The sequence below is a fragment of the Massilia sp. Root335 genome, assembly GCF_001425685.1.
Classification (GTDB): Bacteria; Pseudomonadota; Gammaproteobacteria; order Burkholderiales; family Burkholderiaceae_D; genus Telluria; species Telluria luteola.
The window spans coordinates 15243-72913 of sequence record NZ_LMCY01000043.1 but is presented as its reverse complement, the minus strand read 5'-3'; the positions used below and the strand labels follow the sequence as shown (position 1 = coordinate 72913).

The window sequence follows — 57671 nt, the reverse complement described above, 5'->3', positions numbered from 1 at the left end:
TGCATATAGCCGTCGCCGCTCGCGGCGGCCGTGTCGAGGGCCACGTGGTAGACCGGGCTGGCGGTGGCGGCACCGGCCAGCAGGGACAGCGCCAGCAGCGCGCGGGACAACAGGTTTTTCAGGTTCATCATGGTGGTCTCGCTATCGATCAAAAGGTGCCGGAATACAGTGTCGACGTGAACGTCACGTTCGTTTTCGACGGGTTGGTGAAGGTCAGCGACACCTTCACGGTCGCGCCCGGTGCCAGCGCCGTGCCCGGCAATGTCACATACGGTGCGCCGTTGAAGTCGCCGGTCTTGTTGTCGAGCGTGACGCCGGCCGGCAAGCCCTGCAGCACGTATTGCAGCGGTCCGGCGAGCGCGGCGGCGCTCGTGTTCGTGAAGGCCACGCTGCCGCTGAACTTGCCGGTGACGCGGTTGTAGCCCAGCGCACCCGGCACGATCTTGACGCTGCCCGTCACGTCGGCGAAGGCCGGCGCCAGGTTCAGGCTCACGACGACCGGATCGTGGTCCGAGGCGCGGAACGGATTGTTCACGTACGGGTCGTCGGCTGTGTCGCCCAGGTTGTAGTCGATCGCGTCGGGCTCGTCCGCATTGTTGTGCCACTCGGTCACGCCGGCCACCTGCGGGTCGAGGGCGCCGCTGGCCAGCGCGTGGTCGAGGTAGCCGCTCTGGCCGTCGAACACGTAGGAATATGGGATGCCGTTCGGACGCACGAAGCGCTCCAGTTCGTTGACCATGCCGTTATCGGTGAGGAATGCGATCGGGTCTTCATGGCCGTACGAGTTGAAGTCGCCCACGGCCAGCACGTCCGGATCGCCCGCGGCGGCCACGACGGTCGGGATGAAATAGTTGAACAAGCGCCTGGCCTGCTGGATGCGGGTGGCGTTCCAGCAGCCCTGGCCATCGCCGATGTCCGTGTCGCCGGCACCGGCGCCGCCGCAGCCGCCTTTCGATTTCAGGTGGTTCACGACCAGCGAGAACTTCGCGCCGTTCGCCTTGACCTTGAACGTCTGGGCCATCGGTGCGCGGTTGTTGATGTCGTCGCCGTCCGACAGTGCGCCGCCGACCGGCTCGAGCACGGCCGGCTTGTAGATCATCGCCACGCGGATCGCGTCGGTGCCGGTCGCGGCGGGCCTCGCCACGTACGCATAGGTCGGCGTCGGCGCGCCGATCGCCTGGTTCAGCGCGTCGACGAGATAGCCCACCGTGATGTCGCCGTTGTTCTGGATTTCCATCAGGCCGACTGCGTCGGCGTTCATCGCCTTCAGCTCATCGACGATCTTGTCGCGCTGGCGCACGAACTCGGTCATGTTGTCGGCGCCGCGGCAATTGCTCTTGGACGGCGCGGACGAACCGATGGTGCAGCCCTGCCCCGTATGGCCCCAGGCGTCGGTGCCGTCGGTGAACGTGGTGAAGAAGTTCAGGACGTTGGCGCTGGCCACGCGCACGTTGCCTGCCACGACCGCCGGCGCGTCCTCGCGCGCATTCGTGCGGCTGAACACGGGCGTGTCCGTCGGCTGCAGCTTGTACCAGCCGCCCCCGCCGCCGATGGCGCCGAAATCGAGCACGCCGACGAGGTCCGTCACCGTGTCGCCCGCGCGCACGGTCTTGTCGGCCGCGAGGTAAGGGATGTGCGCCGGCACCGTGAAGATGCCGTCGTCCAGGATCACCATGTTTTGCGCGTTGGCGGCGATCAGCGCGGCCGCGTCAAGCGTGCCGGCACGGTAGCGGTTGGTCGGCGTCTCGCGGCGGCCGTTGGCCAGCACCAGTTCGCCGCGGTCGCCCAGATAGCTGTTGCCGTTCACGGTCAGCGGGTTCACGAAGCGCACGAGCATGCCTTCGTAGTGGCTCAGTTCGGTAGGCAGGTCAATGTTGACGGGGGCGATCGTATTGCCGGTGCCGAGGACGCTCACGGCGCTCACGTCCTTCAGTTCCGTGTACGAACGCGTGGAACCGCTCGGCGCGTATTCCGTCACGGTGCCCGTCACGCGCACGAGGTCGCCCTCGTTCGCGGCCGCGGCGGCGCCGTAGACGAAGATCGCGTCGGACGTATTCGGGTCGCCGTCGCCCTGCGGGTCCTGGATGTAGAAGCCGCTGCCCAGCTTCTTCGTGATGACGCCGGTCGTCGACTGCACGGTGTTGGCGTACGGGCTCGTCAGGCCGCTGCCCTGGATCTGCGGGATCGTGACGACGCCGCTGACGGCCACGTTGACGGTGCAGCTGGCGGTCTGGCTGGCGTCGTTGGCGAACGTGATCTCGACCGGATACGTGCCGGCCGGCAGGCTCGCGTCGACGACGAGGTTGGCGCTGGCCGTGCGGTTATCAAAGGTGGCCGGCACGAAGCCCGTCAGGCTGATGCCGGCGATGGCACCCTTGCTGATGACGGCGCTGTTGACGATGCTGTCGGCATCGGTCGCCTGCAGCGCGGCCGTCGTGCCGGCGCCGACGTCGACGCCCACGCTGCCCGGGCACGCCAGCACGATCGGCTGCGGCAGCGGCGCGCCGCTGCACGACACGCGGTCGCTGCCCGTGGTGCGCGGGCTTGCCGCGCCGGTGACGAAATCGCTGCTGTTGTCGTTGCTGTCCAGGCAGCCGCTGTTCTTGCGCAGCACGGCCAGCGTGTTCGACGGCGCCGCCGTCGGGCCGGAGCCTTCGTAATAACTGGCGGTGCTGCCGAAGCCGACGAAGTCGACGACGTTGTCGACCGGCCTGGCGCCCGCCAGCGCCGCCGTCGTGTTGACGAGCGCAACCTTGCCGGCCGTCGCGCTCATCGCGATGGTCCCGGCCGTGTCCGGCGCCAGCGCATCCGTGCCGCCGCTGCCCGCCGCCTCGTGCACGAGGTAGTACTGGCCGGCCGCCAGGGTCACGCTGGCCGGCAGCCTGGTCACTTGCCACGTGGTGCCCGCGCTCGACGCGTATTGCACGCTCCAGTTGTTCAGCGTGACGGCGGTATCGCCCGTGTTCAGCAGCTCGATGAAGTCGTTTTTATACGTGGCGCCGGAATTGCCGCCGCCGCCGTAGACCTGGCTGATGACGACGCCGCCGGGCGCGGCGAACACGGGTGCCGACAGGCCGGCCAGCAAGGCCGCCAGCACGGTCATGCGTCCTGGAGAGTGGAGAGCGCGTTGTTTCATTGGGTGTCCTGGAATAGGGAAATGATCTGTCAGTGCAACACTTAACAAATGTATATTAAATGCGCAAATTGACAACGTCATGACCACGGATTAGTCCGAACGGACTAATTCCAGGCTGAATCAACGCTTGCGGTACGGCGCGGCCAGCGGTTCGCCGATGAACAGGCCCTGGGTGGGCCAGGCGACGCTCTTCCAGTAGGCTTCGATCGCGCTGGTGCCCTGCACATAATGCTTGAGCAGCACGGTCGGATTCGGGAATTTCTGCCAGTGGTTGCAGGGCTCGCTGACCGTGCCGTAGCTCGCGGTCGCGCCCGCTTCCAGCCAGCGCAGGCTGCTCATCTGCTCGCCGCCGAGCAGGTCGCCGCCCAGCGACGTCAGGTGGTCGGCCAGCGCACCGGGCAGGAAGCCGAGGGTGTCCAGTTTGGCGACCTCGGCCATGCCCGTCTCGTAGATCATGATGTCCTTCGCGCCTTCCAGCACGTCGGCCTGCATGGGCTTCGTCACCAGCCTGCGCGCCGCGATGCGGCCGGGCGGTGGGAAGAAGGCCGCGCGCGAATTCCGCGCCTTTTCCGACGTCGTCAGGAAGTAGGCGGTGGCGGGCACGATCCGGAACCCGGCCCCGGCCCCGCGGTCGATCAGGGCCTTCGCGCGCTCCACGGATTCCGTCGGCAACAGCATCGAGATCCGGATGTTCAGGTCGGTGTACGGACGCGAGGAACTGGAATTGAAGTATGGGCTCGGGCGGCCTGGCAGGCAGGTCTTCGCGCATTGGCCGGGGTCGAAGCCGAGGCTGTACGCGCCCGTGATCGAATTGCACGCGACCTTGTACGGCGCCGTCCACACCATCAGCACGGCCTGCACGTTCGGGCCAAGGTGCGCGTCGATCTCGTCCTTGAGCGCTTCGAAGCGCTCCGCACTGATCTCGTGCGGCTTGCCGGGAATGCTCACGTGCACGACGTTGGCCGCCGGAATGCCGCGCCGCTTGCGGTAGTAGGCGCCGATCCTGACGCTGTTCGGCTCGGCGTCATTGATGACGATGGCCAATTGATCCGGCTGGAGGCGGGACTCGCCGACGAATTGGGCGCGGGCCGGCGCCGCGATGAAGGCGGCAAGGCATGCGAGCAGGGGCAGGCACAGTCTCGGGCAGCGTCTCGGGATCCGGGTCATGGGCAGTGGCAGCGTTGAAAAAACGGGAGCTCGAGGCTCCCGCTCATCATGCCACAGCTTGCAAGGCGAACAACTTAAGCGCGGCTTAGAACCGGGCCGCGCCGGCGGCGTGGGCACGTAGGCGATATGCCGGCGTCACGCGTGGGTGCGTAGGCGATATGCCGGCGTCACGCGTGGGCGCGTAGGCAATATGCCGGCGTCACGCGTGGGCACGGGGTGCCCACCCTACGAACGCCTCCGCATGGCCGCGCCCAGCACGCCGAGGCCCGCCAGCAGCATGGCCGCGGCACCGGGCTCCGGCACGGGCGAGATCGCGAAGACTTCCATCGCGTCCAGCTTCACGATTTCGCCGTGCAGGCTGCCGTCGATGATGCTCTTGCCTTCGCCGTCCGGATTCCCGTAGGTCAGGCGCCACGACGTGGCGGCCGTCAACTCGTCGTTGACGAACAGGTCCGGCCCGGAACCGAAGATGGGGCCGTAGCCGACTTCGTTATACGTCTGGCGCAGGCCCTGGCTCGGCAAGACATAGTCCGTCAGCACCTGGCGGTACACGGCCGGATCGGTCATATTGAACAGGAAGGCCGTGCGCTGCCAGTCGCGCTGGGTCTCGTGCCAGCCTTCGCTTGAGGCCCAGCTCTGCGGGTTGTAGCCGCCGACGAGGAAGCTTGCCCCCGCGGCATTCGTCACTTCGAGCAGGGTGAAGGTCGCGCCCTTCCCGTCCGCCCCCGCGTGGAAAGCGTCCGACGTATCGCCGGGGTGCAGGGTGTACACATTGTCGAGGTTGAATTCGCCGGCGCCGAGCCAGCGTTCGAGTTGGGCGTGGCTGCTCGCGTCCAGCAGAGCAGAGCCGCCGATGATGTCGCCGGCCGCCGCCGTGCCGCCGACACCGGCCATGGCCGCGCCCAGGGCGCCGGCCACGATGAACGTCTTCATCTTCATGATGTTTCCCCGATGGGTTACAGACGACGCATTGTATGCCGCATGCGCGCGGCCATACGCACTGTAGACCAGAGGAAAAGATGCGTCCGCATCGAACGTGCGGACGCGGCGCGAAACGCTCAGGCGCGCTTGTAGATATCCTCGAAGCGGACGATGTCGTCCTCGCCGAGATAGCTGCCGGATTGCACCTCGATCAGGTGCAGCGGCAGCTTGCCCGGATTTTCCAGGCGGTGTGTCATGCCGATCGGGATGTACGTGGACTCGTTCTCGGCCAGCAGCGTCACCTGGTCGCCGCACGTGACGCGCGCCGTGCCCGACACGACGATCCAGTGTTCGGCGCGGTGGTGGTGCATCTGCAGCGACAGCTTTTCGCCCGGCTTGACGCAGATGCGCTTGACCTGGAAGCGCTCGCCCGCGTCGATGCCTTCGTAATAGCCCCACGGTCGGTACACCTTGGTGTGGACCAGGTGCTCCGTGCGCGCGTTGCCCTTGAGGTGGTCGACGACGTTCTTGACGCGCTGGACCATGTCCTTGTGCGCCACGAGCACGGCATCGTTCGTTTCCACGACGACGAGGTCCTTCACGCCCACGACGGCCACGATGCGGCTTTCGGCGCGCACCAGCGTGTTGGTCGTGCTGTCGAGGTAGACGTCGCCGCGCGCCACGTTGCCGTCGGCATCCTTGGGCTGCACGTCGGCCAGCGCGGACCACGAGCCGACGTCGCTCCAGCCGATGTCGGCCGCGACGACGATGCCGTCGCGCGTGTGTTCCATCACCGCGTAGTCGATCGAATCGGACGGGCTGGCCGCGAACGCCGCTTCGTTCAGGCGGCAGAAGTCGAGGTCGCTGTACGCGGCCTGCACGGCGGCGCCGGCGGCCTGGGCGATCGTCGGCGCGTGCTTTTCGATCTCGGCCAGGAAGCGGTCGGCGCGGAACATGAACATGCCGCTGTTCCAGTAGAAGCCGCCGTCGGCGACGAAGCCTTCGGCCGTGTTGCGGTCGGGCTTTTCGACGAAGCGCTCGATCTTGTAGCAATCGTCGCAGCCCGGCAGCGGCTCGCCGCGGCGGATGTAGCCGTAGCCCGTTTCCGGACCGCTCGGCACGATGCCGAACGTGGCCAGTGCGCCCTGCCCGACCTGGGCCGCGGCGCGCTCGACCGCGATACGGAATGCGTCGTTCTTTTCGATCACGTGGTCGGCCGGCAGCACGAGCATCACGGCCTCCGGGTCCTGCGCGTGCAGGTATTGCGCGGCGGCGGCCACGGCCGGGGCCGTGTTGCGCCCCGCCGGCTCGAGCAGGATGCCGTGCGGCGTGATGCCGATGTCGCGCATCTGCTCGGCCACGAGGAAGCGGTGCTCGTTGCCGCACACCACCAGCGGCGCCATCAACCCCGGCCAGCCGCGGACCCGCAGCGCGGTTTCCTGCAGCATCGTCTTGTCCGTCACCAGCGGCAGCAGCTGCTTGGGCATGACTGCCCGCGACAGCGGCCACAGGCGGGTACCGGCACCGCCGGAGAGGATGACTGGGTAAATTTTCATGCGTTGGCTTTCTCTAATGACTTGTCTGTTTCTTCCGCCTGTTCCGTGCGCCGGCTGCGGCGGCGGTCGCGCGCGTTCAGCCATTCCGACGAGCTGTAGTCGGACGAGTGCTTCATCTCGCCGGCGCGGTCGATGCTGTAATCCTTGAACACGATCATTTCATGCAAAGTCACGTCGTTCAGCACGCGAGTGTACTCGAAAAGGACACTGCGGACGACCTCGGCGCCTTCGCAGATATGGCTGCCGTGGCCGATCCAGGTCGGCCCGACGATCGTCGCGCCGGCCTCGATCTTGACGCCGGAACCGATGTAGACGGGACCCTTGATCGTGGTGCCCCGCCAGTCGATGCTCGTGTTCAGGCCGGTCCACAGGCCGGGCTCGATCTGGATGCCCGGCACGTCCATATGATTGACCTCACCAGTCAGCACGTTCTGCAGCACTTCCCAGTAATCGCTCACGCTGCCGATGTCCAGCCAGTTGAACGGCCGGCCCTGGGCATAGAACGGCATGCCCTTTTCGGCCAGCAGCGGGAACAGCTGGGAACCGATGTCGAACTCCACACCCGACGGAATCAGGTCGATCACTTCCGGTTCGAAGATGTAGATGCCCGTGCTGATGAAGTTCGACAGCGCGTCTTCCTGCTTCGGCTTTTCCTGGAACTGGGTGATGCGGCCGTTCTGGTCGGTCACGACGACGCCATAGCTCGACACCTTGTCCCACGGGACTTCCTTCGTGATGACGGACGCCATGGCGCCCTTGCGGCGGTGCTCCGCCAGGGCCGCCTTGAGGTCGAGGTCGATCAGCGCGTCGCCGCACAGGACGATGGTCGTGTCGTCGAAGAAGCCGCCGAATTCCTGGATCTTCTTCATGCCGCCGGCCGAGCCGATCGGCACCGCGACGACTTCGCCGTCTTCCTTCGTATAGCCTTCGAAGGAATAGCCGATCTGGACGCCGTATTGCTCGCCCTCGCCGAAGTATTCCTCGATCTTTTCGTGCAGGTGGCTGACGTTCACCATGATCTCGGTCACGCCGTGCTTGCGCAAATGCTCGATCAGGTAGGCCATCACGGGCTTGCCCAGCACGGGGATCATCGGTTTCGGCAGGTCATAGGTCAGCGGACGTACGCGCGTACCTTTGCCTGCTGCAAGAATCATCGCTTTCATGGTTCGGTCCTCATACGTTTATTTTGGGGTAGTCTGGTAGCGCCAGGAATCGGCGCACATCTGGGCGATGTCACGCTGCGCGGTCCATCCGAGTTCCTCGCGCGCCTTCGTCGGGTCGGCGTAGCACTTGGCAATGTCGCCAGGGCGACGGTCCACGATCTGGTACGGGATCGGCTTGCCGCAGGCCTTCTCGAAGGCGTGCACCATTTCCAGAACACTGTTGCCATTGCCGGTGCCGAGGTTGTACGTGTAGAGACCGTCGCCCTTCGCCAGCTTGTCGAGGGTCTTCACGTGGCCGATCGCCAGGTCGACGACGTGGATGTAGTCGCGCATGCCGGTGCCGTCCGGGGTCGGATAGTCGCCGCCGTACACGGACAGCTTTTCGCGCTGGCCGTTGGCGACCTGGGCGATGTAGGGCACCAGGTTGTTGGGGATGCCGTTCGGCTCCTCGCCGATCAGCCCGCTTTCGTGGGCGCCGACCGGGTTGAAATAGCGCAGCAGCGCGATGCGCCAGTCCGGCTCGGCCTTGAACACGTCGCGCAGGATGTCTTCGATCATCAGCTTGCTGCGGCCATACGGATTGGTGGCCGACAGCGGGAAATCCTCCTTGATCGGCACCGAGGCCGGATCGCCATACACGGTGGCGGACGACGAGAACACGAGGGTCTTGCAGCCGAACTTGGCCATCGTCTCGAACAACGCGACGCTGCCGTACACGTTGTTGTCGTAGTAGCGCAGCGGCTGCGCCACCGATTCGCCGACCGCCTTCAGGCCGGCGAAGTGGATCACGGCATCGATCTTGTGCGCGCCGAACACGGCTTCCATGGCCGCGCGGTCGCGGATGTCGCCTTCGACGAAATCGAACGGCTTGCCGCTGATCTTCTGCACACGGTCCTGCACCGAACGCACCGCGTTGTACAGGTTGTCGTACACGACCACGTCGTGGCCGGCGTTCTGCAGTTCCACGACGGTGTGCGAACCGATGTAACCCATGCCGCCAGTAACCAGGATCTTCATGAATACTCTTCTTTCAAAAAATGTTGTTGCCGCCGTGTTCCAAGGACCGGCGCGCATCGTTATGTCGTCGGCGCCGGTTCGAAACCGGCGCCATCCCTGTCTGGTGTTTTGGTGTACTGCAACCTCGTGGGCGCTATCGTGCGCCCTTCAACTTCAACTCCTTGAGGAACAGCCAGATGAAGGCCATGTCCTCGATAAAATAACGGCGAAACATCCGGCGCGGCTCCTGCAGGAAACGGTAGAACCATTCCAGCCCGGACTTCTGCATCCACAGCGGCGCGCGCTTGACGTGGCCGATCGCCACGTCGAAGGTCCCGCCCACACCCATCGCGAACGGGACCTTCATCTCGGCCTGCCAGCGGCCGAGGAACTGTTCTTTTTTCGGCGAACTGATCGCCACGAACAACAGATCGGGGCGCGCGGCGCGGACCTGTTCGACCACCTCCGCTTCTTCCGCCTCGCCCTTCCAGTAACCATTGCGGTGGCCGGCCAGCACCAGGTTCGGGTATTTGTGCCGGTACGTGGACGCCACCTTGCTCACCACTTCCTCTTGCGCGCCCAGCAGGAACACGCGCCAGCCCTTCTCGCCGGCGCGCCGCATCAGCGCCTCGAACAGGTCGCAGCCGGCGACCCGCTCCTTCAACGGCCGGCCCAGCAGGCGCGACGCCCACACGACCGGCATGCCGTCGACATTCACGAGCGCGCAGTCGTTGATGATCCGGCGCAGTTCCGGATCGCGGCTGGCCTTGACCAGCTTGTCGACGTTGACGACGACGTGCTGATGGGGCCGTCCTGTATGGATGAAGCCCTCGACCGTCTGCAATGTCTCTTCCATCGTCAGGTTGTCGATGGAACACCCCATCAGCGTGATGCGCTCGTTCATGTTGCTACCTCAAAGTTACCCGCGGATTTCCTTCGTCAGGATGTCCACGATGCGTTCGGCCGCGCGGCCGTCCCACAGGTGCGGCCGGCGGCCCTGCTTGCCTTCGCCGCGCAGGATCTTGCGCGCCTCGAGCAGGATGGCGGCCGGATCGGTGCCGGCCAGTACGTTCGAACCTTCGTCCACGGTCACGGGACGTTCCGTGTTCTCGCGGATCGTTACGCACGGCACGCCCAACGCCGTCGTTTCTTCCTGCAGGCCGCCGCTGTCCGTCAGTACGACCGCCGCATCCTTCCACAGGTTCAGGAACGCCATATAGGCCTGCGGACCGGCCAGCGTGACGTTCGGGCCCAGGTCGATGCCGAATTTCTCGAGGTTGGCGCGGGTGCGCGGGTGCACGGGGAAGATCAGCGGCAGGTCGACCGCGATCTCCTTCAGCGCGCCGGCGATGCGCGTGAACGTGGCCGCGTCGTCGACGTTGCTGGGACGGTGCAGGGTGACGACGCCGTAGCGCTGGCCGGCCTGCGCGCGCGCCGCTTTCCAGGCGCTCGTCTCGAACGCGGACGTGTCCGCGTGGCCGAGCTTGTCGGCCTGGTACAGCACGTTGTCGACCATCACGTGGCCGACGTAATGGATCGCATCATCCTTCTTGCCTTCGCGGCGCAGGTGCTCCACGGCCGACGGTTCGGTGACGAAGAACCAGTCGGAGATGCTGTCCGTGACGAGGCGGTTGATTTCCTCGGGCATCGCCATGTCGAAGCTGCGCAGGCCGGCTTCCACGTGGGCGACGGGGATGTTCAGCTTCTTGGCGACGATCGAGCAGGCCAGCGTGGAATTCACGTCGCCCACGACGAGCACGGCGTCCGGGCGCGCGGCGGTGCACAGTTCCTCGAAGCCGATCATGATCTTGGCCGTCTGCTGGGCGTGGCTGCCGCCGCCGGCGGCCATGAACACGTCCGGCTGCGGAATGCCGAGTTCTTCGAAGAACACGTCGTTCATCTCGCGGTCGTAGTGCTGGCCGGTGTGGATGATCTTGAACGCCGGCGCATCCGGACGCGCCTGCAGCGCACGCACGATCGGCGCGATCTTCATGAAGTTGGGGCGGGCACCTGCGACCAGATAAATGAGCATTTGAAACAATCCCTAGGTTTAGTTATGGAAAAACGGTGTTAGAAAAACGTTATTGTAAACTTGCACTCGACCGGGACGGCGGACGATACGGTGCTGATCTTTAAAACGTCGCACGGCTGCCTGTGTTCGTAGCAGCGCGAATACCAGCCGAGCGGCGGATTTTCGTTGCCGCGCACCAGTTCCAGCTTGAGGTCCGCGCCGTGCGCATGCATCTGCAACGCGAAGCGCTTGCCGCGCACGTGCAGGCCGGCACTGTTCAGCCGGACGTCCAGGCCGGGCGCGAAATGCCAGAACAGTTCGACCTGGTGATGTTTCTTCGCAGCGATCTCGTCGCGCACGGTGAGCGTCGCACTGGCAGCATCGTAACGCACGCCGCGCATATGCCGCACGGGATCGGCCAGGCGTTCGTAGCCGTCGTGTGAGCCGCGGAAGTCGAATTCGTGCGGCGACTGCGGCATGCGTTCGATGGCTGCCCGCGCCTTTTTCAGCCACATGAAGCGCCCGCCCGACACCGACTGGTCGAGCCCGTCGATGCGCACCGTGTTGTGCGCCGAGGTGCCGCGGAAGTAGTCGCGCCACTTGTGTTCCTGCCAGTACGAATACGTGCCCGGATCGACGAGGCACGCCTCGCCGCCGATGGACAGCGTCAGCGCGAGCGCATCCGCGTGGCCGTGCGCGGCGATGCCGAGATAGCCCAGCGGACCGCAGTCGACCATGCCCTTGATCTCGTCGGGCTCGCCGAAATGCGAACCGAACAGCAGATAGCCGCCGTCCGGGAAGGCCCAGCCCGTGTCCGACTCGTGCGGATCGGCTTCCGGCCGCTTGCCGGGCAGCGCATGCAGCAGCCAGCGCACGCCGGGGTGCGCCGGTTCCATGCGGCGCAGCACGGCGTCGCCCAGTGCCAGCAACTGGCCGGCGCGGTCGGCGCCGGGAGCATCCAGGCGGAACACGATGCCGTCGTCGGCGTCGCCCACCATCGGCACGTTGCCGCCCACGTCGCGCACGGAGCGGAGAAAGCGCAGCGCGCGCTGCAGGCTCGCCCAGTAGGCGCGCGAGAACGGGTGGTCGCAGGCCTGGCCCACGAGTCCGGCGACGAACAGGAATTCGCTGGAAAACACGTGGTAGGCAAACGCCTGCTCGCGGTTGACGCCGTCGCGCGAGAACTGGGCTTGCGCCTCGTGTTCCAGCTCGCCCCTGGCCTGTTCCAGCCACGCGCCCGACGCTTTCCAGCACGGCCAGATCGACGCGCCCACATACAGCCCGGCCAGTTCGCCGATCAAATGGTTATTGGCCGACGAATGGCGCGACAGGTGGCGCGCGATCGCGCTGCAGTGGGCGTGGATCGCATCGAGCCAGTCGGCGCGCAGGCGCTGCCCTTCCTCGCCCGCGAACAGGCCGCTGCCCTCCCCGCCGATCAGTTGCCACACGAGGCCCCAGTTGATGAGGCGGATGCCCAGTTCCAGCGAGCTCGCCCAGTTGGGGCCGACCAGCGGCGGACACTGGTCGAGCCAGCTGCGCAGCTGGGTGTGCAGCGCATGCAGCCAGGCGACGTCGTTCGTCACGGTCCAGGCCTGCGCGAGGCGCACGAGGTGCAGGTGGCGGTTCAGTTCCCACACATGCTTGATGTCGCCGACCTGTTCGCGGTTCGTGATCGCGATGTCGCCCGCGTAGATGCTCGGGCCGACGACGCCGCTGTCCGGATCGCGGTTCCACACGGGCGGCATGCCGACGTCGAAGCGCCGGTTGGCGAACAGGACGACGTGGCCGGCGCAGATGCTGTCGGCGTCGGCCAGCAGCGCGTCGCGTTCCGCCGGCGGCACGGCGAGCGCTCCGTGGCGGTTGAAGGTGCGGGCGCGCGGCAGCGGCGGCGCGGCGCGGGCGCGCAGGCGTTTCGCCACGCGCGTGACGGCCGCCTGGCGGATCCGGTAGCCGACCTCGGCCACGGACATGCAACGCAAACGATTGACCAGCCAGACCATCCCTGTCGCTTCGCTCATCATCTCGCCCCCGCCAGTTCACGGTAGATCGCGGACAATTTCCCGCACACCACCTCGGTTGAGTATTGTTGTTCGATGGTTGCGCGCGCTCGTGCCGCCAGCCGGTCGCGCAGGGCGCAATCGCCCAGGAGTCGTGCAAGCGCCCTGGCGAGCGCCTGTTCGTCGCGCGGCGGGACCAGGAGGCCATTGTCGCCGTCGCGCAGTGTTTCCGGAATCCCGCCCACGGCCGTCGCCACGACGGCCTTGCGCGCCGCCATCGCCTCGAGCATGGACATCGGCAGCCCTTCCGCGTGCGACGGCAGGCAGAACACGGTGGCCTTGCGCAGTTCGGCGTCGCGTTCGGCCGGGCCGACCCAGCCGGGCAGCTCGATCCGTTCCGCGATGCCCAGCTCGGCCGCGCGCCGGCGCAGGCCTTGCGTATCGCCCTCGCCGCCGAACACGAGGCGCAGCGGACTCGGCCCGGTCGTCTCGCGCACGATGCGCGCGCCGGCCTCCAGCAATTCGAACACGCCCTTGGCCGCTTCCAGCCGGCCGAGGAACAGGATGCGGCCGGGCATCGACTGGTCCTGCGCCGGCAGGTCCGGCAGCGGCACGGCATTCGGCACGACGGCCACGCGCGCGCGCGGCGCAAAGGCGTGCACGAACTGCGACCAGCCTTCCGACAGCGTGATCACGAGCGAGCTGGCTTCCAGCGTGTGGCGGATCCAGCGCCGCAGCAAGGTGCCCGATTCCTCCGTGGCAAAGGTGCGAAAACCCCCGCCGTGCAAATGGAAAATGGTCTTGCAGCCAGCTTGGCGCGCGATCAGCAGCACGAGCGACTTGCGCAGGAAGCTCGCATGCGAGGCCGCGTGCACGTGGACGACGGCCGGATGCCCGCCCATGCAGGCGACGAGCGTCTGCCAGAAACCGGACAACGCGCCGCGCGCCTTCACGAGCGGCGTGCCGTCGCGGTGGGTCGCCACATAGCGCACGCGTTCGCGCTCGAACAGTCCATGCCGGCGCAACACGGAGACCACCGCCGCCACCCCGCCCCTGCCGTCGAGCGCCGTGCCGACCATCAGGACCCGTGGCGCCGGCGCTTTCACGCGCCCGCCCCCAAGGTCGTCGTCCCCCGCTGCGCTGCTTGTGACAAGGTAGAGGCCCTTACTAAATGGACAATATTTCGATAATACATCATGATTTTCCCGCCGTGCGCACGCTTCAACTCTCGATCGCGATGAATTCGAACTTGCCGTTCGGCCCGCGCGGAATCGCCGTCACCCGCTCCACCCGGACGTTCACGCCGGGCACGCGCAGCAGGAATTTGTCGACCAGCGCCCGTTCGTCCGCATCGCCGAAGCCGTCGGCCGTGACGACGCGCAGCACGAATTCACCGGCCCCGCGGTACAGCACCTGCCCTTCGACGAGATGCCGGTCGTGCCCCTGGAAGATGCGGTCCAGGCGCGCGACGATGCGGCCGTCCGGCAAGGTGACGATCTTTTCCTGGCGCCCGATCACGGCCTTGATCGTCGGGAAGACGCGGCCGCAGGCGCACGCTGCGCCGTCCGGGATCACGGTGTCGCCCGTGCGGTAGCGCACGAGCGGCATCGCGGCGTTGTTCAGCGACGTGCCGACCAGTTCGCAGGCACCGTCCTCCGCCTCCAGCAGCGCGACCCCGCTGTAGTCGGTGAGCACGTGGTAGCGGCCTTCCTCGCACGTGCCGATGGCGGCCACGCGCTCGGCCTGGCCATACCAGTCGAACACGCGCACGCCGAACGCCTGCTCCACGGCCGCGCGCACGCCCGGCTCCAGCGTCTCGGACGACGTCATCACGCCGCGCAGCGCGCGTCCGCGATAGGTGCGGCCGGCCGCGTTCAGCCAGGCGGCCAGCGCCGCGATCGACGACGGGTAGGCGTGGATCACGACGGGGTCGAAACGCTCCAGCGCGTCGACGTAGCGGCCGATCGTATCGTTCGACAAATGGTACGACGACATCATGAGCATGTTGCCGACCCAGTCGCGGCACCAGTAGCGGCCGTCGCGGGGGTGGTCGGGGCAGACGATGTCGCCGCGGATCCACGCGCGGCGCTGGCCGTGGCGCCAGCCGATCCATTGCAGCTGGCGGTAGACGAAGCCTTCCTCGCGCACGAGGTTGCCGAGCGACTGGACGATGGTCAGCGGCGAGCCGGACGTGCCGCTCGTCTTGATCGTCGTGCGGATCCAGGAACCGGGGCCGCGCGGCCGCACCAGGCGTTCCGGATGCTGGCGGACCTCGGCCTTCGTCAGCATGGGGCTGCCGGGCGCCAGCCGGGCCAGGGCCGTGCCGTCGCCGTCGAGCGGCACGCCGACCCGGCGCGCGCGCCGCGCGACGTAGGCGGCCAGCGCCTCGCGCGAGCGCTCGTTGGCGACGAGACCGGGATACACGAAGCGCCGGCCCCAGACGTTGCGGACGATGTCGCGCACGAGCGAACGCAGCGAGCACTTCAGCGAGTAAGTCCACGTCGACATGCTTACGGCCGCTCCGTCAGGATTTTCCTATAAATTTTTGCAACATTGTTACCCAGAATATCATACGTGCGGTGGCTCGTTACGTACGGTGGCCCACGTAACGCGAACTCGGCAGCAAGGGCGCCGTCATTTAACAATTCCAGCACGGCGTCGGCGAACGTCCCCGCCTCCATCGGTACGCACAGGCCGGCCCCGCTCTCGTCGATGACCAGTTTCTGGTCGGGGATATCGTTGGCGACGCTGGGGATGCCGAGCGCCAGGTATTCCACGAGCTTGGTCGGCGACGACACGTCGAACAGGGTGCCGCGCGGGATCGGCGACAAGCCCACCTCGGCCCGCACTGCATAGCCGAGCGCCGTGCGCTGGGGCAGCCAGCCCGTCAGCAGCACGTGGCCGTCCAGGCCGCGCGCCGCGATCTCGCGGCGCATCCACGCCATCTCGTCGTCGGACGGAGCGTCGCCGGCGATCACGAGCAGCACGTCGGGATTGCGCGCGCGCAGCTGTTCGGCCACGTCGAGCAGGAAGTCGGACCGGCGCGAGCGCGCGATGCGGCCGAGGTAGAGGACGACACGGCGCCCGTCCAGGCGGGCGTCAATGACCGGCTCCACGTTGGCGCGGTCGAACAGGTGGGCGTCGACGCCCATCGGCACGGCCGTCATGCGGGCCCGGTCGAAACCTTTCGCGGCCAGCCAGTCGGCCATGGCGTCGCTCTGCACGAACATGTGGCGCGCGCCGGGCAGCACGACGCGGTAGATGGCCACGCGCGACGCCCACGCGCGCAGCGCATGCCCCAGCCACTTCACGCCGCGGCCGTGCCGGGCGATGTCGTCGCGCCGGACCTCGAAGCCTTCGACGATGGGGAACGACATCCAGTAGATGAACGGCACGCGCAGCAGCGCGGCGGCCACGCGGCCGAGCACCCCGCTGGCGATCTTGTCGCGCACCTGGATGCAGTCCGGCCGGCCGTGGCGCAGCGCGCGCACGAGGCCCAGCAGGTCCCACAGGGGCGCGCACACGCTGGCGAAACGGCTGCGCAGCGAACCGACGACGTGCATGCCGCCGGCCGGCCACGGCGCCGTGTCGCCGCTGCCACCCTGCCCCACCAGCTCGGTGGCCACGCCGTAGCGCGGCATCTCGGTGCCGAACAGGGTCCGCACGTCGGCCCGGACCGGCGGCAGCGGATCGCGCACGACGAACAGGATGGAACGGGACGAGGAGCGTCTGGGCATGGATTCCTTGTCGTATGAACAACGAATGGAAGCCGATTCTAACTTACCCGGCAGCGTGCACAGTTGCGTGAAACTTAAATCAGGCCGTGCGCAGCGCCAGCAGGCGGGGCATCAGGCCCGCGCTGGCATGGCTGTCGATCTTGCGGCAGAAATGCGCGCGCGACGCGGCGATGCGCTCGAAGTCGCCCTCGTCCAGGATCTTGGGGTTGCGCGCACCCTGCTCGGGCCACTGGACGTAGCGGAAGTTCTGGCCCAGCACGCGGCTCGCGAACGGCGAATTCATCACGAGGGTCTGGAAGAACATCTCGTCCGGACACGCGCAGTTGCGGAAGAAGCGCACGAGGCCCGGGTCGCGCGCGACGCGCGCGAGGATGTCTTGCACGCACGCCTGCGACAGCGCCCACCACGACGAGCCGCCGTACGGCCGCATCCCGCCGGGCAGGCGGCGGGCGGTGCCCGTCACGCGCAGCGCGCGGTTGGCGATGCGGCAGGCGAGGCGCGCCAGCGGCGTTTCGTCGCCGCGATGGAAATACCGGTAGCGGTAATCGGCCGCCCACTGGCCGGGCTCAAGGCCGATGGCGACCGTGTCGAGCAGTTCGTGGCCGGCGTGCTGCGCCAGCGCGTCCTTGAGACGGGCGTTCGAGAGCAGCGGGAAATCCTGGGCGCTCAAAAAGACCGCCTTGTCGAACACGGGCACCTCGGCCACGATCTGTTCCAGCGAATTGAGCACGGCCTGCACCTGGCTGAACGTGCCCCAATGGACGTCGATGCGGTTCCTGACCTGGCGCGCGAACGGATGGACGCCGGCCGGATCGAGCGCGCATTTGCGGTCGAGGTTCACGTACACGCGAAAGTCGTCGTCGCGCAACTGCTCCACCAGCGCATTGAGCTGGCCCAGGTCCTTGTGGGCTTGGATCAGGAACACCTGTGTCGTCATCGTCGCGCAGCGAAAAAAAATCCTCCGCGGGCGCAGGGCCCGGGGAGGACGTCGCGCCAGCGCGCCGAGTGTAGCACGGCGCCTGGCGATTGCCGGGGACGATACGCCGGCGTTTAGTTCAGGTTCACCGTCTGCGTGCCGACGGTCAGGGTGCGCGTCGTGCCCGACGTCGTCACCTTGGTGGCCGGACGCTTGCAGCCGACGTCCAGCAGCACGAGGAACTCGGCCGCCGACTTGCTGTCGTTCTTCAGGTAGAACGCGCCGTGGTCTTCGGTCACGCCGGCCTTGGGCGCCGGACCGGTCCACTTGGCGAACGGGGCGTTGCCGTTCAGGTCGCGCAGGCACACCGACTGGCCGTTGATCGCGATCTTGACGCTCGACGGGCTCTCGACCGTCATCGCCACCGGCGCGTGGATGTTCCACTCGTAGGTGTGCGCCACCACGGCCTGCAGCTTGTCGCGCACCACCATGGCGTTCTGGCCGTGCAGGTACCAGATCTGGCGCTTCGCCATCGTCAACTGGCCGCCGTAGGCCGGGGTCGCGTCGCCTTCGGCATAGTCGTAGGTCGACTGGGCCGAGAAGCCGGTGATGCGGCCGTTGTGCTGCAGCTGCTCGCGGTAGCCGGTGACCACCTGGCCCTTGCCGCCGTCGAACGTGATCGCGTTCTGCGACTTGGTCTGGTGATACCAGTCCGTCCACAACGGCGAACCGTACCAGTCATACCAGCCGGCCTTGACCAGCAGCGGCTGGCCGGCCACCGACAACAGCAGGCCGTTCTGGTCGCCGTGGCTGTGGTTGAACGAGCCGTACGGGCTGGACTTGAAGAAGAACGAGGTGCGGTTCGTCGAGCCGATATCGCTGTGCATCGCCACCCAGCCGGTGCTCGGGTAGTAGGCCGAGTTCGACGGCGGGACCTTCAACGTGGTGCCGGCCACCGGCATCGGATACGGCGCCTGCACGACCGACAGCGAATCCTCGATGCCCGGCAGGTTGGCCACATACCACGCGGCGCGCGGCGACACCATGCGGTTCGCAAACGCGCGGAACACGCGCGGGTCCGGCTTGGTCTCGGAACCGTCGCCGAAGGCATGCACCTTCGAGCCCGGCGGCGTGAATTCGGTCGCGAAGTCGAGGAAGCCCAGCGTCCACGGCTTGGCGTACATGTTCACGCCGGTCGCCTGGACGATCGGGTCCCACAGGGCCGTCATGTAGCCGGCCGCGTATTCGGCGTAGGCGGTGCCGTTGGCATAGCCGCCTTCCGAACCCGACCACGGCGACGGGGTGTTGACGTAGGCACGGAACGTGAAGTCGAACCACGTCTGCGCTTCGGGGATGTCGCCCAGCGCCAGCGTCGAGATCAGCGCCATGTAGATCATCAGCGTGTTGCCGTGCGAGTCGAACGGGTACTGGTCGAGGCGGCCGTTATCGCCCGAGATATTGCTGAACATCTCGGTCACGCGGGCCTTGGCGACAGCAAGCCATCTGGCCTTGCGGGTCGCGTCCAGGTCGCCCGCCAGCAGGTCGGCGCCCTTGAGCAGTTCCAGCGCGATCTGGCGCGTGGCCTGGTCCTGGTTGGCGTAGCTGGTGGGGCCGGTCGGATTCAGCGACGCCAGCTGGTCGCCGCGCTTGAGCGCTTCGTTCAGGTAGACCGGATCCTTCTTGAGGCGCCACAGCAGCGCGGCCGCTTCCAGCTGGCGCGTCGATTCGTTGATGCGGTTGCGCACGTCGGTCTGCTGCGATGCCATCGTCGCCGTCAGCGGCGCCGAGATCGCGACCGGCCAGCGCGCGTCCGACAGGTCGGGCAGCGCCGTCATCTGCAGCTTGACTTCGTTGATCAGGCGGCTGACGTACGGGTCCAGCTCGTTCTTCCTGGACGTGCTCCAGGTCGAGTAGGCGGTGAAGGTCGGACCCAGCGAACGGGGACGTGCCTTGGCCAGGATGCGCGAACGCAGGGTGGCGTTGTCGGGCACTTCGAACGTGGTCGACCTGCTCGTGATCGCGAAGGAACGCGGGCTCGACCAGTCGCTCGAACCGGACGGGCGCACGCGCCACGTGTAGTTGCCCAGGGCCAGGGCCTTGGTCGGCAGGTACCAGTTGCGGTCGACCGTCGCCTTCACCGGCGAGCCGCCGACCGGGGTGATCTCGATGTCATAGGCGGCCGGGCCGGTCGGATGGCGCGCCCAGGCGAAGCCCGGCGGATTCTGCGCCTGCACCGCGCCGTTGGCGGGTGCGGGCTGAACGACGAGCGGATCGGTGGATTGGGCCCAGTCGGCATGCGCGCTGAACGACACCAGCAGCGACGACAGCGCAGCGACGGCAATGATGCCCTTCCGATGAAATTTCATGTAAATGCTCCGAGAAATATTAACTGGACGACTAGAGGTTCAGCTGTCGGCAGGACGCCTGGGCCAGATTTGCTTTGAAACGCTCGGCTGATACAAATGAGCGCTGTTCGATAGGAGAAATAGTACCGCAAATAAATTTTATTGCGGAAAAAATCCCTTACAAATCAGGGATTTTTCTCGTGCATCGCACAAATCCAACGACCCAATGAACCCCTTAATAACAGTAATATTTTCAGGCAAACAAAAGCCGTTTTTTAACAGAAAAGACTATTTGAAAACTGTGCGGACAATTCGACAAAGTTTATCGAATCGCCATCATATGAATAACTTCGACAAGTTTATTGATAAATTAATTCTGAACAAACATTACGATAGCATTACCGGATAACGGACTGGCGCACGCCTGCCGCACTCGTCAGTGCGCAACGGCGGGCATGCCCCCATGCGCCGCCTCGGCGCGCAGGGCGCGCATGCGTTTCAGGTAGCGCAGGCAATAGATGCCGAATGCGAGCGGCGCCTGCTTCATGTAGCGGCGGCGCACCGCGAACTCTTCCTGGCGCGCCTTGATCTTGTTGGCGGACGAGACGCTGCCCGCATGGTCGCGGAAGACCGTCAGCGGACGGTCGACGGTGGCGGGACGCGCCACCCGGCCCAGGCGCAGCCACAGGTCGATGTCCATCGCGTACTTGAGCGTCTCGTCGAACATGCCCACGCGGCCGAACGCGCTCCTGCGGATGAAGACGGCCGGATGCGGCACGGACGCCCGCCCCGCGGCGAACGCGCGATAGCTGAACGGCACCAGCCGGTACGGCGGCACCAGCTGGCCGTCCTTCAGCACCTGCACGGTGCCGAACACCCAGTCCACGCGCTCGCTCGCAAAGCGTGCGGCGACGGTTTCCAGCACGTCGTCGCCGGCATAATAATCGTCGGAGTGCAGGTGCGCCACGTATTCGCCCGTCGCAGCGATGATGCCCTGGTTCATCGCGCGGCTGATGCCGCCGCCCACGTCGCGCAGCACGCGCTTGTTGCCCGGGTAGGCGGCGATCATCTCCAGCGTGCCGTCGGTGGAGCCGCCGTCGACGAAGATGTGCTCGACGTCCTGGCAGGTCTGGCGCTGCACGGACGCGAGGGTGTCGGCCAGCGTCGCGGCGCTGTTCCAGGTGCAGGTGACGATCGAAAAGGTCGGTTTGTTCATCATTCACTCGTGATAGAAGTCCAGGATCTGGGGAATGGCGTGGAACACGTCCATCGGGAAGGAATCCGGCAGCGGCACCGTCGCTGGCGCACGCCCCAGGATGTCGACCAGCCGCTCCACGAGGCGCGGCATGGTCTCGGCCAGTTGCAGCTGGCCGTCGTAGTACTGGTAGGCCGCCAGCTCCGGCGTGCCGCCGCGCGCGAGCGCCACGCATGGCTTGCCCAGCGCCAGCGCCTCGAGCACGGTCGTGGAGCAGGCTTCCTCGCACACCGACGGCACGACGAGGGCGTGGCTGCGCGCCGACATCCGGATCACCTCGTCGTAGGGCTGCCAGCCGAGAAAACGCACCTGCGGGCCGGCAAAGCGGGCCTCGAGGCGCGCGCGCAGCGGTCCATCGCCGACGATAGTCACCCGGGCATGCGGCGGCAGCCAGCCCTGGACCTGGAGCAGGAATTCGCCGAAGCCCTTGCCGGCATCGATGCGCCCGACCAGCAGGATATCCCCTGCCCTGACGTCGGCCGGGCCCACCGCGTGCTCGCGCAGCATCGGATAGCGGATGAAATTGTGGATCACGCGCGCGCGCGACAGGTCGGCGTAGGGCACCGCGCGCAGGAAGGCGCGGCGCAGGAAGTCGGACACGAACACGGTCTTGTGGCGCGCGAACGCGTCGGCCGCCTCCGAACGGTAGCGGCCCACCGCGAGGCCGGACACGGTACGGCGCAGCGAATTCGGCGTCGGGTGGATGCAGGCCGCGCAGTCGCGCACGTCGCGCGTCTCGCAGACGTGCTCGTCCTTGAAGCGCAGGTGCGTCACGCATTCGCTGCCCTGGTCGTGCCGCGTCTGCACGAAGTTCACGTCACGCGGCACATAGCGCCCCGCCATCGGCAGGTGGCCGTGGTAGTGCACGACGTCGTATCCGGCGGCCTCGCGCATCAGCGCGCGCGCCACGCGCCGCGCGAACACGGGCCGCTTGACGGGGTTGAAAAAACCGAGCTGGGACTCTTTCCAGCCGGGGCGCGCGAACGCAAAGCCCGGCAGCAGGCGCCCGCGAAACCCGATGTCAAGCGCGCTGCCGGCATGGAAGCGGTCGCTGCGCCCCATGATGTCGACTTCATGCCCTTCTTCGAGCAGGGCGTTGGACAGCGTGACCACGTGCTTGCCCAGGCCGCCGATCTGGGTGCCGGGCAAGTCCTCCGAAACCATCAGGATCTTCAAACCGTTTTCCTCGTCGACAACAAGCCCTTCACGCGCGACCAGGCCAGGTCCTTGTCGTCCTTCTCGATCACGAACAGGGCGCCGTAGGCGAACAGCAGCGCCATCGTCAACAGCACCAGCAGCACCAGGTCGAGCGGGCCGCCGTCGAACCAGCGGTTGGCGACGTGCGCGGCGAGCGCCACCGCGCCGACGCCGAACACGCTGGGCGCATACGACCTGTGCACCAAGTCATGCAGCTGCGCCGGCACCGTGCGTCCGTGCACGGCCACGAGGAAGGCGCAGGTCAGCAGGACGGAGGCGATCAGGTGTCCCCAGGCCGCGCCCTCGATGCCCCAGCCGGCCACGCCCAGGTACACGACCAGCAGGCCGAACGCCGCGCGCGCCAGCGCGAACATCCCGGAAAAACGCGGATGGCCCATGCCGTCGTTCACGAGCGACGGCAGGCTCGTCAGCGAATCGATGAATTGCGACAGCGCCATCACGGCCAGCACGACCTGCCCTGCCCGCGCGAACTGCGGGTTCATCCAGTAATACAGGATCTGGTAGGAGAACACGGCGACGAGCACCAGCACGGACGCGTTGATGAACACGACGTAGCGGCTGGCCTTGAGATACAGCTTCTTCAAGCGGTCGAGTTCGCCGCGCGCGGCCAGGGTGCTGGCGGCCGGGAAGAAGACGCCGGACAGGCGGTAGGTGAGGCTCAGGATGCGGTTCGCGAGCGTCGACGCGACGGTGAAGTAGGCGAGGCCCGTGACGCCGACGAGCGCGCCGATGATCAGCTTGTCGGCATAGGCATACGACAGGCTCGCGAAGCGGCTCAGGAAGGAGTAGGCGGAAAAGCCCAGCAGTTCCCTGCGGATCGTTGCACCCGGCCGGCGGTAGCGCAGTTCCGGCAGCAGGCCGCGGATGCAGCGCCACAGCACGGCGCAGTTGATGGCGCTCGCGATCACGCGCAGCAGGATCACTTCGAACAGGCCATAGCCCAGCATCAGCACGGCCACCGTGAGCAGCGGCACGCAGGTGCCGAACAGCATCTCGATGCGGCTCGCGATGTCGTAGCGCATCAGCGATTGCGGCACGCTCTGCAGATAGCTCTGCAGCTGCCCGAGGAAGAAGCCGAGCGCCGCCAGCTTCAGGGTCGCGACGGCCTCGTGTTCGAGCGCGGTCGGCACGGAGAACACGCGGGTGACGAAGACATGCGCGCCGAAAAACAGGCCGAGCCCGCCGATGACGCCCAGCAGCGAATACACGGACAGGCCGAAGAATACGGTCTCGTCGATGCGTTCCTGGGCGCGGGGCAGGCTCCGGTCGGCGTTGAATTCGGCGATGAACTTGACGGAGCCCGCCGTGACGTTGATGTCGATGACGGCGAAATAGCCGACGATCGCCGTCACGAGCGAGTACACGCCGTAGCTGGCATCGCCCAGGCCCTTGACGACGAGCGGCACGGTCCCCAGCGCCACCAGCGCCGGGATCACGGCGCCGAGCAGGTTCGAGAAGGCGTTGCGGACGAGGCTGAGATTCATACGCGCGCCGGCACCAGGTTGACGTGGCGGCGCTTGGCGGTCGGGACCGGCTGCACGGCCGGCTGTTGGCGGGCGACTGCCATCGCCACGTAGGGCAGCGCGAGGCAGATCGCCAGCATCTGCGTGGTGCGGATCTGCGGGAACGGCGTGCCGACGAGCAGGTCGGGCAACATGAAGGCGAGGCCCGCGGCGCCGGCCGTCGCCAGCCCCAGCAGTTCCGGCGGCAGCGTGCGCAGCGCACGCCGCGCGAAGCGGGTGAACATCCAGATCGTCCCGCCGAGCAGGATCAGCCCGGGCAGGCCGGCCTTGAGGGCGATGTGCAGCACGCCGCTGTGCAGGAACAGGCCGCCGTCCTGCCCCGTCTGCCACGAGATCTGCTGGTAGCCGGAATAGCGGCCCCATGTGCCGATGCCCGTGAGCGGGTGCGACACGAAATCGGCCAGCGCGAGTTTCAACTCGAGCACGCGTTCGCTCTCGGCGCCGAAGCGGTGCGATTCCATGTCGTAGAACAGGCTGGACAGCCCGCCCCCCGCGCCCTTGGTGTGGCCCAGGCGCCGGATCGCCGCATACAGCAGGCCCGCGCCCATCACGGGCGCGCCGAGCGCCAGCATGTGGATGCGGCGCTGCAGCGGGAAGCGCATCATGATGATGAGGAAGGCCAGCACGAAGCCGATCCACGCGCTGCGTCGGTAGGACAGCACGATGCAGGCCGCTGTCGTGCACAGCGTGGCCCAGTCGACGGTCGTCCAGAACAGCGAGCGCTTGTTCCTGACCACCTGGAACAGGTTGACGGCGGCGATGGCGAAGGCGATCGTGCACAGCAGGCTGTCGTTGATGTCGAAGAACGTCAGCTTGATCTTGATGTCGTTCATGTTCGCATACACGTTGTTCGGGTCGCCGCCGAGGAACGCCCAGCGCACGAGGCCGAACAGGGCGCGCGTCAGGCCCGCCAGCATGATGAAGCGCGACAGTTCGATGGCGTGCTCACGGGTGCGGAACGACAGCAGCAGCAGCGAGACGAGCGGCGCCATCCAGACGATGTTGGAAAACCCGGACGGCGCCAGCACTTCCGCCAGCGTGACGTTGGAAAACATCCCCACGGCCACATGGCCGCCCAGCAGCAGGAACCAGGCGAGGAACCAGGGCCGCAGGTCGCACGGCGGCGCCGGATAGCGCTGGAAGCTGGCCGAGACGCGCGCGCAGCACCACGCGCCGAGCATGCACCACAGCAGCAGCGGGAAGAACAGCACGCCCGAGCCGCGGCTGTACACGCCCGGCGAGCCGACCGTCGCCAGCGAACCGTAGCTCGTCGAATTCATGAAGAAGAACACGGCGATGTAGACGTAGGCGAGGAAGCGCGGCCACACCATCCCGACGCCCATCCCGGCCACGGCCAGCACCGCCAGCAGCGCGACGACGACGAACGGCAGCGAGGTATATATGTACAGGAGGATGTTCTGCATCGGGTTGGCTCTGGTGGTTGGACGTCAACCCTTGTTGGTGGACGCGCCCAGCAGCTTCAGGCGGTCCCGCGGCGACATGGCGTCCAGCATCTGGTTCACGAAGCGGTCCTGCACGCGGTAGGCATTGTTCTCGTCGGCCTCGATGGTCGACACGCGCACGAGCATGCCGTCGGGAATCTTGCCGGTCAGGCCGTACAGGAAGCGCTGGTATTTCTGGCCGAGGCCGGACATGACGGCCTTGTCGCCGATCGTCACCCAATACGTGATCGGTTCGTTGCGCGCGTTCTGGCGCGCGACGAGCCGCTTGACGGGGACGCCGCCGTAATGCGTAGCGAGCTCGGCCTTGTGATCCTGGACCATGTCGAAGCCCTGCGCCACGTAGCAGACTTCGGGCAGGTGCAGCTGCAGCTGCTTGCTCTGGTCGCCGCCGTAGGCGATCGACAGCATCACGCGCTGCCCGGCATCGTTGACATACGTGCGCGCCAGCGTCTGGTCGTACAGCGTGGCGATGAGTTCCTTCTGGGTCTCGTCGGGCGTCAGCGGCACGACGGTGTTGTCGACCGTCCAGTTGCCGAAGCGCTTGGGAATCATCGTCTCCAGGTCGAAGTGTTCCTGGACGGCCGCCACCTTCTGCTTCGGCGTGAGCGCACCCGTCAGCGCGGACGTGCCCGCCATCGTCACGCCGAGGATCACGCTGGCGAGGAATTTGCGGTTCATGCCGCCCTACCTTTCTCAGTACCGTGCAAACGGTGCCGAATGTACCACTGCAGCGCGGAGTCGATCGACAGGATCAGCACGAGCGCCGTGACGAACAGGACCATGCCGGCGAACCCGTGCAGGAAGCCCTGCCCGGCCGCATCGCCGAAGTAATACGTGATCAGGGTCAGCACGACGACGCGGATCACGTTGGCGGAAAACGAGATCGGGATGATGAACAGGGCCAGGCCGATGTTGCGGAACGCGGACGGGTGGCGCATCAGGTTCAGGTAGAACAGGCCCAGCGCCTCGAGGGTCAGCAGCGTCTGCAGGCCGGCGCAGGCGTCGGCCACGAGCAGCTGGTACTGGCCGATCTGCAGGATCACGCCGGAGCGGCTGATCGGGTAGCCGAACGCGAACAGCAGGTGTTCCGTGGCCCACGACACGGCCATCTTCATCGGCATCGTGACGGCCGCCACGAATTCGCTGGGCAGCGGCACCATGAAGATCATGAAGAAGAACGGGAACCACAGCACCAGCAGCGCGCGGCCGCCGCGCTTGACCAGCAGCACGGCCGCCATGACGACGATGATCGACACGATCTCCAGCATCAGGATGTGCTGGGAACGGCCGAGCAGGTGGGCCACGAGGCCGATGGCGAGGATCGGCCAGCCGGCCCAGCTCGAGCGGGGCGGCGTCGTCGCGGCCAGCACCTCCGGCCATTTGCGGTAGATGAGCCACAGCGCGAGGCCGAAGATGATCGGCCCGTGGCCCTGCTCTTCGCCGATCCACGGGCCGGTGAACAGGTCGTAGAACGTGGGAACGAACAGGATGGCCAGGCCGAGGAAGACCGGCCACCATTCGGGCAGGACGGCGCGCAGCGCACGCATGTCCGGCGCATGCTGCCGGGTCCTGCTGACGCGTGCTCCGGTGTCCATGTCAGAACTCCATCACCACCGAGCCGAGGACTTCGCAGCCGGCGTCGACGAGTTGCTCGGCGGCGCGGCCGATGTGCGAAATCCGGGTGTAGTTCTTGCGCGCGACCAGCAGCGCGCCGCCGGCGCGGCTCGCCACCGCGACGGAATCGACGCCGGACTGGAACGGCGGCACGTCGTACAGCACGATGTCGTAGCGGCTTTCCAGCTGCGTGTTCAGGTTGCGGAAGCCTTCGCGCGCCAGCAATTCCTGCGGATTCGGCGGCAACGTCCCTGCCGGCATGATCGACAGGTCGACGAACGCCGGCACCCGCGCGATCACGTCGAGGTCGGCGCGGCCGGCCAGCAGGTCGGACAGGCCCTGGCGCGGCTTGAGCGCAAACGCGTCCTGCTGGCGCGGGGCGCGCAGGTTCGCGTCCACCAGCAGCGTCTGTTCGCCCAGTTGCGAGAACACGATCGCCAGGTTGGAGGCGAACAGCGCGGCGCCGTCTTCCGGGTCGACGCCGACGATGGCCAGCGCCCGGCGCCCGCGCGCGAACCAGCGCAGCATCAGCTGGCTGCGGATCGCGCGCAGCGATTCGACCTGCGGGCAGAACGGATCGTAAGCGGCGAGCAGCTTGGGCGACAGCCCGGCCTGCCCTTTCTGCAGATAGGGGTACGAAAACTGGCGCGCCAGCACCTGCTGGATGTCATCCTCGCTGACCAGGCCCAGCCGCACGGCCGCCTCGCCGAAGCGGATGCCGGTCTCCTTCTGCATGCGCAGCACGCGTTCGGCGTCTTCCGGCTTGAGCTTGCCCGAATCGAGCAGGAGCGCGCCCATGCTCGATTCGGGTCCCTGTCCTGCGGGCAGCGTGTTGAGAATCGGAGAATTCATGTTCAAGTCCCAGGATCAGTTAAGACGGAGCAGGCGCCGCGGCGTCATCAGGGAACGGATGCCGCCCGTCCGTCCACGCGGCGACTTCCATTCGATCGTGCCGAGCACGGGAATACCCAGCATTTCCTTGATGTCGCCGGCCGAACGCACCGGACGATTCAGCAGTTCCAGCAGCAGCGCCAGGCCGACGCCGAGAACGGTGCCGAGCAGGAAGGCGATCAGCGTGTTCAGCAGCACGCGCGGACCCGACGGCTGCGTCGGCGCCACGGCCGGGTTCAGCAGCGAGATGTCGGATTGCTCGGACTGGGCTTCGATGCGCGTCTGCGAGAAGCGCTGCGATGCCGAATCGAACGCCCGCTGCGCGCTGTCGAGGTCTTTCAGCAGCACGCCCAGTTCGTCGCGTGCGCGGTTCATCTCCAGCACCTTCGCTTTCTGCTGGGCCACGGCTTCGCGCAGTTCCGCTTCGCGCTGGCGCAGCACCTGGGCATTCGCACCCACGCTGCGCGACACGGTGCCGAGCGCCGCGTTCAACTCGGCGCGCACCTTGTTCAGTTCGGCCTTGGCCGCCTGGTATTGCGGGTGGTTGCGGCCGTAGCGCTGCGCCGTGTCGGCGAACTTGCCTTCGGCCTGGGCGACGTTGGACCGCATCGACTGGATCAGGGCGTTGTTGGCCACGTCGGGCGACGTCAGCGCGGAACCGGCCGCGGCCTGGCGCGAATTACCTTCGATCGCGGCCGTCTGCGCGGCGACGAGCTGGGCCGACAAATCGTTCAGGCGCGCCAGTTCCACGTCCACGCGGTTGTTGTCGAGGCTGACGATGCCCTTTTCCTGCTGGTACTTGGACAGGCGGGCCTGTGCCGCTTCCAGGTTGTCGCGCAACTGCTTGGTCTGCTCGTTGAAGTAGGCGGCCGTCTTCTTGGCCGGATCGGTCTTGAGCTGGACGGTGATCTTCTGGTACTCGTCGGCGAACGCATTGGCCACCGCGGCCGCGAATTGCGGGTCGGCGCCCTTGAAGCTGATCTCGACGACGGACGATTCGCGCGACGGCACGATCTCGAGCTTCTTCAGCAGCAGGTCGGCCAGCCAGTCGCGCACCGAGCCCTTGCCGTCGTTCGCATCCCTGAACTGTTCGATGACGGCCGGGCTATTGGCAAGATGCAGCGCATCGACGACCCGCAGCGCCACGTTCTTGCTGCTGATGATGTCGATCTGCGTGGCCATATAGCCCGGCAGCAGCTGCCCTGGCATCGTCAGTCCGGTCAGTGGGTCCACGCCTTTGTAGTTCAACAGAACGGATGCCGTCGCCTTGTACGTCTTGGCCTGGATCAGGCTGAACCCGAGGGCCAGCGCGACCGTGACCAGCAGGGTCGTCAGGATGATCTTCTTCCGTGCAAGCAAGATCAGCAGGAATTGATGAACGTTCATGATGAACCTTTAAAACGGAGTGGAACAAAAAACCGGACGCCGTCGCTACATCAGAACCACGACTCTTTTACCGTGATGACGTCGTCCACTTGCACGAGATCATCCGCCTTCGCATCGATCGTATGCTGCGCCCCGCTCGCATCGCGGCGCGTGATGCGCAGGCCGCGCTGCGTGCCGCGCTGCGTGAGACCGCCGCCGGCCGACAGGGCCTGCTGGACGGTCATCGCACGCTCCAGGCGGAACGGTCCCGGACGCTGTACCTCGCCCGTGATGTAGGCACGCGGTGCGCGCTCGACGAAGATGATGTCGCCGCCGGCGACTTCATAATCGCGGTTCAGCTCGCCCTTGCGCACCATCTCGACGACGTCGATGGTTTCGCGCGTGGTGACACCGTTGCGGGTGCGCACCAGGCTGACCATGTCGCCGCCTTCGGGGCCGATGCCGCCGGCCAGCGCCAGCAGGTCGAGCACCTTGCGCGGACCGTCGACCGGGTAGCGGCCCGGACGGTTGACCTGGCCCAGCACCGACACCTGCTGGCTGGCCAGCGTGGTGATCAGGAGGTTGACCTGCGCCTTCTTGAGGTAGCCGCCTTTTTCCAGCAGGTTGCCGATCTTCTTTTCCGCCTGTTGCGTCGTCAGGCCACCGACCTGCACTTCGCCCAGCAGCGGGAAGGTCATGGTGCCGCCTTCCGACACGCGCGTTTCGACCGCGAGATCGGGACTGCCGTAGACCGATGCCTTGACCACATCGCCCGGGCCCAGCAGGATTTCCGCCGCGCCAGCCATGCCCGCGCTGACCGTGAGGACCGCCGCAATCATCCAGTGTACGAGTCGTTTCATGTTCACTCCTTCTTGTTCGTCAAATGATTCGAATTACTTCAGTCCGGCGACGCCGCGATCGAGCGCTGCCTTGTCTGCGCCGGATGCGTTGTCGGCCGGTGCGGCCTCGACTGCTGCCGCGGCCGGCGCAGCTGTCGCGGCGGGATCGGCGTTCGCCACCGCGCTGGATGGGCCGGCGCCGGCGGGTGAGGTCGGTGCGGCCTTGGGATCGGGCATCATCGACTTGTTCAGGTACTCGATCTTGGCGCTGGAACGCAGGCGCTGCAGTTCGGCGACGGCCAGCTCCTTGTTCTTGCGGTTCACAAGAAATTGCTCGATCTGGCTGGACGCGACCTGCAGGTTCACCGGCGCGTCCTTGATTTCGGCGACGGAAATGAACATCGCGCGCGGACCTTCCTTGACGACGAAGAGCTGGCCCTTGGGCATGCCCAGCAGCTTGGACGACAGTTGCGGCGGCACGTCGGCCGTCGAGCGCGTGACCTGGTTGCGGCCGTATTTGATCTTGTGCGCGTCCAGCCACACCGCGACCTCTTCCAGCGACTTGGCGCTGTCGGCCGCGCTGCGCAGCTCGGGCGTCAGGTCGTTGGCGGGGATCACGAGTTCGTTCATGCTGAACTGCTTACGGTTGGAAAAGAACTCCGGATGCTTGTTGTAGTATTCCTCGACTTCCGCCGGCGCCGGCTTCGTCGCGCTGCCGATGCGTTTCTGCAAGTAGGCCTGCGCGATGATCAGCGCGCGGGCGCGGTCGATCGCCTGCATGACCTTGGGATCGCGGTCGAGGTTTTCCTTGGCCGCCGCCTCCTGCAGCAACTGACGGTCGATCAGTACCTGCAGCAACTGCTTGCTGGCGGCGTCCTGCTGGGCTGCCGACACCCCCGCGCGCTGCAATTCCTCGTTGAGCTGGAGCACCGTGACCTCTTCCCCGTTCACGCTCGCCAGCGCCTGGCCGGGTTTCTTTTCCTTCGCCTTGTCGCCGCACGCGCTCAAGGTTGCCGCAACCAGGATCAGCGCGGCGCACAGCACGCGCTTGGGAGTGGTAAGGGGGGATGTCTTCATGATGGCAGCCACGTGGTTGTTGTTCATTTGGTTTCCTCGGGAGGATCGTGTGGAACTCTTTTTATAGCCCGTTCATTCTGGGAGCCGCACGGCTCGGTATCTGTTCGTCAATTAACACTCAGCCGTAAGGCTCCGCCCCGCGACGACTCAGGCCGCGGCCCGTTTTTGCTGGCTCTGCATCAGATCGACGAAGGCCGCATACGCGCGCCGCAATCCGTCCGGCAACGGCGTGCGTGCCTGCCAGCCGAGGGATTTCAGCTTGGACACGTCGAGCAGCTTGCGCGGCGTGCCGTCGGGCTTGCTGGTGTCGAACGCGATGCGGCCGCGGTAGCCGACGGTCTCGCCGACGAGGCGCGCCAGCTCCGCGATCGTGACGTCCTCGCCGGTGCCGACGTTGATGTGCGAATGCATGGGGTCGGTGGACGCGGCATACGTGTCGCGGTCGAGATTCATCACGTAGACGCTCGCTTCCGCCATGTCGTCCACGTACAGGAATTCGCGCATCGGCTTGCCGCTGCCCCAGATCAGGACCTCCGGTGCGCCGTCCAGCTTCGCCGCGTGGAAGCGCCGCATGAGGGCGGGGATCACGTGACTGTTTTCCGGGTGATAGTTGTCGCCCGGACCGTACAGATTCGTCGGCATCACGCTGCGGTAGTCGGTGCCGTATTGCCGGTTATAGCTTTCGCACAGCTTGATGCCGGCGATCTTCGCCATCGCATACGGCTCGTTGGTCGGCTCCAGCATGCCGCTCATCAGGTACTCTTCCTTGATGGGCTGCTGGGCCAGGCGCGGATAGATGCACGAGGAACCGAGGAACAGCAGCTTCTCGACCCCGCTCTGCCACGCTTCGTGCACGACGTTCGCCTGCACCATCATGTTGTCGTAGATGAACTCGGCCGGATACGTGTTGTTCGCATGGATGCCGCCGACCCTGGCCGCGGCCAGGTAGACCTGGTCGATGCGCTCGCTGCGGAAGAACGCGCGGACCTGGGCCTGGTCGGTCAGCTCGAGTTCCGCGTGACTGCGCGTGACGATGTTCGTGTGCCCTTGCGCGCGCAGCACGCGCACGATGGCAGAACCGACCAGCCCGTTATGGCCGGCCACATAGATGCGGGGTTCAGTATTCAACGTTCACTCCAGTGAAATTGCGACGTTGTAGCCATGCGATGCCAGCAGCTTGTGGCGGCGCGCCGTCTCGAGGTCGTGCCCCACCATTTCCTGCACCATCGCTTCGAAACTTGTCCGGGGTTCCCAGCCCAGCCGGCGGCGCGCCTTGCCCGGATCGCCGAGCAGCGTCTCGACTTCCGTCGGACGGAAATATTGCGGGTCGACGGCGACGATCGGTTGGCCCACCGCGACGCCGGGCGCCTTGTCGCCGTGGACCGCGGCGATCACGCCCCGTTCGTGGATGCCCTCGCCCTGCCACGCGATCTCGATGCCCAGTTCGCGCGCGGCCACGTCGACGAAATGGCGCACGGAATACTGGCGCCCCGTCGCGATCACGTAGTCCTCCGGCGCGTCTTGTTGCAGCATGAGCCACTGCATCTCGACATAGTCGCGCGCATGGCCCCAGTCGCGCAGGGCGTCGAGGTTACCGAGAAACAGTTGCTGCTCCAGGCCCTGCGAAATGTTCGCGAGACCGCGCGTGATCTTGCGCGTGACAAACGTCTCGCCGCGGCGCGGGGATTCGTGGTTGAACAGGATGCCGTTGCAGGCGTACAGGCCATACGCTTCGCGGTAATTGACCGTGATCCAGTAGGCGTACAGCTTGGCGACGGCATACGGACTGCGCGGATAGAACGGCGTCGTCTCGCGCTGCGGCGTTTCCTGCACGAGGCCGTACAGTTCCGACGTCGATGCCTGGTAGAACCGCGTCGTCTTTTCCAGGCCGAGGAAACGGATCGCCTCCAGCAGGCGCAAGGTGCCGATCGCGTCGACGTCGGCCGTGTATTCCGGCGATTCGAACGACACGGCCACGTGGCTCATCGCGCCCAGGTTGTAGACTTCGTCGGGCCGCACTTCGCACAGGATGCGGTTCAGGTTCGACGTATCGGACAGGTCGCCGTAATGCAGGTGGAAGCGGCTGCCCTCGACGTGCGGGTCCTGGTAGATGTGATCGATCCGTTCCGTATTGAAGAGCGAGGCGCGGCGCTTGATGCCGTGTACTTCGTAGCCCTTCGCAAGCAAGAGTTCCGCGAGATACGAACCGTCCTGTCCAGTCACACCCGTGATCAGCGCTTTTTTCATGTGCCTGCTTTCCTGGCGAAATGTTATGCAAAGTCAATAAAAAATTGCAATCTCATCAATTATTCTACGCAGCCCATCCGGCGTCGCAAGCGCCGATCCGATTGAATCCGCCTCTTTAAGTCGAACCTAAGTGACCCCATCTGACGGGGCGCCGGCTTCAGAAGGCGTTCTCGCGCGTGAGCACCACTTTCACGGTCTTGAGCACGATCCACAGGTCCAGCCACAGCGACCAATTGCGCAGATAATCGAGGTCGTACTGGATGCGCGCTTCCATCTTGTCCAGCGTGGCAGTTTCACCACGCAGGCCATTGACCTGCGCCCAACCGGTGATGCCCGGCTTGACCTTATGGCGCAGCATGTATCCCTTGATCAGCTTGCGGTATTGCTCGTTGTGCGCGACCGCATGCGGCCGCGGCCCGACGATGCTCATCCGGCCCTGCAGCACGTTGACGAATTGCGGCAATTCGTCGAGCGACGTGCGGCGCAGGAAGCCGCCGATCGACGTCACGCGGTCGTCGCCCTTGCGCGCCTGCACGACGGAACTGCCGTTCTCCATCACCTTCATCGAGCGGAATTTGTAGACGATGATCTCTTCACCATACAGGCCATAGCGGCGCTGGCGGAAGATGACGGGACCCGGCGAACTCACGCGGACGGCCACGGCGATGGCCACCATCAGCGGCGCCAGCAGCAGCAGGATGAGGCAGGACAGCACGATGTCGGAGCCGCGCTTGATCGTGCTGTTCAGGCCCATGAACGGGGTCTCGCAGATCGCGATCACGGGCATGCCGCCCACGTTGTCGAAGCGCGCCTGCATGAGGTCGAAGATGTAGACGTCGGGCAGGAAATACACGGAGGCCGTCGTATCCTGCAACTCTTCGATGAGCTTGCGGATGCGCGGCTGCGCCGAGATCGGCTGGCTGATGAAGATCATCTTGATGCCGTTGTTGCGCACGTACTGCGCCAGCTCGTCCGTCTTGCCCAGCATCGGGTGCGGCAGCTCGGCCGGGCGGCGGTCGCCGTCGCGGTCGTCGAAGAAACCGCGCACCTGCATGAACAGGTTCGGATGGCGGTCGCAGATGGCGGCGAACTTGAGGCCCACGTCGTTGACGCCGACCACCACCACGGACCGCACTTCGCGGCTCTTGCCGGGCCGGTTCGCCACGCGCACGGCGATGTGGCTGCCCAGCAGGACCAGCGGCGTGGCCACGGCCCAGGCCAGCAGCACGCGCTCGTCGTAATAATATTTGAGGCCGCTGGACGAGCCGAGGAACATCAGCACGGCGAGCGTCACGCACCAGCCGAACACGGTGTCGCGCGCATAGGCCCACATCCGCCCGCTGCGCCACGTGCGGTACGGATCGATGTGCTGGTACACGGCCGACGAAATGAAAAAGGCCAATACCATCAGCACCAGCAGGTAGCCCGAGAACGGTTCATGGAACAGCAGCGCCGACAGGTACAGCGTGCCCATGATGATCAGCGGATCGAGTACGCGCTGGAAAAACGAAATCAACGGTATGTCATTGACGGTCATGAGAATGATCTGGAACTGCGCAATCAGAACTGCGCACTGGCCGACAGCGTCACACTGTTCGACTTGAAGCTGCCAGTACCGAGCACGGCCGACCCGGTGCGCGCCTGGTGCGCGAGCCCGGCCGATACATGCACGGTCGGCCGCGGCGACCAGGTCGCGGCGAGGCTGCCCGTGCGGATGGAATCGCGGATGTCGCCCAGCCTGGCGAACGTCTCGCGCGCGTTGTAGTTGCGCCGTTCGTAGACGGCGTCGGCGTTCACCTTGATCTTGGCCGTCGCATCCCACTGCGCGCCCACGCTGGCGCCCTTGTTCAGCGTATAGCTCACGACCGTGCTTTCCAGCGGCGCGAAGTCGCGCCAGACGGCGGCGGTATAGGTCATCTTGCCGCGCGGCTGGTACGTGGCCTTGACCTTGCCGGCGATGCCGCTCGTCTTGCCCGTGCCGAACGAAGGCTGGTTGCGCCGCGTGTAGCCGACGAGGGCATCGAAGCTCGTCGAGCCCGTGGCCAGCCACAGCACGCGCGCCTTCAGTTCGTCCTGCGTGAAATTGTCGTTGAGGAGGAAGGGACCGACGGGACGCGGATACGGATACGTGCCCTTGACCCGCCGCGCCACGAGGCCGACGGTGCTGCCGCTGCTCGGCAGGTAGTCGAGCTCGAGCTCGCTCGCGTCCTCGGTACGATTGTTGTAGCGCTGGGCAAACAGCTCGTAGTCGTATTTGTCGCGCTGGAAGCCGGTGCGTACGCGCCAGGACGAGTGGAAGCGCCAGGCGCCTTCGGCGAACTGGCTGCGGCTGCGGCGCAGGTTGCGCTCGTTGCTCGCGAAATCCGTGTACGGCGCGAGCACCTGTTCGTAGGTCGTGCCGACCTTGCCTTCCAGGTGATTGCCGAGCTGCCAGAACCAGGTTGCTTGCACGTCCTTGCCATCGTAATTGAGCTGTTTGAAGTGGTTGAAGTCGTACTTGGACAGCTTGGCGACGATGGAAATCCGCTGCCGGCTATAAGTCTTATCGAAGATCAATCCGCCCTCCCGCTGCCACCACGAATCGGCGCGGGTGCCGTCGAACGCGGGCGCGTCGTCGGGCACGCGCAGCAGGTTGTCGTCGTGGCCGTAGGACACGCCGGCATAGAGGTGGAGCGCATCGTTGGGCCCGGCACCGGCCGGCAGCGTGAACAGGGTGCAGAGCAACAGGGCAAGGGGACGTACGCGGGAATTCGACATGGTCGTTTATCTTCTTTGAAGTGTTAATTGCCGGACGACTTACCAGTAAGACCAGTTCCCGGTTCGAACCACCCACACGCCCAGCAGGCCGTTGGTCACGGCATGCGCCAGGATCGGCGACCACAAGTTGCGGTGACGCATGTACAGCAGGCTGTAGGCCGCACCGGCAACGATCCCGGCAAGCCAGAGGTTATGTTCGAAGCCGAACAGCAGGACGGTAATGACGAAGCTTTTGATACTCAGTTGAGAGGGCTCAACCGACTCGAAATCAGGATCGTCCACCCATCGCATCAGGAAAGAACGCCAGAACAATTCTTCCATGATGGGCACGACGAGCGCGGCGCCGGCGATGCGGATCGCCACGAGCAGCCAGTCGATGCGGCCGCCGACGCGCGGGTCGAAGCCGGGCGGCGAACCGACGACCATCCAGCCGGCATCCAGGGTGATCCACAGCACGAGCACGGCGACGCCGGTCGCCAGCGCGATCGACGCGGGCAACGGTGCCAAACGGAAACGGGAAAGTTCTTGGTAGCGGCGCCAGAACAGCGCCAGCAACAGGGCCACGAGGGCGATCTTGGCGGGATACAGCCAGCGCAGGGTGTCCGGCCGGACACCCAGGCGCTCGAGCACGTCGCCGGCAACGATGAAGACGAGGTAGGCGGCGAAAGGGAGGATGCGGATCCAGGCCGCGCGGTTGAACATGGGAGCGTCGGCGGGGATGGCTGCCGTGGCGGGCACGGCGTAGCGGTCGTCATGCTCAGTCATGTTTCTCCGTCAGCGGGCACCTGGCCCGCGCTTGTCGCGATGCGCTAGCGCATGGGTTACTCTCCCCTCGCGCGCGCTTCGAGGCGCTCCCAGCGCTCGAGGGTCTCGAGCAACGATTCCTCGATCTCCGCGAACCGGGCATTGATCCGGCGCGCGTCGGCGGGATTGGTCTTGTAGAAGTCGGGCGCATTCAGCTGCGCCGTGATGGCCGACTGCTCGTCTTCAAGGCTGGCGATGAGCTGCGGCAGTTCTTCCAGCTCTCGCTGCTCCTTGTAACTCAACTTTACCTTCTTGCCGGATGCGTTCTGTGCGCTGGATGACATATCCTGCGCTTTCGCCGGTGCGGCCTTGCCGGCGGCCGCCGGCGCGGCGGGCGTTGCCGCCACGGTGGACTTCACGCGTTCCCAGTCGCTGTAGCCGCCGACAAATTCCCGCCACATTCCCTGCCCTTCGGAAACGATGACTTGCGTGACGACGTTGTCGAGGAACGTGCGGTCGTGGCTGACGAGGAACACGGTGCCGGCGTAGTCCGTCAACAGTTCTTCCAGCAATTCGAGCGTCTCGATGTCGAGGTCGTTGGTGGGTTCGTCCAGCACGAGGCAGTTGGCGGGCTTGGCGAACAGGCGCGCCAGCAGCAGGCGGTTGCGCTCGCCGCCCGACAGCGATTTCACGGGCGAGCGTGCGCGCTCGGGCGCGAACAGGAAGTCGCCCAGATAGCTCATCACGTGCTTGCGCTGGCCGTTGATCTCGACCCAGTCGCTGCCCGGGGCGATCGTGTCGGCCAGCGACGCCTCTTCGTTCAGCTGCGCGCGCATCTGGTCGAAATAGGCGACGTTCAGGCGGGTGCCCAGCTTGACGTTGCCGCTGTCCACGGTCTCTTCGCCAAGAATGATTTTCAGCAGCGTCGTCTTGCCGGCGCCGTTCGGGCCGATCAGGCCGACCTTGTCGCCGCGCATGATCGTGCCCGTGAAGTCCTTGATGATCACCTTGTCGCCGTAGGCCTTCGAAATGTTTTCCAGTTCCGCGACGATCTTGCCGGAACGCTCGCCGGTCGCCACGTCGATGCGCACCTGGCCCTGCTGGTCGCGGCGCGCGCTGCGCTGCAGGCGCAGGTCTTCCAGGCGGCGCACGCGGCCTTCGTTGCGGGTGCGGCGCGCTTCCACGCCCTTGCGGATCCACACCTCTTCCTGCGCGAGCACCTTGTCGAACTTGGCGTTCTCGACTTCTTCGATCGCGAGCAGTTCGCGCTTGCGCTCCTGGTACTTGGTGAAATTGCCGGGGAACGACAGCAGGCGGCCGCGGTCCAGTTCGACGATGCGCGTGGCGACGTTGTCGAGGAAGCGGCGGTCGTGGGTGATGAACAGCACGGAGCCGCGGAATTCGCGCAGCAGGCCTTCGAGCCACTGGATCGACGTGAAGTCCAGGTGGTTGGTCGGTTCGTCCAGCAGCAGCACGTCGGGACCGGACACGAGCGCGACGGCCAGCGCCACGCGCTTCTGCATACCGCCCGACAACGTGCCCATCTTCGCGTCGCCCGCCAGGCCGAGGCGGCCCAGCGTCGTCTCGACCCGGTTGCCGAGGTTCCACGCATCCGCCGCGTCGAGCTTGACCTGCAGATCGTGCATGCGTTCCATGACCGCATCATCATTGCCTTGGCCAAACTGTCCGGTCAGCGACTCGTACTCGGCCAGCATCGCCTGCTGGTCGCCCATGCCGGCGGCGACGGCGTCGAACACGCTCATGTCCGGATCGAAGACGGGCTCCTGCTCGACATACGCGATCTTGACGGTCTGCTGCATGACGAGCAGGCCGTCGTCCAGCTTCGAGCGGCCGGAAATGATTTTCAGCAGCGACGACTTGCCGGTGCCGTTGCGGCCGATGAGCCCGACGCGCTCGCCGGTTTCCAGCGAGAAATCGGCATGGTCGAGCAGCGCGACGTGGCCGAAAGCCAGTTGCGCGGAAGAGAGGGAAATGACAGCCATGGTGTAAGGCCGCGTCGCCGATCGGTGCGCGGACATCAATAAAAGTGTGAGAAAGCAGGCATTGTACCGAAGGGCGGCCCGGCCCGATAAACCGCCGCGTTGCGGTGGTGATGCGGATGGGGAATCGGCGGGAATGGTGTCGCCAGCAGGAATCGAACCTGCATCTAAGTCTTAGGAGGACCTTGTACTATCCATTGTACTATGGCGACACGCTGTACGGCAGTCAGCCATTCTACCCGACCCGTGCCGCTCCCACAATATTCGTCCCGCCCGTACCAGGCAATCGCGTGAAGAATCAAGGACGGCAGGCCAGGCAGCCTTGCCAGGCAGCCGACATCCCAGCCGGCTTTGAGGCGTTTGGCGGCGATACCGGGCTGTGCCGCCGGAATCGCCGATTCATGCAGGCAATCCCACCGGGCGCGGCGCGCGGGCGCTCAGGCGGAAGCTCGTGACCAGGGCCGCCAGGCGCCTTGCTTCGTCCTGCATCGAACCGGCGGCGGCTGCCGCCTGCTCGACCAGCGCCGCATTCTGCTGCGTGGTCGCGTCGATCGACGACACTGCGTCGTTGATGTGCCTGATGCCGGTGCTTTGCTCTTCCGACGCGCCCGCGATGAGAGCGATGATGCGGGTGACTTCGTCGACGCTGGCGACCACGTCGTCCATTGTCGACCCGGCGCGGGAAACCAGAACGCCGCCCCTGTCGATGCCGTCGACCGAATCGTTGATCAAGGCCTTGATCTCCTTTGCCGCCGCGGCGCTGTGCCGGGCAAGGCTGCGCACCTCCGACGCCACCACGGCAAAGCCGCGTCCTTGTTCGCCGGCCCGCGCGGCCTCGACTGCCGCGTTCAATGCGAGGATGTTGGTCTGGAAAGCGATGCCATCGATGACGGCGATGATGTCCACGATCCGGCCCGCCGATGTCTTGATCTTCTCCATCGTCCGCACCACCTGCAAGACCACGTCGCCACCCTGCTGGGCCACCGCGGATGCGCGCTGCGCAAGCTCGTTCGCCTTGCCGGCGTTGTGCGCGTTCAGTGCCACGGAGCGGGTGAGTTCCTCCATGGCAGCCGCGGTTTCCTGCAGGGCGCTGGCTTGTGCTTCGGTTCGCGCGGACAGATCCAGGTTGCCGCTCGCGATCTCCGACGAAGCCGACGCGATCGCGGCAGCGCTGGTGCGGATGTTGCCGATGGTGGCGGCCAACTGCCTTTGCATGGTCTTCATTCCCGACAGGATGCTGTCCTGCATGCTGGTGGTTTCGATATGTTCCGAGAGATCGCCGACCGCGATCCGGGAAGCGATTTCACCGGCATAGCGCGGATCCCCGCCGATCGTGCGCTCCAGGCTGCGATTGATCGCGACGACGATGGCCGACAGCAGGACGCAGACGGCAAGCAGGACCGCGCCGGATTGCAGCAGGGATGTACGGAAAGCGGCATCGATATCGTCGGTATATACGCCGGTAACGATATTCCAGTCCCATGGCCTGTAGGAGGCCGTGCGCGACAACTTCGCCGACGGCTCGGTGCCGCCGGGCCGCACCCACCAGTATTCGATGAAGCCGGCGCCGGACGCGCTTTTCCCGGTTGCGACGATATCGCGGTAAAGATAATTCCCTTTCTTGTCCTGGAAATCCCACATCAGCTTGCCCTCCGCCTCGGGTTTGCTTGGATTCATGACCACAACGCCTCGGCCGTCCACGATGGAGATATAGCCATCCACACCATACCGCTGGTGGCGCAGCAGTTCCATGGCGGCTTTCCGGGCCTGCGTTTCGCTCATCTGGTTCGCCCTGACCCTCTCGGCGTACATCGAGATGCCCGACATCGCGGTGTCGACGATATTGACCAGGTCTTTCTTTCTTTCCGCAATGCGCAGCTCGCGCATCTGCAGCGCCCCATAGACAAAGTCAGCGCAGATGCACGCCAGGCTGCACAGCAGGGGAATCCACAGTTTTTGCCTGAAGCTCAGAGTTTTCATGGTATTCAGCACGAGGCCTCGATTTGACTGCAAGGGATATTCATATTCTGCGCTGCTTGATGGCAACTAAATAAATCATACCTTAATAAACTCGCCGAAAAAGCGGGAATCGTGTCAAGAAAAATTTACGACCACGGCAATAATTAGTTGATTGCCTGCAATTCATTTATGAGATTACCCTAAGGGGGGACCCGGTCAACCGGTGCGCGCCGGCCGGTTTGTCAGATTCCCAATTCCGCATCATATAAAGCAATAAAAATACCCCTGGAAAAACCGCTTTTATCCAAATATATTTCCGGCCGAAAGAATTGTAACGCCCCGACTTTCATGCTGGACGCATTTGCAAAATGCATGTTATATTTTTTCGCCGTCGCTTTAACAATCGGCCTCCTGAAAATGCATCAAATCGGTGCATTGCACCGTTTTGATTCATCCCGATCAAACGTTCATGAATCCGGATTCATCGGCGAAACGCCGATGCAAAGCCGTTATATCGCCATGCGCAAATCTGTTTCGCCAGGTCGCGAAAAGCCCGCGCATTCTGACTGACAACCATCGTTCTTCCGTGAGATTCCCATGCATACGAATACCCTCAAGTACGATTTGCCGGCCGGCATAGTAGTATTCCTTGTCGCCTTGCCCCTGTGTCTCGGTATTGCCCTCGCCTCGGGCGCGCCTTTGTTTTCCGGGATTATTTCCGGCATTATCGGCGGCATCGTCGTCGGTGCCGCCAGCGGTTCCCACACGAGCGTCAGCGGTCCCGCCGCCGGGCTGGCCGCCGTCGTCCTGGCCTCGATCGCGAAACTCGGCGCATTCGAAGTCCTGCTCGCATCGATATTGATCGCCGGCGTGGTGCAACTGATACTGGGCGTCGCCCGCGCGGGTTTCATCGCCAATTACATTCCCTCGAATGTCATCAAGGGATTATTGGCGGCGATCGGCATCCTGCTGATACTCAAACAGATTCCCCATGCGATCGGCTATGACAGCAATCATGCCGACGAAACATCCTTCATCCAGGCCAATGGCGAAAATACGTTTTCGGCCATCCTGCACGCGGCCGGCGCCATTACGCCCGGCGCGCTGATCATCGCACTCGTGTCGATGCTGATCCTGGTGTATTGGGACAAGACGCCGCTGAAAAACGTCAAACTGCTCCCGGCGCCGCTGTTCGTCGTCGCACTGAGCGTATTGCTGCATCTGGCGTTCAACCGGTTCTTTCCGGCGCTGAGCATCGCACCGGCCCACCTCGTCGATATTCCGCCCCTCGATATGGCCAACCTGGGGAATTACCTGCGATTCCCCGACCTCGCCCATTTCACGAATCACGACGTCTGGATCGTCGGCGTCACGATCGCCATCGTCGCGTCTCTGGAAACGCTGCTGAACGTGGAAGCGGTCGACAAGCTCGATCCGCACAAGCGCGAAACACCGCCGAACCGGGAACTCGTCGCGCAGGGCGTCGGCAATATCTGCGCCGGCCTGCTGGGCGGCCTGCCCGTCACGTCGGTCATCGTGCGCAGCTCCGTCAACGTCCAGAACGACAACCGGACCAAGGCATCGAGCATTTTTCACGGCGTGCTGCTGCTCGCCAGCGTGCTCGTGCTGGCGCCCGCGCTGAACCTGATCCCGCTGGCGGCGCTGGCCGCGATCCTCATCGTGACGGGCTACAAGCTGGCCAAGGTTTCGCTGTTCCGCGACATGTACCGCAAGGGCTGGTCGCAATTCCTGCCGTTCGCCGTCACCGTCGCCGCCATCGTGTTCACGGACCTGCTGACGGGCGTGCTGATCGGTCTCGCGGCCAGCCTGTTCTACCTGATGCGCAGCAATTTCCGTAATCCGTTTTCGCTGGAGCAATATCGCCTGCACATAGGCGACGTCGTCAAGATGGAATTGCCGAACCAGGTGTCGTTCCTGAACAAGGCGACGATCAAGAGCGCGCTGTGGGATATCCCGGAAAATGCGCACGTCGTGATCGACGCCGCCAACACGGACTATATCGACAACGACGTGCTGGAGATCATCGACGACTACCGCGTCGTGGCGGCGGAACGCAACGTGCGCCTGAACGTCATCGGCCTGCGCGACGAATACCGCCTGCACGACCCGATCCAGTTCGTGCCCGCGCTCGACAAGGACACGCAGAACAAGCTGCGTCCGGCCGACGTCCTGCAACTGCTGCGCGACGGCAATGAACGCTTCCGCGCGGGCCGCACGACGAACAAATACTATCTGCACCAGGTCGAGGCGACGGCGGCCGGACAGCATCCGATGGCGGTCGTCGTCAACTGCATCGATTCGCGCACGTCGCCGGAAATCATTTTCGATGCGGGCCTGGGCGACCTGCTGACGGTGCGCATCGCGGGCAACGTGATCAGCCGCGAGATCATCGGCAGCCTGGAGATCGCGCACAAGCTGGGGGCGAAACTGATCGTCGTGAAGGGCCATTCGAGCTGCGGCGCGATCGGCCTCGCGCTGCAGAACGAAGGGGCGCACAGCGTCGGCGCGATCACCGGCAAGATCCGCAAGGCGATCGAGGATTGCCAGTGCGGCGCGCACCATCCGCCCGCGGGGCAGGCGCTGCTCGAGCAGGTCACGCGCCGCAACATCGAGAATTCGCTGGACGAGATCATCGCCGGCAGCGCGTTCCTGCGCGAGCGCGTCGCGCGCGGCGAGATGGGGCTCGTGGGCGCGTACCACGACATCGCCACGCGGACCGTGCATTTCGGCGAGCTCGTCACGCCGGACGATGCCGGCGGGCGGAACGACCTCGCCGCCTGACGCGGGCGCCGCGCCGGGGCCGTCGCCGTCAGGCGGCTTCGGCGCGGGTCTCGGCCCCGGCTTCGGCGCCGAGACCCTGCGACAACATGCTCCCGACCTTGTCCACGAGCGCGTTCATGGCGAACGGCTTGGTCAGGATTTCCATCTGCGCGGGCAGTTTTTCGTTCTTCATGACCGTGCTTTCCGCATAGCCCGTCACCATCAGCACGGGCAGCTGCGGCCATTGCACGCGCACGTGGTCGGCCAGCTGGCGGCCGTTCATGCCGTTGGGCAGGCCGACGTCCGTCACGAGCATGTCCGGCCGCGCGTCCTTCAGCAGGCGCAGCGCCTGCGGGGCGTCGCAGGCGACGAGCACCGTGTAGCCCTGCAGCTCCAGCACCTCGCTCATCACGGCGCGGATGTCGGCCTCGTCGTCGACGACCATCACGACGCCCTTGCGGCTGCCGGCTTCCAGCGGCGGTTCGACGTCCGCGGCTTCCGCCGGCGGCGTCTCCACGAGGTGGCGCGGCAGCAGCAGGCGCACCTCGGTGCCCTGCGCCGGCCGCGATTCGATGCGCACATTGCCACCCGACTGGTGCGCGAAGCCGTACACCATCGACAGGCCCAGGCCCGTGCCCTGCCCCATCGGCTTGGTCGTGAAGAACGGGTCGAACGCGCGCGCCACCACGTCCGGCGGCATGCCGGCGCCGTTGTCGCGCACGCTCACCTGCACGTACTCGCCGGGCCGCAGGTCGCCGTGGCGGCGCGCCTGGGCCGCGCTCAGGGTCACGTTCTCCGTCTCGATGACGAGCAGGCCCCCTGCCGGCATGGCGTCGCGCGCATTGTTCGCGAGATTCAGCAAGGCGGATTCGAGCTGGTTCGGATCGCACAGCGTCGTCCACAGCGCGGCCGCGAGCCGCGTGCGCACGGCGATGGACGGGCCGGCCGCGCGCTCGATCAGGTCCGTCATCGACATCACGAGCGCGTTGACGCTGGTCGGCTTCGGGTCGAGCGCCTGGCGGCGCGAGAACGCCAGCAGGCGGTGCGTGAGCGCGGCCGCGCGCTGGGTCACGCCGAGGGCGGCGTCGATGCGCGTCGTCAGGTCGCCCGTCTGGCCCATGCGCAGGCGCAGCTTCATCAGTTCCAGGTGGCCCGTCACGCCCGCCAGCATGTTGTTGAAATCGTGCGCGAGACCGCCCGTCAGCTGGCCCACCGCTTCCATCTTCTGCGACTGGCGCAGCGCTTCCTCGGCCTGGCGCAGCGCGTCGGCCTGGTGCTTTTCGGCCGTGACGTCGCGCGCGACGCCGTACAGCAGCTCGCCCTCCGGGGAGATCGTCCACGACACCCAGCGGTACGAACCGTCCTTGTGCAGCAGCCGCACTTCGTAGCCGACGAGCGGCATGCCGCCGGCCAGCTGGCGCATCTTTTCCAGCACGTCGTCGCGGTCTTCCGGGTACACCATGTCCATGAACGGGCGCGACGTCGCCTCGTCGAAGCTCCAGCCGAAGCTCGCGCTGAACGCCGGGTTCACGGTGAGGAAGCGCCCGGTCGCCAGCGACGCCGCGCACATCACGTCGGGCGAGATGCGCCACAGCCGTTCGCGGTCGCTCGCGTGCGACGCGACCTGGTGCGTCAGCGCCTCGTTCAGGCGGCGCAGCGTCTCTTCTTTCCGGCGCAGCGCCGCGAGGGCGCGCACCTTGTCCGTCGTCTCGACGACCGTGCACAGGATGCCGCCGACGGTGCCGTCGTCGTCGCGCACGGGGCTGTACGAGAACGTGAACCAGGCCTGTTCCGGACAGCCGTGGCGCGCCATCGGCACCGGCGTGTCCTCGTGCCAGGTGGCCTCGCCGGCATAGGCCTTCATGGCGATCGGTCCGACCGTGTCCCACGCTTCGCGCCAGACCGCGCGGAACGGCAGGCCGAGCGCGGCCTTGTCGCCGAGCAGCGGCGCGTAGGCGTCGTTATGGAAACTGATCAGGTCGGCACCCCAGCACAGGAACGTGGGGAACCGGGAATTCAGCGCCAGGCCCAGTGCGGTGCGCAGCGCGGCCGGCCAGTCCTCGATGGGCCCGAGCGGCGTGGCGCGCCAGTCATGGGCGGCGATGCGCGCGGCCGTCTGGCCGCCGCCGGTGAGGAAAGTCAGGCTGGGGGAAACCGTGGTCTTCATAATCCTCGCTCATGCAATCCCAAGTCGATGGCGTGCTCCCGGCACTCTGTGGTGCCGTGCAAAGTCGACTATTTTAATGACAAGCTCATGACGGACGGCGCGCGCTTGGCGCGGTCCGTACGGGGCAAAAAGGACGCCCGACAAGTTGCCGTACTGCCTGGGGAGTGGTGCATGCCGGCCACGGCAAAAGATCAGTATGCCGGAATCCGCAGCCGTGTGGAGGGTAGATTTACAACATTTTTATGACAATTTTTCGCCTTTTCCAGCAGGAATTTAACGTTGCAGGAAAGGTGAACCGATCACATGGCGAGGTGCCGGGTGGCATCCGTCTGGCGCAACACGGCCCGGTGCGCGGCTTCCAGTTCGCGCGCGAGGCCGGCGTCGTCCGGGGCGGCGCGCAGGGCGTCGAAGCCCGCCGCGGCGCCGTGCAGGCCGAGCGTGCGGCACCCTTCGCACAGGCGCGCGAGATGGGCGCGCGCGGCATCCACCTGGCTGGCGGCCAGCATCGCGGCCAGGTCCGTGCCGGCGCTGACCAGCTGGCGCTGCAGGCCGCCGAGGTACAGCAGCAGGCGCGTGGCGTCGATGCCGAGGCGACGCAGCGTGGCCGCGGGCTGCTCGTCCGCCGCGCGCATCAACGGGGTCAGGTGGAGGGCGACGCGCGCGCTGTCGAACGGCTTGACGATGTAGCCGGCCGCGCCCAGCGAGAGCGCCTGCTCCATCGTCGCGCCGTCGGCGGCGGCCGAGACGAGGACGAACGGCAGGCCGGCAAAGCGCGCATCGGCCTTGGCGCGGGCCAGCAATTCCATGCCGGACAGGCGCGGCATGCGCAGGTCGCAGAAGACGATCGTCGGGTCCAGGCCGCCGTCCAGCTGTTTCCAGGCGTCCTCGCCGTCCTCCGCTTCCAGCACATCGAATACGCCGCTGGCCGCGCCGTCGATCATGTGCATCAGCATCATGCGCGACACGACGTCATCGTCGACTAACAAAACCTTCATCCCTGCCCCATGTGTCGCAATTGTTAAATGGAAATTATACAGACATCCGGGGTGCGCACGATTCAGGCCGGTTCGGCTTCGAAGCGGGCGAGCAGGTCCAGCAGGCGCGGCAGGCCGGCGCGCACGGCGTCCAGCTGGCCCGCGTCGGCCAGCCCTTCGAGTTCGGCGCACAGCGCGCGCAGCGACGCCTCGCCGAGGTAGCCGGCGCTGCCCTTGAGGCCGTGCAGGACGCGCCCGGCCGTATCGTGGTCGCCCTGCGCCAGCGCGAGGTCCAGTTCGGCGCGGCGGCGCGGCAGGTCGGCGAGGAAGGCGCCGCGCAGGCGCTCCTTCAGGTCGCCCGTGCGGCGGCCCGCGTTGTGCGCCGCCACGGCCGGGAGCAGCGGGTCGCTCGCGACGTCGAACATCGCGTCCAGCTCCGCGGTCGACGGCGCGCGCGCGGCCGGCTCCGGCATCGGCGGAAGCACGATGCCGCGCTGCAGCTGGCGCTCGATGGCGCGCGTCAGGTGGAAGTGCAGCTGGGCGTCGTCGATCGGCTTGGTGATGAAGGCATCCATGCCGCAGGCCAGGTAGCGCGAGCGGTCTTCCTCGCTGACGTTGGCCGTGAGCGCGACGATCATCAGGTGCTGGTCGAGCACGGGCGCCTCCAGCGGGCCGCCGGCGCGGATCAGGCGCGTGGCCGAGGCGCCGTCCATCTCGGGCATGCGGCCGTCCATCAGGATCAGGTCGAAGCGCGTGCGCGCGCACGCCGCCACGGCCAGCGCGCCGTTCTCGACGACGTCGACCTGGTGCCCCAGTTCTTCGAGCATCATGCGCACGATGATCTGGTTGGTCGGGTAGTCTTCCGCGCACAGCACGCGCAGGCGGTGCGTGTGCGGCGCGCGCGGCCGGTCGTCGACCACCGGGGGCTGCACGCCGTCCGCCAGCGGCAGCACGAAGCTGAACGTGGAACCGACGCCCGGCGTGCTGGCCACGCCGATCGTGCCGCCCATCAGCTCGACGAGCTGGCGGCAGATCGCCAGGCCCAGGCCCGTGCCGCCGTAGCGCCGCGTGGTCGTCGCGTCGGCCTGCTCGAATTTCTGGAACAGGCGCGGCAAGGCGTCCGGCGCGATGCCGATGCCCGTGTCTTCCACCGAGAAGCGGATCATGTTGCGGCCGGCCCGGTCGTACTGGTCCTCGGGCCGCCGTTCGACGCGCACGGTGACGGACCCGCTCTCGGTGAACTTGAAGGCGTTGCCGACGAGGTTCACGAGGACCTGGCGCAGCCGCGTGGGGTCGCCCACGACGAAGCGCGGCAGGTCCGGATCGAGGCGCACGCCGAAGCCCACGCTGTGCGCGCCGGCCTGTTCCTCGAACAGGGTGACGACATGCCCGATGTTCTCGTCGAGGACGAAGTCGATGTTCTCGATGGTCAGCTTGCCCGCCTCGATCTTGGAAAAATCGAGGAGGTCGTTGATGATCGCGAGCAGCGACTGCGCATTGGCCTGGCCGCGCAGGATCTGCTCGCGCGTCGACTCCTTGAGGACCGTGTCGCGCAGCGCGAAGCCGAGCATGCCGATGACGCCCGCCAGCGGCGTGCGCATCTCGTGGCTCATGTTGGCCAGGAATTCGGACTTCTGGCGCGTCGCGTCTTCCGCGCGCTGCTTGGCCTGGTACAGCCGCTCCTCGTTTTCCTGCAGCGCGTCGTTGGCGAGCGCCAGCTCGTTCGTGCGGCGCCGCACCTGGCGTTCCTGCTCGCGCAATTCCTCGGTCTGGCGTTCGAGCAGGCGGTTCTGCTGCTCGATCCGTTCCGTACGCGCGCTGACCTGCTGTTCCAGCATGGCCTTCTGGCGGCGCAGGACGTCCACGCGGATGCGGTAGGCGCCGTAGCAGCAGCCGATCACCACCAGCGCGCACAGCGTGCGGAACCACCACGTCTTCCAGTACGGCGGCAGCACCGTGACTTCCAGCGTCGCGGCGGCGTCGCTCCAGATGCCGTCCTTGTTGGCCGCGCGCACCTGGAACGTGTAGCGGCCCGGGTCGAGGTTCGTGTAGGTGGCGAAGCGCTTGCTGGCGTCGACGCCGATCCAGTCCTGGTCGAAGCCCACCAGGCGGTAGGCGAAGCGGTTGCGGCCCGGCGCGGCGAAGTGCAGCGCCGAGAACTCCAGCGAGAACACGGAATCCTGCGGCGTGAGCGTGATGCCGGACAGGCGTTCGATGGGCCCCGGCAGCATGCCCGGCCGGACGTCCTGCCATGGCTGGCCGAAGATCTGCAGCCCCGTGATGACGGCGCGCGGCGCGATCAGGTTGTCGTGCAGCGCGCGCGGATTGAACGCCGTGATGCCGTTGTTGCCGCCGAAGTAGAGGGTGCCGTCGGCCACGCGCAGCGCCGACGCGTCGAAGTAGGCGCCTTCGATCGTGCCGTCGGTCGCATTGTAGTTGCGCCACGCGCCGCTGGCCGGATCAAGCCGGTGCAGGCCGCTCGAGCTGGACACCCAGATGAAGCCGTCGAGGTCTTCCTGCATCGCGGCGACGACGTCGTCGGCCATGCCGTCGCGCACCGTGTAGCGCTGGAAGCGTGGCGTGCCGTCCGGGCCGATCACCATGCGGTTCAGGCCCACGGCCGTGCCGACCCACAGGTCGCCGCGCCGGTCTTCCAGCAGGTAGTGCACCTCGTCGTGCGACAGGCTCGTCGGATCGTCCGGGTCGTGGCGGAAGTGGCGGAACTTGCCGGTCGCGCGGTCGAGCAGGTCGAGGCCGTCGAACGTGCCGACCCAGAAGCGGCCGTGGCGGTCTTCCAGCATGGGGCGCACGATGTTGTCGGCGAGGCTCGCGCCCACGGCCGGGTCGTGCTGGTACGTCGTCTGCTTGCCGTCGGGCGCGATGCGGTGCAGGCCGCCGCGGCTCGCGGCCCACACGGTGCCGTCGCGCGTGACGTGGACATTGCGCACGTAGTTGGCGTCGACGTCGTCCGCGGACAGCGTGCGCCGCGTCAGCTTTCCCGTTGCCGGGTCGAAGCGCGCCAGCCCGTTGCGCGTGCCGAGCCACACGGCGCCGTCGCGGCCGAGCGCCACCGACGTGGCCATCGCGTCGCCGGAGATGCCCGCTTCGACAGGCGCCAGGCGCCACGCCTGGTCCGCGCCCGTCGCCGGATCGAACAGGTGCAGGCCGCCGTTCGTCGCCAGCCACAGCTTGCCCCCGCCGTCGCCGACGATGCCGCGCACCTTGTTGTCTTCCAGCGCGAGCGGCGTGTCGTCGCCGCGCACGATGCGCGCGAAGCCGCCGCTGCCCATGTCGGCGCGCGACACGCCGCCGTACCACGTGCCGACCCAGAACGTGCCCACGCGGTCGCCGTACAGCGCCGTGACCTGGTTGTCGCCCAGGCTGTAGCTGTCGGTGATGCGGTGCGGATGCCGTTCGAACTTGCCTTGCGCGGGGAGCCAGCGGTACAGGCCGCGGTCGTGCGAGCCGACCCAGACCTGGCGCTCCGCATCCTCGTACAACACGCTGATCTCGCCGGACGGCATGCCGTCCTCAAGGCCGAACGTGCGGACCTCGCCCTTCTGGCCGACCGGCAGCCGTTCCAGGCCGCCCATGCTGCCGACCCACAGGCCCTGGCCGGCGTCGACCATCAACGCCTGCACGAAGTCGTACTTGCCGCCGCGCGGCGACGGGTGGTGGCGGAAGTGCATGCGCTCCGGATCGAGGCTGTCCAGGCCGGCCGCGGTGCCGATCCACAGGTGGCCGTCGCGCGCGCGCGCGAGGGCCGTCAGCTTGTCCGAGGCGAGGCTGTCCGGCACGCCGGGCACGTGGTGCCACGTGTCGAAGCGGCCGCTGGCGATGTCGAAGTGCTGCAGGCCGTCGGCCGTCGCCAGCCACAGGCCGTCCTTGCCATCGTCCAGGATGGCGCGGATGTGACGGTTGCCGTTGCCGCGCTTGGCCGGTTCGTCCGGCAGGAAATGGGAGAACGCGCCGGTGGCGGGCTCGTACCGATCGAGGCCGCCGTCCGTGCCGATCCACAGCCGGCCCTTGCGGTCGACGTAGAGCACGCGCACCCAGTTGTTGGCGAGCGTCTTGGGGTCGCCGACGACGTTGCGGAAATTCGTGAAGCGGTAGCCGTCGTAGCGCGACAGGCCGGACTGCGTGCCGAACCACATGAAGCCGTCCGGGTCCTGGACGATGGACAGCACGGATTCCTGCGCCAGGCCGTCGTCCACCGACAGGTGTTCGAAGCGCAGGGTCGGCGTCGGCGCGGCCTGGGCGCACCCGAGCCACAGGAACATCCACGCAAGCGCCAGCAGCGCCTTGAGCGCCTTGGGCGCGGAATGCCATCGTCTCATGCTTCGAAAAACTCCAGTACGTCGTGGCGCCGGACATAGGTGTCGCGCTGGCCCAGTGCCATCAGTTCGCGCGTGTAGCCGCCCTCGAACAGCAGATACGACGCGAGCGCGGCGCCGCGCGCCTCGATGGCCCCGATCCCGCCGAGCAGCGTCCGCACGGGCCCCGGCAGGCTGCCCGCGTGGCGCGCCGCGATGTCGTCCAGGCGCTCCGACGGCACGATCGCGAGCAGTTCGATGCGGCGCAGCGGCGTCTTCGCCAGCGCCTCGTCCGGCACCATGGCCAGGGTGGCGTTGACGCGCTGCAGGCGCTCGATGTCCATCGCGAGGCTGTCGAGGAAGATCGACGACAGCGCGTGACCGGCGATCTGCGCCAGGCTCGGATAGCGCACCCGCGCCGGCAAATGGTTCACGGTTTCGTTCATGCGCCCCGCGCCCACGACGAGCACGCGGTGCGCGCCCAGGTGGATCGCGGGCGCGATCGGCGCCAGCTGGCGCATCGAGCCGTCGCCGCAGAATTCCAGGCGGCCGTCCAGGTACAGCGGCACGGCCGGGAAGATGAACGGCAGCGCGCTCGACGCGAGCAGGTGTTCGACGCCGATCTGCCCCGCGAGCGCGATGCGCTGGTGGCGCTTCCACGGCGCGATCTCGCGCTCGCTCTGGTAAAACGTCACGTGCTGGCCGCCGCTGTACGACGACGCGGTGACGGCCAGCGCGTCGAGGCAGCCGCTGGCCAGCGCCGCGTCCAGGCGCGGCAGGTCGAGCATGCGGTGCAGCAGGCCGACGAGCGGCGTGTTGTCGAGCAGCGAGGTCGGCGGCGCCGCATGCCACTGGCGCAGCATCCAGCCGAACGACAACAGCGACAGCCAGCGCGCGCCGGAGCGCAGCACGCCCAGCGAGTCGGCGCGATACACCTGCGTGACGTCGATGCTCTCCCACACGTCCACCAGCTGGTCGACGCCGTCGCCGAAATCGTCGGCGCGGCAGGCCAGCGCGGCGGCGTTGAGCGCGCCGGCGGACGTGCCGCAGATGATCTCGAACGGGTTGCGCGCGGCGGGCCAGCCCGCCTCCCCCAGGATGCGGGAGATTGCCTGCATGACCCCAGCCTGGTAAGCCGCGCGTGCGCCGCCTCCGCTGAGGATCAACCCCGTTTTACGTTCAATGTCCACACGGCAAGATTAGCAAACTCTGCTTAACTTGCGTTGAATAAATAGCTTCTCGACAAACACTTCGTTGTATGGAGGCCTCGACAAACGGTAAAAATGTCGGTGGCGTAACGAGCCCCACCCGTCAATCGCCTTTTGCGATACCTTCGCGACGCGGGTCGGCGCCGCCGAACCACAGCGGCACGCCGTGGATGTCCATCCGCGCGATCCCTTGCAGGCCGGACGTCTGCTCGAATACGCGGACCGTGTGGCCGCGCGCCTTGAGCGCCTCGATCTCGGCCGCCGGGAAGCGGCCGGTCTCCAGTTCGGTCGGTCCGTTGCGGCTGCCGAAATTGGGCAGGGAGATGGCCTGCTGCATGTCGAGGCCCCAGTCGAGCGTGCCGACAAGGACCTTCGCCACGTAGTTGATGATCAGCGGACCGCCCGGCGAGCCGACGGCTTCCACGAACCGCCGCGTCTTCTTGTCGAACACGATCGTCGGGCTCATCGCGCTGCGCGGGCGCTTGCCCGGCTCGACGCGGTTGGCGATGAGGCCGCTGGCGTCGCGCGAATCGAACGAGAAGTCGGTGAGCTGGTTGTTCAGGATGAAGCCGTCGACCATCTGGCGCGACCCGAACGCGTCCTCGACGCTCGTCGTCATCGACAGGCCGGCGCCGTACGGATCGACGGCGACGATGTGCGACGTCGAATGCGCCTCGATCGAATTGTCCATGCCCCAGTTCCAAGCCGACTCGACGCCGGGCGGATGGCCGGCTTGCGCCTTGCCCATCGACCGTTGGCCGATCAGGCTGGCGCGCTGGGCGAGATAGCCCTTGTCCAGCAGCGCGGGGATGCCGCGGCCGGGCAGCGGGACGAAGTCGGTGTCGGCGGCGTAGCGGTCGCGGTCCGCGTACGCGAGGCGGCCCACTTCCGTGAACAGGTGCACGGCCTCCGTGCCCGGGATGCCGTCGCTGGGGGCCAGCGCTTTCATGTCGCGCGTCTCGAGCATGCCGAGCATCTGTGCCACGGCAATGCCGCCCGACGACGGCGGCGGCATGCCGCACACGGTGTAGGCGCGGTAGTCGTTGCAGACGGGTTCGCGCAATTTCGGCTGGTAGGCGGCGATGTCGGCGGCGCTCAGGAGGCCGGGATTGGTCGGGTGGCTCTTGACCTTCGCTTCGATGTCGCGCGCGATCCGGCCCGTATAAAACACCTCGGCGCCGCCGTCCGCGAGTTCGTGCAGGGTGCGCGCCAGCGCGGGGTTCTTCAGCACGTGGCCGACGGGCCACGGATTGCCGTCCGGCGCGTAGAAATAGGCGCGCGCCGTCGGGTCCTTGCGGATGTACGGATCCTCGGCGAGCAGGCTGTGCAGGCGCGGGCTGACGGCGAATCCTTGCTCGGACAGGCGGATCGCCGGCTGGAACAAGGTCTTCCACGGCAGCTTGCCATGCTGGCGATGCGCCAGCGCGAGCATGCGCAGCACGCCCGGCGCACCCGTCGAGCGGCCGCCCACGATGCCTTCGCGGCGCGACATCGGCGTGCCGTCCGGATGCTGGAACAGGTGCTCATCCGCCTTCGACGGCGCGGTCTCGCGGCCGTCGTAGGCCTGCACCTTCTTGCCATCGTAATACATCAGGAACGCGCCGCCGCCGATACCGGACGATTGCGGCTCGACGAGCGTGAGCACCAGCTGCGTCGCGATGCCCGCGTCGATCGCCGTGCCGCCCTGCTTCAGCATCTCGTAGCCCGCCTCGACGGCCAGCGGATTCGCGGCCGCCACCATGTATTTGCGGGCCGTCCAGCCAGCCTTTTCCGTGTAGCCGCTGGCGGCTTCCGGGGCCTGCTGCAGGGCCGGCGCGTCCTGCGCGAACGCGACGATCGGGTGACAGGCAGCGGCAAACGCGCTGCCGAGGACGAGGGCGAGCAACTTCGATTTCATGCGATCTCCACAAATGACAAACGCGCGGTCGCGCGCCGATACCGTGGAGCATCGTACCCGAAATTGCCAGACGGCTCACACCGTCTTACTTCGGCTGCATGCGGATCGCGCCGTCCAGGCGGATCGTCTCACCGTTCAGCATCACGTTTTCGATGATGGTCATGGCCAGGTGCGCGTACTCGCGCGGCATGCCGAGGCGCGGGGGGAACGGCACCATCTTGCCCAGCGAATCGCGCACTTCCTGCGGCATGCCCATCAGCATCGGCGTCTCGAAGATGCCCGGCGCGATCGTCATCACGCGGATGCCGCTGCGCGACAGGTCGCGTGCCATCGGCAGGGTCATGCCGGCCACGCCCGCCTTCGACGCGCCGTAGGCGGCCTGGCCGATCTGGCCGTCGAACGCGGCGACCGACGCCGTGTTGATGATGACGCCGCGCTCACCGTGTTCCAGCCCCTCTTCCTTGCCCATCGCATCGGCGGCGAGGCGGCACATGTTGAAGGTGCCGACGAGGTTGATGTTGACGGCGCGCTGGAACGCCTCGAGCGGGTGCGGGCCGTCCTTGCCCACCGTCTTGATGGCCGGCGCGACGCCGGCGCAGTTGACGAGGCCGCGCAGGCTGCCCAGCGCGAGCGCCGCCGCGACGACGGCCTGGCCGTCCGCTTCCGACGTCACGTCGCACTTCACGAAACGTGCCGCGGCGCCCAGCTCGGCGGCCAGCGCCGCGCCCGCTTCCTGCTGCACGTCGGCCAGCACGACCTTGCCGCCCGCTTCCACGATGGTGCGCGCGGTGGCCGCACCCAGGCCCGAAGCGCCGCCCGTCACGATGAACACATTATTCTGGATTTGCATCTGTCTCCCCTTCACTGGTCAGCTGGATATTGTCTTGCCGTTTACGTAAACGTCAACCAGCGGATTTTAGCGGGGTTTTGGTGGAAACACCATGCGTGCATCAAAAACACTGCACGGTCGTGCCGGTCCGGGTGCACATGCGGCCGCCGCTGCCGACGCCCGCGTTCCCGCTGCCGTTGAACGTGTTGCCGGCCGCATCCGTGCAAGCGATGCCCTGACAGGCCCGGATCACGCTGGAACTGGGCACCGTCGGCTGCGGCGCGGGCAGCGGCGGCGGGATCGGCACGGCGGCCGTCGCCGGAGGCGCCTCCCCGGAACGCAGCGGGCGCGGCGCCATCGGGCCTTCGCCCTGCCAGGCCTGATGGCGGCGCGCGGCGCGGCGGCGCTGTTCTTCGCGCTGTTCGTCGCGCTGTTCGTCGCGCTGTTCGTCGCGTTGTCCGTCGCGCTGTCCCTTGCCCTGCTCTTTGCGCTGCTTGTCCTGCTCTTTGCGCTGCTTGTCGGTTAGTTGCTTTTCTTGCGGCCGGGCCTGCTGAGGCGCCGGATCGCGGGCCAGCGTGTCCGCTTCGTCGCGCACCTCGGCCGGCGCCTTGCGGACCGGATCGGCATCCTGTGGGCCGCGCGGCGCCAGCACCGGGCCATAGCTCAGCCCGGCCGCCGGCGTGTGTCCGCCCGCGGCCCCATCGTTGACCGCGGGACCCGCCCTGCCGGCAGCCGGATGTCCTTGCGCCGCGCTGGCTTCGTCGGCCACGGCGGCCTCGCGGTTCGCCTGGTCCGTGCGTTCCGACTGGCGCTGCGTGGCCGCGTCCTGCGCGCGCGCCTGCGGCGCCTGGGCCGCCCCGGCCGGCGCCATGCCGGACCAGGCCAGCGCGGCGCATGCGGCCAGCGCGGCCGCGGCTGACTGTCGTCGTTGTGCCATGATGTTCGCTCCTCGTCCTTGCATTATCGGCCGCGCGGACCCGGCCCGGCGCGCAACTGTGCATTGAACACGCGTCAGGTGCGCGTCAGTATCTTCGGCCACGCTGTTAAGCTGCCACAGCGCATGTTTTTCAAACAAAAACGACCGGAAGGACCGAACGACCTGCCGCCATGGTCGTTCGAGGCCGCCGACAGGAGACGACCATGCAGACGATGCAGGAGATGTACCGCGCCCGGCGCGGCAGTGCCTTCGATGCCCTCAACCACGTGCGCAACGGCGACATGATCGTCGTGCCGACGGGTGTCGGCGAACCGCCCACTTTGCTGCACGCGCTGTCGGACGAATGCCGCAGCTTCAACGACGTCCAGGTGGCGCAGATCCTCGCCATGCGCAAGTACGGCTATTTCGCCCAGGAGCACCGGGCGCACGTGCGCCATGCCGCGCTGTTCTTCGGCGGCGCGTCGCGCGCCGGCGGCCAGGGCGGCTGGTGCGATTTCATCCCGAATTATTTTTCCGAGATTCCGATGCTGATCGAACGGGGCCTGATGCCGGCCGACGTCGTGTTCGCGATGGCCTCGCCGATGAGCGCCTCCGGCCACTTCGCCCTCAGCCTCGGCACCGACTACACGATGGCGGCCGTGGCGAAGGCGCGCGCCGTCGTGCTGGAGGTGAATCCGCATGTCCCTTACACGCACGGCCAGTGCCACGTGCACATTTCCCAGGTCACGGCGCTGGTCGAGAGCGAGGAACCGATCATGGAAGTGGGCCTGCCGCGCATCGGCCCCGTGCAGGAAGCGATCGGCCGCCTCGTCGCCGAGCACATCGAGGACGGATCGACGCTGCAGATCGGCTACGGCGGCATTCCGGACGCCGTCGTCATGCAGCTGACGAACAAGCGCGACCTCGGCATCCACACGGAGATGATCGGCGACGGCATCCTGACGCTCGTGGAGGCCGGCGCCGTCACCAACCGCAGGAAAACGCTGTTGCCGGGCAAGATGGTGGCGACGTTCGCGCTCGGCTCGCGCCGGCTGTACGAGTTCATGCACCACAATCCGATGCTGGAGATGCATCCGTCGAATTTCACGAACGACCCGTACATCGCCGGGCAGAACGACAGGCTCGTGTCGATCAACGCCAGCCTGCAGGTGGACCTGCTCGGCCAGTGCGGCAGCGAAAGCATCGGGCACCTGCCCTATTCCGGCACGGGCGGCCAGGTGGATTTCGTGCGGGCCGCGAACCGCTCGCGCGGCGGAAAATCGTTCATCGTGCTGCCGTCGACGGCGAAGGACGGCACCGTCTCGCGCATCGTGCCGACCCTGGCGCCCGGCACCCACGCGACCACGAGCAAGAACGACGTCAACTACGTCGTCACGGAATGGGGCGTGGCCCAGCTGCGCGGCAAGTCGGCCAAGCAGCGCGCGCAGGCGCTGATTGGCATTGCGCATCCGGACTTCCGGCCCTGGCTGCGCGAGGAGGCGGACCGGATGTGCGTGTTTTAAAAGAAAAGGCTGTGTTCGCGATATTTAGGTAACCGAGCGCAGCCGCCCTTAGCCGAACCGGACCGCAGCGCACAGCAAATGCGCGGGCGTCGTCAGCCGCCGCGCATCCAGCAGCCGTTGCCAGCCCGAATAATTGATGAGGTAGCGGCTCGCGACGCCGCGGAAC

The 57671-nt window shown here is 66.5% G+C and carries 42 protein-coding genes and 1 tRNA gene (1 of these 43 only partly in view); 3 read left to right on the top strand and 40 right to left on the bottom strand.

Features of this window, described 5'->3' with window-relative positions; genetic code table 11:
* The 33 genes from ASC93_RS21630 to ASC93_RS32640 form a co-directional block, all read right to left on the bottom strand.
* On the bottom strand, nucleotides 1-131 hold the start of the coding sequence (locus ASC93_RS21630) for an NF038129 family PEP-CTERM protein (RefSeq protein ID WP_056447351.1). It extends 436 nt beyond the left edge of the window; only the first 131 of its 567 coding nucleotides appear in the window; it begins with the start codon at nucleotides 129-131; its stop codon lies off the left edge, out of view.
* A 17-nt stretch (nucleotides 132-148) separates the two neighbouring features.
* Nucleotides 149-3136: an ExeM/NucH family extracellular endonuclease gene (locus tag ASC93_RS21625; RefSeq protein ID WP_056447349.1), complete on the bottom strand. Its 2988-nt coding sequence runs from the start codon at nucleotides 3134-3136 to the stop codon at nucleotides 149-151.
* A 120-nt stretch (nucleotides 3137-3256) separates the two neighbouring features.
* The gene (locus ASC93_RS21620) at nucleotides 3257-4180 is read right to left on the bottom strand and encodes a TIGR03790 family protein (RefSeq protein WP_229412831.1); all 924 of its coding nucleotides are present in this window, start codon (nucleotides 4178-4180) and stop codon (nucleotides 3257-3259) included.
* A gap of 348 nt (nucleotides 4181-4528) precedes the next feature.
* The gene (locus tag ASC93_RS21615; protein WP_229412830.1) at nucleotides 4529-5242 is read right to left on the bottom strand and encodes a PEP_CTERM-anchored TLD domain-containing protein; all 714 of its coding nucleotides are present in this window, start codon (nucleotides 5240-5242) and stop codon (nucleotides 4529-4531) included.
* A gap of 119 nt (nucleotides 5243-5361) precedes the next feature.
* Nucleotides 5362-6780: a mannose-1-phosphate guanylyltransferase/mannose-6-phosphate isomerase gene (locus ASC93_RS21610; protein WP_056447347.1), complete on the bottom strand. Its 1419-nt coding sequence runs from the start codon at nucleotides 6778-6780 to the stop codon at nucleotides 5362-5364.
* Complete coding sequence (locus ASC93_RS21605) at nucleotides 6777-7943, bottom strand: sugar phosphate nucleotidyltransferase (protein WP_056447345.1); 1167 nt, start codon at nucleotides 7941-7943, stop codon at nucleotides 6777-6779. The genes ASC93_RS21610 and ASC93_RS21605 overlap by 4 nt, the downstream gene beginning before the upstream one ends.
* A gap of 18 nt (nucleotides 7944-7961) precedes the next feature.
* Entirely contained in the window at nucleotides 7962-8960 is a 999-nt protein-coding gene (gene galE / locus ASC93_RS21600; RefSeq protein WP_056447343.1) for a UDP-glucose 4-epimerase GalE, read from the bottom strand.
* Nucleotides 8961-9093: 133 nt separating this feature from the next.
* Nucleotides 9094-9843, bottom strand: a complete 750-nt coding sequence (locus ASC93_RS21595; protein ID WP_056447341.1) for a WecB/TagA/CpsF family glycosyltransferase — start codon at nucleotides 9841-9843, stop codon at nucleotides 9094-9096.
* A 15-nt stretch (nucleotides 9844-9858) separates the two neighbouring features.
* Complete coding sequence (wecB, locus tag ASC93_RS21590; RefSeq protein WP_056447339.1) at nucleotides 9859-10971, bottom strand: non-hydrolyzing UDP-N-acetylglucosamine 2-epimerase; 1113 nt, start codon at nucleotides 10969-10971, stop codon at nucleotides 9859-9861.
* A gap of 38 nt (nucleotides 10972-11009) precedes the next feature.
* The gene (locus tag ASC93_RS21585; protein WP_056447626.1) at nucleotides 11010-12968 is read right to left on the bottom strand and encodes an alginate lyase family protein; all 1959 of its coding nucleotides are present in this window, start codon (nucleotides 12966-12968) and stop codon (nucleotides 11010-11012) included.
* Nucleotides 12968-14053, bottom strand: coding sequence for a glycosyltransferase family 4 protein (locus ASC93_RS21580; protein WP_229412829.1), 1086 nt, complete (start codon nucleotides 14051-14053; stop codon nucleotides 12968-12970). Before ASC93_RS21580 ends, ASC93_RS21585 begins: the two co-directional genes overlap by 1 nt.
* Nucleotides 14054-14168: 115 nt before the next feature.
* Nucleotides 14169-15455 carry a phenylacetate--CoA ligase family protein gene (locus tag ASC93_RS21575; protein ID WP_056447335.1) on the bottom strand — a complete coding sequence of 429 codons (1287 nt, stop codon included), beginning with the start codon at nucleotides 15453-15455 and terminating at the stop codon, nucleotides 14169-14171.
* Nucleotides 15456-15457: 2 nt separating this feature from the next.
* Nucleotides 15458-16684: a glycosyltransferase gene (locus ASC93_RS21570; RefSeq protein WP_056447333.1), complete on the bottom strand. Its 1227-nt coding sequence runs from the start codon at nucleotides 16682-16684 to the stop codon at nucleotides 15458-15460.
* Between the two features lie 79 nt (nucleotides 16685-16763).
* Nucleotides 16764-17609 (bottom strand): beta-1,6-N-acetylglucosaminyltransferase, encoded by an 846-nt coding sequence (locus ASC93_RS21565; protein WP_229412828.1) that lies wholly within the window; start codon nucleotides 17607-17609, stop codon nucleotides 16764-16766.
* 125 nt (nucleotides 17610-17734) lie between these two features.
* The gene (locus ASC93_RS21560; protein ID WP_056447329.1) at nucleotides 17735-19966 is read right to left on the bottom strand and encodes a heparinase II/III family protein; all 2232 of its coding nucleotides are present in this window, start codon (nucleotides 19964-19966) and stop codon (nucleotides 17735-17737) included.
* 415 nt (nucleotides 19967-20381) lie between these two features.
* Nucleotides 20382-21161, bottom strand: a complete 780-nt coding sequence (locus ASC93_RS21555; protein WP_082548240.1) for a glycosyltransferase family 2 protein — start codon at nucleotides 21159-21161, stop codon at nucleotides 20382-20384.
* 3 nt (nucleotides 21162-21164) lie between these two features.
* Nucleotides 21165-22376 (bottom strand): glycosyltransferase family 4 protein, encoded by a 1212-nt coding sequence (locus ASC93_RS21550; RefSeq protein ID WP_229412827.1) that lies wholly within the window; start codon nucleotides 22374-22376, stop codon nucleotides 21165-21167.
* Entirely contained in the window at nucleotides 22373-23902 is a 1530-nt protein-coding gene (locus tag ASC93_RS21545; protein WP_056447327.1) for an oligosaccharide flippase family protein, read from the bottom strand. The genes ASC93_RS21550 and ASC93_RS21545 overlap by 4 nt, the downstream gene beginning before the upstream one ends.
* Nucleotides 23899-25365, bottom strand: a complete 1467-nt coding sequence (locus ASC93_RS21540) for an O-antigen ligase family protein (RefSeq protein WP_056447324.1) — start codon at nucleotides 25363-25365, stop codon at nucleotides 23899-23901. The genes ASC93_RS21545 and ASC93_RS21540 overlap by 4 nt, the downstream gene beginning before the upstream one ends.
* A gap of 24 nt (nucleotides 25366-25389) precedes the next feature.
* Entirely contained in the window at nucleotides 25390-26082 is a 693-nt protein-coding gene (gene epsI / locus ASC93_RS21535) for an exosortase-associated protein EpsI, B-type (protein WP_056447319.1), read from the bottom strand.
* Complete coding sequence (gene xrtB, locus ASC93_RS21530) at nucleotides 26079-26999, bottom strand: exosortase B (RefSeq protein ID WP_056447317.1); 921 nt, start codon at nucleotides 26997-26999, stop codon at nucleotides 26079-26081. The genes epsI and xrtB overlap by 4 nt, the downstream gene beginning before the upstream one ends.
* A gap of 1 nt (nucleotide 27000) precedes the next feature.
* A complete protein-coding gene (gene epsG, locus ASC93_RS21525) occupies nucleotides 27001-27870 on the bottom strand; it encodes a chain length determinant protein tyrosine kinase EpsG (protein ID WP_056447313.1) in 870 nt (289 codons plus the stop codon).
* A 15-nt stretch (nucleotides 27871-27885) separates the two neighbouring features.
* Nucleotides 27886-29295, bottom strand: coding sequence for a chain length determinant protein EpsF (epsF, locus tag ASC93_RS21520; protein WP_056447312.1), 1410 nt, complete (start codon nucleotides 29293-29295; stop codon nucleotides 27886-27888).
* 50 nt (nucleotides 29296-29345) lie between these two features.
* Complete coding sequence (gene epsE / locus ASC93_RS21515; RefSeq protein WP_056447309.1) at nucleotides 29346-30134, bottom strand: polysaccharide export protein EpsE; 789 nt, start codon at nucleotides 30132-30134, stop codon at nucleotides 29346-29348.
* A gap of 33 nt (nucleotides 30135-30167) precedes the next feature.
* Nucleotides 30168-31217 (bottom strand): EpsD family peptidyl-prolyl cis-trans isomerase, encoded by a 1050-nt coding sequence (locus ASC93_RS21510; protein ID WP_056447306.1) that lies wholly within the window; start codon nucleotides 31215-31217, stop codon nucleotides 30168-30170.
* A gap of 120 nt (nucleotides 31218-31337) precedes the next feature.
* Nucleotides 31338-32318, bottom strand: coding sequence for a GDP-L-fucose synthase (locus ASC93_RS21505; protein WP_056447303.1), 981 nt, complete (start codon nucleotides 32316-32318; stop codon nucleotides 31338-31340).
* A gap of 3 nt (nucleotides 32319-32321) precedes the next feature.
* Nucleotides 32322-33437, bottom strand: coding sequence for a GDP-mannose 4,6-dehydratase (gene gmd / locus ASC93_RS21500; RefSeq protein ID WP_056447299.1), 1116 nt, complete (start codon nucleotides 33435-33437; stop codon nucleotides 32322-32324).
* 157 nt (nucleotides 33438-33594) lie between these two features.
* A complete protein-coding gene (locus tag ASC93_RS21495; RefSeq protein WP_056447296.1) occupies nucleotides 33595-34974 on the bottom strand; it encodes an undecaprenyl-phosphate glucose phosphotransferase in 1380 nt (459 codons plus the stop codon).
* Between the two features lie 23 nt (nucleotides 34975-34997).
* On the bottom strand, nucleotides 34998-36194 hold the full coding sequence (epsL, locus tag ASC93_RS21490) for an XrtB/PEP-CTERM-associated polysaccharide biosynthesis outer membrane protein EpsL (RefSeq protein ID WP_056447293.1): 1197 nt from the start codon (nucleotides 36192-36194) through the stop codon (nucleotides 34998-35000).
* A gap of 39 nt (nucleotides 36195-36233) precedes the next feature.
* A complete protein-coding gene (locus tag ASC93_RS21485) occupies nucleotides 36234-36959 on the bottom strand; it encodes a CAAX prenyl protease-related protein (RefSeq protein WP_082548239.1) in 726 nt (241 codons plus the stop codon).
* Nucleotides 36960-37015: 56 nt separating this feature from the next.
* Nucleotides 37016-38941, bottom strand: coding sequence for an ATP-binding cassette domain-containing protein (locus ASC93_RS21480; RefSeq protein WP_056447288.1), 1926 nt, complete (start codon nucleotides 38939-38941; stop codon nucleotides 37016-37018).
* A 134-nt stretch (nucleotides 38942-39075) separates the two neighbouring features.
* A tRNA-Arg gene (locus ASC93_RS21475) sits at nucleotides 39076-39150 on the bottom strand.
* Between the two features lie 187 nt (nucleotides 39151-39337).
* A complete protein-coding gene (locus tag ASC93_RS32640) occupies nucleotides 39338-40918 on the bottom strand; it encodes a methyl-accepting chemotaxis protein (protein WP_056447621.1) in 1581 nt (526 codons plus the stop codon).
* 327 nt (nucleotides 40919-41245) lie between these two features.
* On the opposite strand from ASC93_RS32640, the gene ASC93_RS31040 reads away from it, so the two are divergent.
* Both ASC93_RS31040 and ASC93_RS21465 read left to right on the top strand, forming a co-directional pair.
* Entirely contained in the window at nucleotides 41246-41467 is a 222-nt protein-coding gene (locus tag ASC93_RS31040; protein ID WP_157202063.1) for a hypothetical protein, read from the top strand.
* A 27-nt stretch (nucleotides 41468-41494) separates the two neighbouring features.
* Nucleotides 41495-43699 (top strand): bifunctional SulP family inorganic anion transporter/carbonic anhydrase, encoded by a 2205-nt coding sequence (locus tag ASC93_RS21465; protein ID WP_056447285.1) that lies wholly within the window; start codon nucleotides 41495-41497, stop codon nucleotides 43697-43699.
* A 28-nt stretch (nucleotides 43700-43727) separates the two neighbouring features.
* Here the strand turns inward: ASC93_RS21465 and ASC93_RS21460 are convergent, their stop codons facing one another.
* The 7 genes from ASC93_RS21460 to ASC93_RS21430 all read right to left on the bottom strand — a co-directional run bounded on the left by ASC93_RS21460 (nucleotide 43728) and on the right by ASC93_RS21430 (nucleotide 56003).
* Nucleotides 43728-45845, bottom strand: a complete 2118-nt coding sequence (locus tag ASC93_RS21460; RefSeq protein WP_056447280.1) for a PAS domain-containing sensor histidine kinase — start codon at nucleotides 45843-45845, stop codon at nucleotides 43728-43730.
* Between the two features lie 299 nt (nucleotides 45846-46144).
* On the bottom strand, nucleotides 46145-46840 hold the full coding sequence (locus tag ASC93_RS21455; RefSeq protein WP_056447276.1) for a response regulator transcription factor: 696 nt from the start codon (nucleotides 46838-46840) through the stop codon (nucleotides 46145-46147).
* Nucleotides 46841-46902: 62 nt separating this feature from the next.
* Nucleotides 46903-51156, bottom strand: a complete 4254-nt coding sequence (locus ASC93_RS21450) for a two-component regulator propeller domain-containing protein (protein WP_082548238.1) — start codon at nucleotides 51154-51156, stop codon at nucleotides 46903-46905.
* Nucleotides 51153-52322: a patatin-like phospholipase family protein gene (locus ASC93_RS21445; protein WP_082548237.1), complete on the bottom strand. Its 1170-nt coding sequence runs from the start codon at nucleotides 52320-52322 to the stop codon at nucleotides 51153-51155. The genes ASC93_RS21450 and ASC93_RS21445 overlap by 4 nt, the downstream gene beginning before the upstream one ends.
* Before the next feature lie 121 nt (nucleotides 52323-52443).
* Nucleotides 52444-54237, bottom strand: coding sequence for a gamma-glutamyltransferase (gene ggt / locus ASC93_RS21440; RefSeq protein ID WP_056447270.1), 1794 nt, complete (start codon nucleotides 54235-54237; stop codon nucleotides 52444-52446).
* Nucleotides 54238-54322: 85 nt separating this feature from the next.
* Nucleotides 54323-55087, bottom strand: a complete 765-nt coding sequence (locus ASC93_RS21435; RefSeq protein ID WP_056447267.1) for a 3-hydroxyacyl-CoA dehydrogenase — start codon at nucleotides 55085-55087, stop codon at nucleotides 54323-54325.
* A 100-nt stretch (nucleotides 55088-55187) separates the two neighbouring features.
* Nucleotides 55188-56003, bottom strand: coding sequence for a hypothetical protein (locus tag ASC93_RS21430; protein WP_157202062.1), 816 nt, complete (start codon nucleotides 56001-56003; stop codon nucleotides 55188-55190).
* Nucleotides 56004-56215: 212 nt separating this feature from the next.
* On the opposite strand from ASC93_RS21430, the gene ASC93_RS21425 reads away from it, so the two are divergent.
* Nucleotides 56216-57505, top strand: a complete 1290-nt coding sequence (locus ASC93_RS21425) for an acetyl-CoA hydrolase/transferase family protein (protein ID WP_200958387.1) — start codon at nucleotides 56216-56218, stop codon at nucleotides 57503-57505.
* The last annotated feature ends 166 nt before the right edge of the window (nucleotides 57506-57671 follow it).

What these genes read in the sequence shown, in the direction of transcription:
- ASC93_RS31040 (WP_157202063.1), top strand. Translation starts at nt 41,246, where the DNA reads ATGCTGGACGCATTTGCAAAATGCATGTTATATTTTTTCGCCGTCGCT.
- ASC93_RS32640 (WP_056447621.1), bottom strand. Translation starts at nt 40,918, where the DNA reads ATGAAAACTCTGAGCTTCAGGCAAAAACTGTGGATTCCCCTGCTGTGC.
- ASC93_RS21465 (WP_056447285.1), top strand. Translation starts at nt 41,495, where the DNA reads ATGCATACGAATACCCTCAAGTACGATTTGCCGGCCGGCATAGTAGTA.
- ASC93_RS21605 (WP_056447345.1), bottom strand. Translation starts at nt 7,943, where the DNA reads ATGAAAGCGATGATTCTTGCAGCAGGCAAAGGTACGCGCGTACGTCCG.
- ASC93_RS21480 (WP_056447288.1), bottom strand. Translation starts at nt 38,941, where the DNA reads ATGGCTGTCATTTCCCTCTCTTCCGCGCAACTGGCTTTCGGCCACGTC.
- ASC93_RS21460 (WP_056447280.1), bottom strand. Translation starts at nt 45,845, where the DNA reads ATGAAGACCACGGTTTCCCCCAGCCTGACTTTCCTCACCGGCGGCGGC.
- ASC93_RS21610 (WP_056447347.1), bottom strand. Translation starts at nt 6,780, where the DNA reads ATGAAAATTTACCCAGTCATCCTCTCCGGCGGTGCCGGTACCCGCCTG.
- ASC93_RS21555 (WP_082548240.1), bottom strand. Translation starts at nt 21,161, where the DNA reads ATGAACAAACCGACCTTTTCGATCGTCACCTGCACCTGGAACAGCGCC.
- ASC93_RS21595 (WP_056447341.1), bottom strand. Translation starts at nt 9,843, where the DNA reads ATGAACGAGCGCATCACGCTGATGGGGTGTTCCATCGACAACCTGACG.
- xrtB (WP_056447317.1), bottom strand. Translation starts at nt 26,999, where the DNA reads ATGGACACCGGAGCACGCGTCAGCAGGACCCGGCAGCATGCGCCGGAC.
- ASC93_RS21540 (WP_056447324.1), bottom strand. Translation starts at nt 25,365, where the DNA reads ATGCAGAACATCCTCCTGTACATATATACCTCGCTGCCGTTCGTCGTC.
- epsE (WP_056447309.1), bottom strand. Translation starts at nt 30,134, where the DNA reads ATGAAACGACTCGTACACTGGATGATTGCGGCGGTCCTCACGGTCAGC.
- epsI (WP_056447319.1), bottom strand. Translation starts at nt 26,082, where the DNA reads ATGAACCGCAAATTCCTCGCCAGCGTGATCCTCGGCGTGACGATGGCG.
- ASC93_RS21495 (WP_056447296.1), bottom strand. Translation starts at nt 34,974, where the DNA reads ATGACCGTCAATGACATACCGTTGATTTCGTTTTTCCAGCGCGTACTC.
- ASC93_RS21615 (WP_229412830.1), bottom strand. Translation starts at nt 5,242, where the DNA reads ATGAAGATGAAGACGTTCATCGTGGCCGGCGCCCTGGGCGCGGCCATG.
- ggt (WP_056447270.1), bottom strand. Translation starts at nt 54,237, where the DNA reads ATGAAATCGAAGTTGCTCGCCCTCGTCCTCGGCAGCGCGTTTGCCGCT.
- ASC93_RS21625 (WP_056447349.1), bottom strand. Translation starts at nt 3,136, where the DNA reads ATGAAACAACGCGCTCTCCACTCTCCAGGACGCATGACCGTGCTGGCG.
- galE (WP_056447343.1), bottom strand. Translation starts at nt 8,960, where the DNA reads ATGAAGATCCTGGTTACTGGCGGCATGGGTTACATCGGTTCGCACACC.
- epsL (WP_056447293.1), bottom strand. Translation starts at nt 36,194, where the DNA reads ATGTCGAATTCCCGCGTACGTCCCCTTGCCCTGTTGCTCTGCACCCTG.
- ASC93_RS21585 (WP_056447626.1), bottom strand. Translation starts at nt 12,968, where the DNA reads ATGAGCGAAGCGACAGGGATGGTCTGGCTGGTCAATCGTTTGCGTTGC.
- ASC93_RS21560 (WP_056447329.1), bottom strand. Translation starts at nt 19,966, where the DNA reads ATGAAATTTCATCGGAAGGGCATCATTGCCGTCGCTGCGCTGTCGTCG.
- ASC93_RS21425 (WP_200958387.1), top strand. Translation starts at nt 56,216, where the DNA reads ATGCAGGAGATGTACCGCGCCCGGCGCGGCAGTGCCTTCGATGCCCTC.
- wecB (WP_056447339.1), bottom strand. Translation starts at nt 10,971, where the DNA reads ATGCTCATTTATCTGGTCGCAGGTGCCCGCCCCAACTTCATGAAGATC.
- ASC93_RS21430 (WP_157202062.1), bottom strand. Translation starts at nt 56,003, where the DNA reads ATGGCACAACGACGACAGTCAGCCGCGGCCGCGCTGGCCGCATGCGCC.
- epsG (WP_056447313.1), bottom strand. Translation starts at nt 27,870, where the DNA reads ATGAATTCTCCGATTCTCAACACGCTGCCCGCAGGACAGGGACCCGAA.
- ASC93_RS21575 (WP_056447335.1), bottom strand. Translation starts at nt 15,455, where the DNA reads ATGTCGACGTGGACTTACTCGCTGAAGTGCTCGCTGCGTTCGCTCGTG.
- ASC93_RS21510 (WP_056447306.1), bottom strand. Translation starts at nt 31,217, where the DNA reads ATGAACAACAACCACGTGGCTGCCATCATGAAGACATCCCCCCTTACC.
- gmd (WP_056447299.1), bottom strand. Translation starts at nt 33,437, where the DNA reads ATGAAAAAAGCGCTGATCACGGGTGTGACTGGACAGGACGGTTCGTAT.
- ASC93_RS21545 (WP_056447327.1), bottom strand. Translation starts at nt 23,902, where the DNA reads ATGAATCTCAGCCTCGTCCGCAACGCCTTCTCGAACCTGCTCGGCGCC.
- epsF (WP_056447312.1), bottom strand. Translation starts at nt 29,295, where the DNA reads ATGAACGTTCATCAATTCCTGCTGATCTTGCTTGCACGGAAGAAGATC.
- ASC93_RS21485 (WP_082548239.1), bottom strand. Translation starts at nt 36,959, where the DNA reads ATGACTGAGCATGACGACCGCTACGCCGTGCCCGCCACGGCAGCCATC.
- ASC93_RS21435 (WP_056447267.1), bottom strand. Translation starts at nt 55,087, where the DNA reads ATGCAAATCCAGAATAATGTGTTCATCGTGACGGGCGGCGCTTCGGGC.
- ASC93_RS21570 (WP_056447333.1), bottom strand. Translation starts at nt 16,684, where the DNA reads ATGCCCAGACGCTCCTCGTCCCGTTCCATCCTGTTCGTCGTGCGCGAT.
- ASC93_RS21450 (WP_082548238.1), bottom strand. Translation starts at nt 51,156, where the DNA reads ATGAGACGATGGCATTCCGCGCCCAAGGCGCTCAAGGCGCTGCTGGCG.
- ASC93_RS21455 (WP_056447276.1), bottom strand. Translation starts at nt 46,840, where the DNA reads ATGAAGGTTTTGTTAGTCGACGATGACGTCGTGTCGCGCATGATGCTG.